Consider the following 56328-nt stretch of genomic DNA (forward strand, 5'->3'; position numbering starts at 1 on the left):
AAGTAAGATTTCCAACAATTCACCCGTAGACACTCTCGCAGTCGGTACGGCTAACATGTGCTAGTCGACTCCCGACGAAGAGAACTACCCGAGTCCCAGGAGGACACCAGTGGCCAAGGCCAAGTTCGAGCGGACCAAGCCGCACGTCAACATCGGAACGATCGGTCACGTCGACCACGGTAAGACGACGCTGACCGCCGCGATCTCCAAGGTCCTGCACGACGAGTACCCGGACCTCAACCCCTTCACCCCCTTCGACGAGATCGACAAGGCTCCCGAGGAGCGCCAGCGCGGTATCACCATCAACATCGCGCACGTCGAGTACGAGACCGACAAGCGTCACTACGCCCACGTGGACGCCCCCGGTCACGCCGACTACATCAAGAACATGATCACCGGTGCCGCGCAGATGGACGGCGCCATCCTGGTGGTCGCCGCCACCGACGGCCCCATGGCCCAGACCCGCGAGCACGTGCTGCTGGCCCGCCAGGTCGGCGTCCCCGCCCTGCTGGTGGCGCTGAACAAGTCCGACATGGTCGATGACGAGGAGCTCCTCGAGCTCGTCGAGATGGAGGTCCGCGAGCTGCTGTCCTCCCAGGACTACGACGGTGACGAGGCCCCCGTCATCCGCGTCTCCGCGCTGAAGGCCCTCGAGGGCGACCCCGAGTGGACCGGCAAGATCAAGGAGCTCATGGACGCGGTCGACGAGTACATCCCGACCCCCGAGCGTGACATGGACAAGCCGTTCCTCATGCCGATTGAGGACGTCTTCACCATCACCGGTCGCGGCACCGTCGTCACCGGTCGTGTTGAGCGCGGCAAGCTGCCGATCAACTCCGAGGTCGAGATCCTCGGTATCCGCGACCCGCAGAAGACCACCGTCACCGGCATCGAGATGTTCCACAAGTCCATGGACGAGGCCTGGGCCGGTGAGAACTGCGGTCTGCTGCTGCGCGGTACCCGCCGCGAGGACGTCGAGCGCGGTCAGGTCGTCTGCAAGCCGGGCTCCATCACCCCGCACACCGAGTTCGAGGGCCACGTCTACATTCTGACCAAGGACGAGGGCGGCCGTCACAACCCCTTCTACTCCAACTACCGTCCGCAGTTCTACTTCCGCACCACGGACGTCACCGGCGTCATCACGCTGCCCGAGGGCACCGAGATGGTCATGCCCGGCGACACCACCGAGATGTCGGTTGAGCTGATCCAGCCCATCGCCATGGAGGAGGGCCTCGGCTTCGCCATCCGTGAGGGTGGCCGCACCGTCGGCTCCGGCCGCGTCACCAAGATCATCAAGTGACCCGGTCCCAGCGGTAACGCTGGTCCGCCGCGGGCTCACCGCCCGCTGAATGCACGCAGGAGGCCCGTCGCCCTTGGGGTGGCGGGCCTCCCGGCATATCCCTGCAGCTGGTAGTAATTACCTGCCGTGGCGGGAGCGGCTCTCCGCGGCCTCGGCAGCACCGGCGAGCCGCCTGAGCGGGTTGCGGCTGGGGCGACACGCCCGAGCGCGTGGACCCGTGCGCGGTCTCACAGCGCTTCGGGCGGATTCCGGCTTTCACCGGTGGCCGAGGCGTTGATAACGTAGGCCGGTCGACAGGCGCAAGCCTGCCCGGCCGCCCCGGGGGCCCACCCCGGAATCCAGTCTGACGGACCCGATTGCCATCGGGCTTCCGTGTGTCCAGACCGGCCCACCAGCCCTTGACGGGGCCGAGGTGCGCGTCGCAACGCGACACGCCCGAGCGCGTGGACCGGTAACCGAAAGCAAGAGAGGTTAGGCGCCATGGCGGGACAGAAGATCCGCATCCGGCTCAAGTCCTACGACCACGAGGTCATTGACTCCTCGGCGCGCAAGATCGTCGACGTCGTGACCCGCGCGGGCGCGACGGTCGTGGGTCCGGTGCCGCTGCCGACCGAGAAGAACGTGTTCTGCGTTATCCGGTCGCCCCACAAGTACAAGGACAGCCGCGAGCACTTCGAGATGCGCACGCACAAGCGGCTTATCGACATCGTCGACCCGACCCCGAAGGCCGTCGACTCGCTCATGCGGCTCGACCTGCCGGCCGACGTCAACATTGAGATCAAGCTCTGAGGACTGAAGCCATGACAACCAACCCGCCCACCGCGCCCACCAAGGCGCTGCTCGGCACCAAGCTCGGCATGACCCAGGTCTGGGACGAGAACGGCGTCCTGCGCCCGGTCACGGTCGTGCGTGTAGACACCAACGTCGTCACCCAGGTCCGCACCGTAGAGAACGACGGCTACGAGGCCGTCCAGCTCGCCTTCGGCGAGATCGACGAGCGCAAGGTAACCAAGCCGCTCGCCGGCCACTTCGCCAAGGCCGGGGTAGCGCCCCGCCGCCACGTCGCCGAGGTCCGCACGGCGCTCGCCGGGGACTACACCCCCGGCCAGGAGCTCAACGTTGACACCTTCGAGGTAGGCCAGCTGGTCGATGTCACCGGCACCTCTAAGGGCAAGGGCTTCGCCGGAACCATGAAGCGTCACGGCTTCTCCGGCGTCGGCGCCTCCCACGGTGCGCACCGCAACCACCGCAAGCCCGGCTCCGTGGGCGCCTGCGCCACCCCGGGCCGAATCTTCAAGGGCCTGCGCATGGCCGGCCGCATGGGCCACGCCACCACGACCGTCCAGAACCTCAAGGTCCGGGGCGTCGACACCGACAAGGGCGTGCTGCTCATGGGCGGCGCCATCCCCGGCCCCAAGGGCTCGGTGGTCGTCATCCGCACCGCCGTGAAGGGAGCCTGACACCATGGCAGAGACCATCACCGTCGACATCGTCGACTCCAAGGGTGCTAAGACCGGCACCGCGGAGCTGCCCGGCGAGATCTTCGACGTCGAGCCCAACATCCCGCTGATGCACCAGGTCGTCGTGGCCCAGCTGGCCGCGGCCCGCCAGGGCACGCACGCCACCAAGACCCGTGGCATGGTCCGGGGCGGTGGCCGCAAGCCGTACCGCCAGAAGGGCACCGGCCGCGCCCGTCAGGGCTCCATCCGCGCGCCCCAGTTCACCGGCGGTGGCACCGTGCACGGCCCGCAGCCGCGCGACTACTCCCAGCGCACCCCGAAGAAGATGAAGGCAGCCGCCCTGCGCTCGGCCCTTTCGGACCGCGCTCGTCACGGCCGTATCCACGTCATCACCGAGTTCGTCACTGCTGAGAAGCCGTCCACCAAGTCGGCGCTCACGGCACTGCGCAACCTCACGGACCGTCCCAAGTCCCTGGTGGTCGCCGCCCGCGGTGACGAGCTCACCCGACTCAGCCTGCGCAACGCCCCCGAGGCGCATGTGCTTCAGGCCGACCAGCTGAACACCTACGACGTCCTCAACTCCGATGACGTCGTCTTCACCGCCGCCGCCCTGGACGCATTCCTCGGCAAGGGTGAGGAGGAGTCCAAGTGAGCCTCGAGAAGAGCAAGAACCCCCGCGATGTCATCCTCGCGCCGGTCGTCTCGGAGAAGTCGTACACCTGCATGGACCGTGGGCAGTACACCTTCCTGGTAGACCCGGGCGCCAACAAGACCGAGATCAAGATTGCCGTCGAGGCGATCTTTGACGTCAAGGTCGAGTCGGTGAACACGATCAACCGCCGCGGCAAGACCCGCCGCACCCGCACGGGCATCGGCAAGTCGAAGGACACCAAGCGCGCGATCGTCACGCTGCGCGAGGGCACCATCGACATCTTCGGCGACGTGACGGACTGACACGGAAGGTAGAAGACCGAGATGGGAATCCGTAAGTACAAGCCGACGACCCCCGGTCGTCGCGGCGCCTCCGTCGCCGACTTCAGCGAGCTGACTCGCAACCGGCCCGAGAAGTCGCTGGTGCGGCCGCTGAGCAAGTCCGGGGGCCGCAACTCCTCCGGGCGCATCACCACCCGGCACAAGGGCGGCGGGCACAAGCGCGCCTACCGGCTGATCGACTTCCGTCGCCACGACAAGGACGGCGTGCCCGCCAAGGTCGCGCACATCGAGTACGACCCCAACCGCACTGCCCGCATCGCGCTGCTGCACTACCTGGACGGCGAGAAGCGCTACATCCTCGCTCCCAATGGGCTGCGCCAGGGCGACCGCGTGGAAGCCGGCCCCGGGGCCGACATCAAGCCCGGTAACTGCCTGCCGCTGCGCAACATCCCCACCGGTACCGTGGTGCACGCTGTCGAGCTGCGCCCCGGCGGGGGCGCCAAGATCGCCCGCAGCGCCGGCACCTCGGTGCAGCTGGTGGCCAAGGAGGGTAAGTACGCGCAGCTGCGCATGCCCTCCGGGGAGATCCGCAATGTCGAGGCCGCCTGCCGGGCGACCGTGGGCGAGGTCGGCAACGCCGAGCAGTCCAACATCAACTGGGGTAAGGCCGGCCGTATGCGCTGGAAGGGCGTGCGCCCGACCGTCCGCGGTGTGGTCATGAACCCTGTGGATCACCCGCACGGTGGTGGTGAGGGCCGCACCTCCGGTGGTCGCCACCCCGTCTCGCCCTGGGGCAAGCCTGAGGGCCGTACCCGCCGTCCCAACAAGTCCAGCGACCGGCTTATCGTGCGTCGTCGTCGGACCGGCAAGAAGCGCTGATAGGAGCCATCATGTCGCGAAGCTTGAAGAAGGGCCCCTTCGTCGACGACCACCTGCAGAAGAAGGTGGACGTCCAGAACGAGAAGGGCACCAAGAACGTCATCAAGACCTGGTCACGTCGTTCGGTCATCACGCCGGACTTCATCGGCCACACCTTTGCTGTCCACGACGGCCGCAAGCACGTCCCGGTGTTCGTCACCGAGTCGATGGTGGGGCACAAGCTCGGTGAGTTCGCCCCGACCCGCACCTTCCGCGGGCACGTCAAGGACGACCGCAAGGCGCGTCGCTGACGGGCGCCGGAGAGTTTGAGAGGCTGAAGAACATGGAAGCCAAGGCGCAGGCCAAATACGTGCGCTGCACGCCGATGAAGGCACGCCGTGTCGTGGACGTGGTCCGCGGCAAGCGCGCCGTCGACGCCGTGGGCGTGCTGCGTTTCGCACCGCAGGCCGCTGCGGTGCCAGTCCGCAAGGTAATCGAGTCCGCCATCGCCAACGCCCGGTATCAGGCCGAGCGCGACGGCGAGCGCTTCGACGAGAACGACCTTTTCATCACCGAGGTGTACGCCGACGAGGGCCCGACCCTCAAGCGGTTCCGCCCGCGCGCCCAGGGACGCGCCGGCCGGATCCTGAAGCGCACCAGTCACATCACCGTGGTCGTCGGCGACCGCGCCGACGCTAACAAGCAGGAAGGAGCCCGGTAATGGGGCAGAAGGTCAACCCGACCGGGTTCCGCCTGGGCATCACTACGGACCACCGCTCGCGCTGGTTCGCCGACTCCACCAAGCCCGGTCAGCGTTACCGCGACTTCGTGGATGAGGATGTCAAGATCCGCCGCCTCATGGAGGACGGCATGGAGCGGGCCGGCATCTCCAAGGTAGACATCGAGCGCACCCGGGACCGGGTCCGCGTCGACCTGCACACCGCCCGCCCCGGCATCGTCATCGGGCGGCGCGGCGTGGAGGCCGAGCGCCTGCGCGCATCGCTGGAGAAGCTGACCGGCAAGCAGGTCCAGCTCAACATCCTCGAGGTCCGCAACCCGGACCTGGACGCTCAGCTGGTTGCCCAGGGCATCGCCGAGCAGCTCGCCAGCCGTGTGTCCTTCCGGCGCGCCATGCGTCGCGGGCTGCAGTCCGCCATGCGCGCCGGTGCCAAGGGCGTGCGCGTGCAGTGCTCGGGCCGTCTGGGCGGCGCCGAGATGAGCCGCAGCGAGTTCTACCGCGAGGGCCGCGTGCCACTGCACACCCTGCGGGCCAACATCGACTACGGCTTCTACGAGGCCAGGACGACCTTCGGCCGCATTGGCGTGAAGGTCTGGATCTACAAGGGCGACATGACCGAGCGCGAGTTCGCCCGCCAGCAGGCCGAGTCCGCCCCGCGCGGCCGCGGTCGTGGTGAGCGCCGCGGTCGTCGTGGTGAGCGCGCCCCGCGCCAAAGCGAGCAGCAGGTCGAGCAGGCGCCGGCCACCGAGAACGCTGCCCCCGACCAGGGAACGGAGGCCTGAGCCGTGCTCATTCCCCGCCGTACCAAGTACCGCAAGCAGCACCGTCCGCACCGCTCGGGTATGTCCAAGGGCGGCAACCAGATCTCCTTCGGCGACTACGGCATCCAGGCCCTGGAGCCCGCCTACGTCACCAACCGGCAGATCGAGGCGGCCCGTATCGCCATGACCCGCCACATCAAGCGTGGTGGGAAGGTCTGGATCAACATCTTCCCGGACCGTCCGCTGACCAAGAAGCCCGCCGAGACCCGCATGGGTTCCGGTAAGGGAGCCCCGGAGTGGTGGGTCGCCAACGTCAAGCCCGGACGCGTCATGTTCGAGCTCGGTGGCGTTGACGTCGAGCTCGCCCGGGAGGCGATGCGGCGCGCCCAGGCCAAGCTTCCGATGAAAACCCGTTTCGTGACTCGTGAGGGTGGTGACGTCTGATGGCTATCGGTTCCAAGGGCCTGACCCCGGCCGACCTCGACGCCATGGACAATGAGCGTCTTGAAGAGGAGCTCTCCAAGGCGAAGGCCGAACTGTTCAACCTGCGGTTCGCCTCCGCGACCGGCCAGCTCGAGGACCACGGCCGTATGAAGGCCGTGCGTCGCGATATTGCCCGCATCTACACCATCGTGCGCGAGCGTGAGCTCGGAATCCGCACCGCTCCGAGCACCCAGGAGGAGGCCAAGTGAGCGAGCAGACTACTCAGAACGAGACCGCCCAGGACCAGCCCGGCGCCCCCGAGCGCAACCACCGCAAGGTGCGGCGGGGCTACGTCGTGTCGGACAAGATGCAGAAGACGATCGTCGTCGAGGTTGAGGAGCGCTACAAGCACTCCCTGTACGGCAAGGTGCTGCGTCGTTCGAAGAAGTACAAGGTCCACGACGAGCACAATGACGCCCATCCCGGCGATCTCGTGCTCATCATGGAGACCCGCCCGCTCAGTGCCACCAAGCGCTGGCGGCTGGTGGAGATCATCGAAAAGGCCAAGTGACCTCTCGCTGAGTCCAGTGGGCACCATCCGGTAGCCCTTCACCCGCATATACGACGACGCCGCAGGCACGGGATCACCCGGTCTGCGGCGTCGTCGTATGTCGTCGTATTCAGGGCCGCGCTCACCCGATGCTGAGGCGGGCGGGCCGTTCGGCGCGGCTCAGTTCAGGCGCCAGATCTTGTAGTAGCCACCCGTGTTGCGGGAGGCGAAGCTGCCGCGGTGGACGCGCTCACCGTAACCGTAGTTGGAGTCGATGACCTGCGCCGTGGAGGCGGAGCCTCCCGCCGTGATGATGGCTGTGTGCCCGCTGGCGATGTCCGGGTAGACCCACTGGCAGATGTCGCCCGGCTGTACATTCTCCCAACCGACGATCTCGGTGCAGATCTTCGCCCAGGAGGCGTTGTAGCCCCAGGGGAAGTTCTCCAGGTACACCGGCGTGCCGCCCGCCGCGCGGATCACGGTCTGTACCCACGCCGCGCACTGGCCTCCCACGTCACCTTCCGCGTAGGCCTGGGCCGCCGCAATTATCTTGGCGTTCAGCCGGCCGGTCGGAGCCGAGCCGGCCGTGTTGCCCACGGATGAGGGCACCCAGAAGGTGCCGTTGTTGCGTTCGCCGTTGGTCAGGGTGGTGATGTTGTGGCGGGAGAAGGAGGTGTAGTTGGAGGCGGCGGTGAGGGCGTGGACCTCGATCTTGCCTTGGCCGGTGTTGTTGGTCTTGATGAAGTACAGGTCGTTGCCGACCATGTGGAAGGTGCCGTTGTTGCGTTCGCCGTTGGTCAGGGTGGTGATGTTGTGGCGGGAGAAGGAGGTGTAGTTGGAGGCGGCGGTCAGGGCGTGGACCTCGATCTTGCCTTGGCCGGTGTTGTTGGTCTTGATGAAGTACAGGTCGTTGCCATCGGCGGCGAAGGCGGGGGAGGGCGCCAGCAGCGGAGCGCCTACCGCGGCTAGGGCGGTGACCGTGGCGGCAGACAGCATCCGACGGCGTGACAGTTGAGCGGTCATTTCAAGGTCTCCTCGATCAGGGTCATGGCAGGACTCGCCAAGATTACTAATCTGAGTGCCAGATCACAATTGATGTGCCGCAGCGTGTCGGCGACGGCCGTCCCCGGGTGCCGGGACGTGCGGGGTCGGCCTGTCCAGGCGGACCGGGACAGCCCCTGCTGCCAAGGCGGTGAGCAAAGGCACAGGGCGGGAATCGTGGCATGACTACCGGCAATTCCCCGCGTTGCACTAAGGTTGTGGAGCTGCGTGCAATGGTGCGCCCGGCAGAGACCTCGCGCCTGTGCGCCTGTGTCTGCTGGGGCCCGCGCACCTGATCGGCCCGCCAGTGGCGGGCGGCGCGCACAAGAAGAAGGAACGTTCGGCCAGGCTCGCTTCGCCCCGCGCGCAGTGAGAACCGGCTCGACGACAGGAGAACACTCAATGATCCAGCAGGAGTCGCGACTAAAGGTCGCCGACAACACCGGTGCCAAGGAGATCCTGTGCATCCGTGTGCTCGGCGGCTCGGGTCGGCGCTATGCGGGCATCGGCGACCAGATCGTCGCCACCGTGAAGGACGCCATCCCCGGCGGCAGCGTCAAGAAGGGCGAGGTCGTCAGGGCGGTGGTCGTGCGCGCTGCCAAGGAACGTCGCCGCCCGGACGGCTCGTACATCCGCTTCGATGAGAACGCGGCCGTCATCATCAAGAACAACGACGGGGAACCGCGCGGCACGCGCATCTTCGGCCCCGTCGGCCGCGAGCTTCGTGACAAGAAGTTCATGCGCATCGTCTCGCTCGCACCGGAGGTGATCTGATCCATGGCACGCATCAAGAAGGGCGACCAGGTCATCGTCATCGCTGGCAAGGACAAGGGCAAGACCGGGCGCGTACTGCGGGTAATCCCGAAGGAGGACCGCGTCGTGGTCGAGGGTGTGCAGCGTGTCACCAAGCACACGCGGCCCCGCCAGACCGCTCAGGGAGCCACCGCCGGCGGTATCGAGACCGTCGAGGCGCCCATCCACATCTCCAATGTCATGCCCATCGACCCTAAGACCAAGCAGCGCACCCGCGTCGGCTTCCGGGTTGAGGAGGGCGTGCGTCCCAACGGGCGCAAGCGCACCGTACGCGTGCGTTACGCCAAGAAGTCCGGGGAGGATCTGTGACCATGGCTGAGAACACGGTTGAGACCACGGCGACCGCCGTCGCCCCCCGCCTGAAGGCGAAGTACACCGACCAGGTGCTTCCGGCCCTGCTGGAGGAGTTCAACCACTCCAACGTCATGGAGGCCGGGCGCGTCGTCAAGGTCGTCGTGAACATGGGTGTGGGTGAGGCCGCTCACGACTCCAAGCTGATCGAGGGCGCCGTGCGCGACCTCGCAGCCATCACCGGCCAGAAGCCGCAGGTCACGCGTGCTCGCAAGTCCATCGCACAGTTCAAGCTGCGCGCCGGTCAGCCTATCGGCGCTCACGTGACGCTGCGCGGGGACCGGATGTGGGAGTTCCTGGACCGGCTCATCTCGATCTCGCTGCCGCGCATCCGTGACTTCCGCGGGCTCAGCCCCAAGCAGTTCGATGGCAACGGCAACTACACCTTCGGCCTGACCGAGCAGTCCGTCTTCCACGAGATCGACCCGGACGCCATCGACCGCGTGCGCGGCATGGACATCACTGTTGTAACCACGGCCAAGACCGATGAGGAGGCCCGCTCGCTGCTGAAGCAGCTCGGCTTCCCCTTCAAGGAGAAGTGACATGGCAAAGACCTCTCTGATCGCGAAGGCGAACCGCAAGCCGAAGTTCGGCGTCAGGGCCTACACGCGCTGCCAGCGCTGCGGCCGGCCGCGCTCGGTGTACCGCAAGTTCGGCCTGTGCCGCATCTGCCTGCGCGAGATGGCCCTGAACGGCCAGCTCCCCGGCGTGAGCAAGTCCAGCTGGTAAGAACTTACGTCGCAGGTCCGAGGAGGAAACCGCGACGAGGAAGGGCGCAGGCCCACTAATGACAATGACAGACCCAATCGCAGACATGCTGACTCGTCTGCGTAACGCAAACAACGCCTACCACGAGTCCGTCTCGATGCCCTCCAGCAAGCTGAAGGTGAATATCGCCAAGATGCTGCAGGCTGAGGGCTACATCGACGGCTACGAGGTGACCGACGCGCAGGTCGGCAAGACGCTCACGCTTAACCTGAAGTACGGTGCCAACCGGCAGCGTGCCATCCAGGGCCTCAAGCGCGTCTCCAAGCCCGGTCTGCGGGTATACGCGAAGTCCACGAACCTGCCCAAGGTCCTCGGCGGCCTGGGGGTGGCGATCCTGTCCACCTCCTCCGGCCTCCTGACCGATCGGCAGGCCGAGTCCCGGGGCGTAGGCGGCGAAGTGCTCGCCTACGTCTGGTGAGAGAAGGAGCGGAGAAGAACCATGTCTCGTATTGGACGCCTTCCCGTTCCGGTACCCGCCGGAGTGGACGTCATCATCGAGGGCAACGACGTGACGGTCAAGGGTCCCAAGGGCACCCTGAGCCGCACCATCGCCCAGCCGCTGAAGGTCGAGCGCCAGGAGGACGGCTCCATCCTGGTGACCCGCCCCGACGACGAGCGCCGCTCCCGGTCGCTGCACGGCCTGTCCCGCACGCTGATCAACAACATGGTCATCGGTGTGACGGACGGCTACTCCAAGCAGCTGGAGATCGTAGGCACCGGTTACCGCGCCGCGCAGAAGGGCAGCAGCGTCGAGCTGTCGCTCGGCTTCTCCCACACCGTCGTCGTCGACGCCCCCGAGGGCATCGAGCTGAAGGTGGATGGCACCTCCAAGGTGATCGTCTCCGGCATCTCCAAGGAGCAGGTCGGCGAGGTTGCCGCGAACATTCGCAAGATCCGCCCGCCGGAGCCCTACAAGGGCAAGGGCGTGCGCTACGCCGGCGAGAACGTGCGCCGCAAGGTCGGAAAGGCTGGTAAGTGACCATGGCTTACGCGATCAAGAGGGACAAGACCAAGCGCGTCGCCCGCAAGATCCGCCACCAGCGCGTGCGCAAGCACGTGTCCGGCACGGCCGAGCGCCCCCGGCTGGTCGTCAGCCGCTCCAACCGGCACATGGTGGCGCAGGTCATCGACGACACCATCGGGCACACCCTGTGCTCCGCCTCCACCCACGAGGCCGCGGCCCAGGGTGTCGAGGGTCACAAGGTCGGTGCCGCCCGCCGCGTGGGTGAGCTGGTTGCCGAGCGCGCCAAGGCACTGGGCATCGAGAAGGTCGTATTCGACCGTGGCGGTTACAAGTATCACGGTCGCGTGGCGGCCGTAGCCGAGGGCGCCCGCGAGGGCGGCCTGGAGTTCTGAGCCAGACGACGAGAAAGCTAAGGAGTTTCTGATGGCTGCACCGCAGCGAGACAGGTCAGCGTCGTCCGACGGCTCGGCCCGGCGCGAGAGCGACCGCGGCGAGGGCCGCGGCCGCCGTGACCGCAACACTGACCGCCGCGACCGCAACAGTGGTCGGGGCAACGACGACAAGTACATCGAGCGCGTCGTCACGATCAACCGCGTGTCCAAGGTCGTCAAGGGCGGCCGCCGCTTCACCTTCACCGCGCTGGTAGTGGTCGGAGACGGCGAGGGCACGGTCGGCGTCGGCTACGGCAAGGCGAAGGAAGTTCCCGCCGCCATCGCCAAGGCCGTCGAGGCGGCGAAGAAGGAGTTCTTCCACGTCCCGATGATCCGCCGCACCATCCCGCACCTGGTGCAGGGCGAGGACGCCGCCGGCGTCGTGCTGCTGCGCCCCGCCGCGCCCGGTACCGGTGTTATTGCCGGTGGACCGGTGCGCGCCGTGCTGGAGTGCGCGGGCGTGCACGACATCCTGTCGAAGTCGCTCGGCTCCTCGAACGCGATCAACATCGTCCACGCGACGGTGGCCGCGCTCAAGCAGCTCGAGCAGCCCGAGTCGGTCGCGGTTCGCCGTGGCCTGCCCCTGGAGGAGGTCGCGCCGCAGTCGATGCTGCGCGCCCGCGCCGAGGGCGAGGCCGCCAAGCGGGCCGAGGCCGAGAAGAAGGAGGCCGAGAAGGCCGCTGAAGGAGTGGGTGCGTGATGGCTGAAGCCGCAACCGAAAAGACCCAGCAGGACGCGCGGCAGATCAAGGTGACCCAGGTCCGTTCAACCATCGGGGGCACGCGCCGCCAGCGCGAGACCCTGAAGGCACTCGGCCTGCGCCGGATCCGCCACTCAGTGGTCCGTGCGGACAACCCGTCCGTGCGCGGCATGATCGCCAAGGTGGCGCACCTTGTCACCGTTGAGGAGGCCTGAGATGGCTGACACGAACAAGCAGGAGGCGGGTCAGATTATCCGCCTGCACGACCTCCGCCCGGCGCCGGGCGCCAAGAAGGCCAAGACGCGGGTCGGCCGCGGTGAGGCCTCCAAGGGCAAGACTGCCGGTCGCGGTACCAAGGGCACCAAGGCCCGCTACCAGGTACGGCCTGGCTTTGAGGGCGGCCAGATGCCGCTGCACATGCGCCTGCCCAAGCTGCGCGGGTTCCGTAACCCCAACCGCGTTGAGTACCAGCCCGTGAACGTAGGCCGCATCGCCGAGCTGTTCCCGGAGGGCGGCGCGGTCACGGTTGAGGACCTGGTTGCCAAGGGCGCGGTCCGCAAGCGCAGCCTCGTCAAGGTGCTGGGCGGCGGCGACGTGGCGGTCAAGCTGGACCTAACGGTCGACGCCTGGTCCGACTCCGCCAAGGAGAAGATCGAGGCCGCGGGCGGCACACTAGCCGCGCGCTGATCGCTGGTCGGCTGCCGCTAGCGCGGGGCCGACAAGCAGCGCAGGTGTCACGGTTCCGGCCGGGCGGGGGGATACCCCTAGCCCGGCCGGAACCGTGTTTCTGCGCCGTTTAGCGCCGTTTCCGTGCCCGTCTGTGGTACGGGCGTGGCCGTGTACGTCCTCCTGGAGGCTTTCCCGTGCCCTGCCGTCGCAGGGCTCCAGAACGCGTACTCGTGGTGGGAACCCGCGCACGTCGGCAGCCGCCGGGCCGGCGTGCGGGCCGGCCGGGTGGGTGCGCAGTGCGTGACCGATACCCCGCCGCCTGCGCCTGCTGAGGTCGGGTGGCGTCGGCCGAGCGGGGTAGGGTAGCCCAGGGTATGCCCCGGACCGGCAAGAGACGCGTCCCCGGGCGGACCCGAACAGCCGGCGTGATAGGCGCGCCGGTTCACCCGATATCAACATCCGTCACAGCCCGTTACAGGAGACCGAGTGTTCAGTGCGTTCATCCAGGCGTTCAAGACGCCGGACCTGAGGAGAAAGCTCCTGTTCACCCTGGGCATCATGGCGCTGTTCCGCTTCGGCTCGGTGCTGCCGACCCCCGGCGTTGACCTGGCCAATGTGCAGATCTGCGTGGGTGAGAGCCAGGACGAGGGTCTGCTCGGGCTGATCAACATCTTCTCCGGCGGCGCGCTGTTGCAGCTGAGCGTATTCGCGCTGGGCATCATGCCCTACATCACCGCCTCCATCATCATTCAGCTGCTGCGCGTGGTGATTCCGCGCTTTGAGGAGCTGTACAAGGAGGGGCAGTCCGGAACGGCGAAGCTCACCGAGTACACCCGCTACCTGACGATCGGCCTGGGCGTACTCCAGTCCGCCACCATTGTCGCCACCGCCGCCAATGGCAATCTCTTCACCGGCTGCTCCGTACCGGTGATTCCCGATGACTCGCCGGCGAATCTGGCGCTGATGATCGTTACCATGACAGCCGGCACGGGCCTGATCATGTGGCTGGGGGAGCTCATCACCGAGCGCGGCATCGGCAACGGCATGTCCCTGCTGATCTTCACCTCGATCGTCGCCCGCATGCCGCAGAACCTGTTCTCCATCCTGGCCGGCTCCGGCGGCCCGTCCCGATTCCTGGCGGTGGTGGCCGTGATTCTGGTGGCCACACTGGCGGTGGTGTTCGTGGAGCAGGCCACCCGCCGCATTCCTGTGCAGTACGCCAAGCGCATGGTCGGGCGGCGCCAGTATGGCGGCTCCACCACCTACATCCCCATCAAGATCAACACCGCCGGCGTGATCCCGGTCATCTTCGCGTCCTCCCTGCTGGCCATGCCGCAGCTGGTGGCGCAGTTCGGCAGCCCCACCAGCTCTTGGGTGCAGTGGATCGCTACCAACCTGCGGCAGACGGACACGATCTACCTGGTTGGCTATGGACTGCTGGTCTTCGCCTTCACCTTCTTCTACACGGCGATCACCTTCAACGCGGAGGAGATCGCTGACAACATGAAGCGCTACGGCGGCTTTATTCCCGGCATCCGCGCCGGAGAGCCGACCGTGCGCTACCTCAGCTACGTCATCAACCGGGTCACGGCGGCGGGTGCCGTCTACCTGCTGATCCTGGCCCTGGTGCCGACGCTTGCCGTGATGTGGCTGGGGCTGTCCCAGAATCTGCCGTTCGGAGGGACGACCATCCTGATCATGGTGGGGGTCGGCCTGCAGACGGTTAAGGAAATCAACTCCCAGCTGCAGCAGCGGCACTACGAAGGGTTCCTCTCATGAGCGCACGCATGGTCATCCTCGGTCCTCCCGGTGCCGGCAAGGGCACCCAGGCAGCCCGCATCTGCGAGCGACTGGACGTGCCGGCGATCTCAACGGGAGACATCTTCCGCGCTAACGTAGCCGGGGGCACGGAGCTGGGGCGGCAGGCCAAGGAGTACATGGATGCCGGTGAGTACGTGCCCGACTCGGTCACCAACGCCATGGTCGCCGACCGCCTTGCCGCCGACGACGCCGCCGCCGGCTTCCTGCTGGACGGCTACCCCCGCACCGAGGCGCAGGTGCACGAGCTGGACGCCATGCTCGCCGCGGCCGGAATCGCCCTTGACGTGGTTCTGGAGATCACCGCCGATGCCGAGGTGGTGGTGCAGCGGCTGCTGGGGCGCGCCGCCGAGCAGGGCCGTGCCGATGACACCGAGCCGGTGATTCGGCGGCGGCTGGAGGTGTACGCCGAGCAGACCGAGCCCCTGGCCGCCCTTTACGAGCAGCGGGGCCTGCTGGTGCGCGTGGACGGCGTGGGTGAGCTGGACCAGGTCACTGACCGCATCATGGCTGCGCTGGCGTCCCGCGGCGTGACCGCCTGAGCGGGGTAGTACGGGCGGAGCAGCATGCTGACGCGTGAACGCATTCAGCTCAAGAGCCCAGATCAGGTGCGGCGCATGCGGCAGGCCGGGCTCGTGGTTGCCGATATCCACGCCGCGCTGCGGGAGGCGGTACGCCCCGGCGTCACCACGGGAGAACTGGACGCAGTCTCGGCCGACGTGATCGCCCGTGCCGGTGCGCACTCCAACTTCCTGGGCTACTACGACTACCCGGCGACGGTGTGCGTATCAGTTAATGACGAAGTGGTGCACGGTATCCCCGGCGAGCGGGTGCTCGAGCCGGGCGACCTGGTCACCTTCGACTGCGGCGCCTATATCGTCGACGACGACGGCACCCAGTGGCACGGCGATGCCGCCTTTACCACGGTGGTGGGCGGGAGCTACGCCTCCGACGCGGACCGGGTACTGGACGGCACTACCCGCCAGGCCCTGTGGGACGCCATCGCCGCCGTGGCCCGCGCCGTCGCGGACGACGCCGGAGGCCGGGCCGGAAGACTGAATGTGGTCGGCGACGCCGTCGAGGCGGCGGTCGGCGCTGCGGTCAAGCGCGAGGGTGTGCGCCTGGGCATCCTGCACGACTACGTGGGGCACGGCATCGGCACCGCCATGCACATGTCCCCGGACGTGCTCAACTACTCGGTCAAGCGCAAGGGCCCCAGGCTGCGGCCCGGCATGGTGCTCGCCATCGAGCCCATGCTGACGGCGGGATCGGCCGAGGTGGACGAGCTTGACGACGGCTGGACCGTGGTGACTCGGGACGGCTCTCGCGCGGCGCAGTGGGAGCACACGGTTGCGCTCGTGCCCGGGGGAGTGTGGGTGCTCACGGCTCCCGACGGGGGAGTGGAGGGGCTGGCCCCCTACGGCCTGGAGCCCCGTCCCCTCGGCTGAAGCCCATCTCCCAGCCCACCCGCCGAGTTCGGTCGATCTTACGTACTGAGAACGTCTGAGGCGGCGACGAGCCGACGCCGCACAAGCCGACACGCGCACTCGGGGCACGCAGTGTGTCGGGAAACACCGCCGGATAATGCCCCTCCGCGGTGGTCAGCCATGGCGCATATGCCGTATCGTTGACGGGCGGCGCGCCCTAGAACCAGCGCCCGGCATACTTGCCCGTCGGACTCACGGTGGCGGATGGGATGCGCGCGTTAGGGGTAGGGCGCCATGTCGGCGGCGTCGTCGTCGGCAGGAGTATCCAGCGAGAAAGCACCGATGGAGGAACATGGCTAAGAAGGACGGCGTCATCGAGGTCGAGGGATCGGTCGTCGAGGCCCTTCCGAACGCGATGTTCCGGGTTGAGCTGAGCAACGGGCACGTCGTGCTCGCGCACATCTCCGGGAAGATGCGGCAGCACTACATCCGCATCCTGCCAGAGGACCGCGTGGTTGTTGAGCTAAGCCCCTACGACCTGTCCCGGGGCCGCATCGTCTACCGGTACAAGTGACAGTCCTCCTAGCCGGGAGGACGGAGGAACATCATGAAGGTCAAGCCGAGCGTCAAGAAGATCTGTGACAACTGCAAGGTGATTCGTCGCCACGGCCGTGTCATGGTCATTTGCGACAACCCGCGGCACAAGCAGCGTCAGGGCTGAATCCCGCGCGCCGTCGGCCACGGGCAGGCGGCAGAATCAACAGCACTCACCCCAGTGGCGCCGTGCGCCACAACCCCCGGTTCCTGGAGGCCGGGGCCACCGGTTGGCGGTGGAGGGGATGGGTGACGACCTCCGGGAACACACAGGAGAACCACACAGTGGCACGCATTTCCGGCGTCGACCTGCCTCGCGAGAAGCGAGTGGAGATCGCGCTCACCTACATTTACGGGATCGGACGCACCCGCGCCGTCAAGACCCTCGAGGCCACCGGCGTCAACCCGGACACCCGCGTGAAGGACCTCACCGAGGCCGAGCTGGTTGCGCTGCGCAACCACATCGACTCCAGCTACCAGGTTGAGGGTGACCTGCGTCGTGAGGTCCAGGCAGACATCCGCCGCAAGATCGAGATCGGCTGCTACCAGGGCCTGCGCCACCGCCGGCACCTGCCGGTCCGCGGCCAGCGCACCAAGACGAATGCCCGCACCCGCAAGGGGCCCAAGCGCACCGTGGCCGGCAAGAAGAAGGCCAAGTAACAGCCCGCTCACCCGGGTCCGGAGACCCGGGAACTAGATCTCATCTGAAGAAGGAAGCATGCCCCCCAAGACTCGTTCCACCGCGCGCAAGCCGCGCCGCAAGGACCGGAAGAACGTTACCCACGGTCACGCCTACATCAAGTCCACGTTCAACAACACGATCGTTTCCCTGACCGACCCCAACGGTGCCGTGATCGCCTGGGCGTCCTCCGGCCAGGTTGGCTTCAAGGGCTCCCGCAAGTCCACGCCGTACGCCGCCCAGCTCGCCGCCGAGGCCGCCGCCCGGCGCGCGCAGGACCACGGCATGAAGAAGGTAGACGTCTTCGTCAAGGGCCCCGGCTCCGGTCGCGAGACCGCTATCCGGTCCCTGCAGGCGGCCGGCCTCGAGGTCGGCTCGATCACGGACGTCACCCCCCAGGCACACAACGGCTGCCGCCCGCCGAAGCGGCGCCGCGTCTGACCCGACCACCGGTCGGCCTACTCCCTGCGCATAAGGGGAAGGCGCCGGCCCATCGGCCCGCCCGGACACGACGGGCCGGCCGCCGGCGCACGTCGGCGGCCAACACCATGAGGAACGGCGTCATATAGCGGGCGCCGCGACGAAAGGAAACCTCTAGTGCTCATTGCACAGCGACCCACACTCTCCGAGGAGGTCATTGAGGAGGACCGCCGCTCGCGGTTCGTCCTCGAGCCCCTGGAGCCCGGCTTCGGCTACACGCTCGGCAACTCACTGCGCCGCACGCTGCTGTCGTCCATTCCGGGCGCGGCTGTGACCTCCGTCCGCATTGAGGGCGTGCCCCACGAGTTCCGCACGATCGCCGGGGTCAAGGAGGACGTCGCCCAGATCATCCTGAACATCAAGGAGATCGTCCTGTCCTCGGAGAACGACGAGCCGGTGGTCATGTACCTGCGCAAGTCCGGCCCGGGCGTCGTCGTCGCCGGCGACATCACCCCGCCGGCGGGCGTGGAGATCCACAACCCCGACCTGGTGATCGCCACCCTCAACGAGAAGGGCAAGCTGGAGATCGAGCTGACGGTCGAGCGTGGCCGCGGCTACGTGTCCGCCAACCAGAACAAGGACCCAAACGCCGAGATCTCCCGGATTCCGGTGGACTCGATCTACTCGCCGGTCAAGAAGGTCTCCTACGCGGTTGAGGCCACTCGTGTGGAGCAGCGTACGGACTTCGACCGCCTGGTGGTGGACGTGGAGACCAAGGCGTCCATGACCCCGCGCGACGCGCTCGCCTCCGCCGGCAAGACGCTCGTGGAGCTGTTTGGGCTGGCCCGGGAGCTCAACGTCGAGGCCGAGGGCATCGAGGTCGGCCCCTCGCCGATGGACCAGGCCCTGCAGCAGGACCTGGCCATGATGATCGACGAGCTGGACCTGCAGGCCCGCTCCTCCAACGCCCTCAAGCGCGAGGGCATCCACACCGTCGGTGAGCTCGTCGCGCGCAGCGAGGCTGACCTCCTCGACATTCGCAACTTCGGTGCCAAGTCGATCTCCGAGATCAAGGACAAGCTGGCCGAGCTCGGGCTGTCCCTCAAGGGGTCCCCGGTCGACTACGCCCCGGAGGGCGACTACACCAACCCCACCTTCAGCGACGAGCAGCAGGCCTGACGCCGGCTCGCCATTCCACTAGGAGACAACATGCCTCGCCCCACCAAGGGTCCCCGGCTGGGCGGATCCCCCCAGCACGAGCGCCACATGCTGGCCAACCTGGCTACGCAGCTCATCATCCACGAGTCGATCACGACCACGGAGGCCCGCGCCCGGCGCCTGCGCCCCTACGTCGAGAAGCTCATCACCAAGGGCAAGCGCGGTGACCTTCACGCCCGCCGCACCGTGATGAAGAAGGTGACGGACAAGTACGCCGTCTACCGCCTCTTCGACGAGATCGCCCCGCAGATGGCCGAGCGCGAAGGCGGCTACACCCGCATCATCAAGACCGCGCCGCGCCGGGGCGACAATGCCCCCATGGCCCAGATCTCGCTGGTGCTGGAGCCGGTCGCCAAGAAGGAGATCGTCGACGACGCCGTCCGCACCGCCAAGCGCGCGGCTGAGAAGGCCGTCGCCGAGGTTGAGGAGGCCGTCGCCGAGGTCGCGGAGACCCCGGCCAACGACGCCGAGGTTGCCGCGGAGGAGACCGAGGCTGCCGACGCGACCGCTGCCGACGAGGCTTCCGGCAAGCCGGTCTACGCCGGCTCGGTGCGCCTGGAGCAGGGCTCGACCGAGGCACCCGACGCCGACCACGAGGTCAAGGGCAACGAGGACTCCATGAAGTATCACGTGCCAGGCTCCCGCTGGTACGACAACACGGTTGCCGAGGTCTGGTTCGCCTCCGCCGAGGACGCCGAGGCCGCGGGCTTCGCCCCCGCCGGTGGTGCCGCCGCGCAGAAGGTCAAGAAGTGACCTCCCGTTAGGTGCGCGTGTAACAACGCATTCGGGGAGGGCCGGTCGCCGTGAGGTGACCGGCCCTCCCCGCGTTCGACCGCGGCGTTGCGTACCCGGGCGACGGTCGCGCGCCAGCGGTGGCGGCGCGGGCACCGTCAGGGGCGGGCCATCTCCCAGCAGCGGGCCCCGCCGGTCATGCCCGCCTCATTGGGCACGACGACGACGTCGTCGCCGATCTTGTCGAGCTGGAAGGCGGTGATGCGGCGGGAGTTGCCCCCGCCCAGGTAGAGCCGGTCCCACATGTACATTGGGCGCAGCGCCTCGACTACGCGCCGCACCCGGCGCGACCAGTGGGCGTCGCCCAGGCGCAGCCGCTCATGCTCGCCGATGTAGTCATCGTAGGTGAGCCCCCAGCGGACCGGGCCCTGGGAGACCTCCACATGCGGGGCGAGCACGCCGTTGTCGAAGACGGCGTTGCCCAGGCCCGTGCCCAGGGTCACGATCATTTCCAGGCCGTGCCCGGTGACGACGCCGGCGCCGGCGACCTCGGCGTCGTTGAGCACCAGTACCGGGCGGCCGAGAGTAGCCTGCAGGCGCCCGCCCATGTCGAAGCGCGCCCACGCATCCGCCAGTTCTGGCAGGACGCGTGAGCGCGGTCCGTCCTTGGTGATGTAGTGGGGGGTGGCGATGACGACTCCGTGGCGGATCATGCCGGGCATGCCGACGGTCACCCGGTCGGCGGACGGAAGCTGGTCGGCCAGGTCCTTGATGGTGTCCACCAGTAGCTCCGGCGGCAGCGGATATGGGGTGGGGGTGCGCAGGGCGCGGGAGATGATGGCGCCGTCGGCGTCGAGCACGGAGGCCTTGATGCCGCCGCCGCCGCAGTCGACGCTGAGGGTGGTCGTAGTGCTCACGCTCCGACGCTACCGCTTTGGCCAGGGCTGGCGCAGTTCTCCGTATGCGTTGGTGGCGCGGTGAGGATCGAGACGAGCACGCGGGTGTCATCTCGGAACGTGAGCTGGATAATGCCGGTGGTAAGCTCGGCGAAGCTAGCCGGGGGAGTGGGTTTGCACTCTTGCAGGTGTCGGGCTGTGCTGCTGTTTGCTTTTGCACGACCCTGGGCCACGTTGCACGACCTCCGGGTGTGTTGCACGACCCCGGGGTGGTCGTGGAACGCACACCAAGGTCGTGCAATGGCACCAAGGTCGTGCAAGTGAGACGCGGCCCGACGTCTAGCACCGAGGCGGACGGGCCAAGGCGGCACCCGGGCTTGTGGTCTCATGGTTGCCATGACCGACGCCGAGCCCACGCGCCATGCTGACCCTACGTACGACGCCGACCCCGCTCGCACCGACACGGTGCGCGTGCGCCTGGACCTGGCCTACGACGGCACCGGTTTTCACGGCTGGGCGGCCCAGCCCGGACAGCGCACCGTGGAGGGCGTGCTGACCGACGCCCTGGCCACCGTGCTGCGGACCCCAGTGCGGCTGACGGTGGCCGGGCGCACCGACGCCGGCGTGCACGCGAGCGGGCAGGTCGCCCACCTTGATGTGCCCACCGCGGCCTGGCGGGCACTGCCCGGCCGCTCCACGCGAACCCCCGAGCAGGCCCTGCTGGACCGCCTCGCCGGCGTGCTCGCCCGCGAGGCTCAGCACGGGCCCGTCCCTGCCCCGCGCGGCACCGGGGACCTGGTAGCGCACGGTGCGCGCCTGGTCCCCGCCGCCTTCGACGCTCGGTTCTCCGCCCTGACCCGCCGCTACCGCTACCGCATTGCCGACGGCGGCCCCACCGGCGCCCCACGCGACCCCGCCCGTCGTGGTCAGGTCCTCTGGGTGAACGAGCGGCTCGACGTCGCCGCCATGCAGGCCGCCGCCCGTCCTCTGCTGGGCGAGCACGACTTCCTGTCCTACTGCCGCCCCCGCGCGGGCGCCACCACCATCCGCACCCTGAAAGAACTGTCCTGGCGGCGCCTGCCCGCCGACGCCCCCGGCCCCGACGGCGGCCTGGTCACCCTCACCGTGGTCGCCGACGCCTTCTGCCACTCCATGGTGCGATCCCTGGTGGGGGCCGCCCTCGCAGTCGGGATCGGGCGGCGCGACGTCGACTGGCCCGCCCGGCTACTGGCGGCCCGCAGCCGTGAGCAGGCGGCACCCGTCGCCCCCGCTCACGGCCTCACCCTTCAGGAGGTCGTGTATCCGGACGACGCCGGTCTCGCCGCTCAGGCCGAACGGGCCCGCACCCTGCGCCGGGAACCCTGCTGTGAGTGAATTACGGGGACTGACCCGCGTCTGGCTGCACGGCGTGCCAGGCGGCAGGTAGCGCTGGAGCGTGCGCGGTACCACTGCGCCGTCCGCGTGCGGGTACGCGGCGTGTCAGGTTTCACGGCCCCCAACCCTCCGGGCGCTTTGACCGTCCCCGGAGCCGCCGGTAATGTAGGGAATCGTCGTGCAGCACGCGATCACGCTTGTGGTGCCATCCCACTCGCCACTTGCGGCCGGTGCTCCGACCACCTCATCTGACCATGGCGGTCCCGCAGGATGCCAGCGCTCGCGTTGCATCCGCGTGCCCGCCCGCCAAGAGAAACGAAGGCAACGCCCGTGCGCACGTACACACCGAAGCCAGGCGACGTTGAGAAGAACTGGTACGTCATTGATGCCAGCGACGTCGTGCTCGGCCAGCTGGCAGCCAAGGCTGCAACCCTGCTCCGTGGGAAGCACAAGCCGCAGTTCGCTCCGAACGAGGACTGCGGCGACTACGTCGTCATCATTAATGCCGACAAGGTCGTCCTCACCCGTGGTAAGGCAGACAAGAAGTTCGCCTACCGCCACTCCGGCTACCCGGGTGGCCTCACCGCCGTCTCCTACCGGGAGCTGCTGGCCAAGAACCCCGAGCGCGCCATCCAGAAGGCCGTCAAGGGCATGCTTCCCCACAACAAGCTGGGCCGCGCCCAGCTGAAGAAGCTCAGGGTGTACGCGGGCGAAGAGCACCCGCACGCCTCCCAGAACCCGCAGACCTTCGAGATCACCCAGGTCGCCCAGTAAGCGCTCCAGCGCCCGGCACCCGACAAGCAAAGGACACATCGTGGCTGAGACCACCGTCGACATCGACGCGCTGGACGAGGACAACGCCCCCGCCAGCTACACCACCGAATCCACTCCCACCGAGGGCCGCGGCCAGTCCATCACCGCGCCCGGCATGGGCCTGGGCCGCCGCAAGGAGGCCGTCGCCCGCGTCCGCCTGATTCCCGGTACCGGTCAGTGGAAGATCAACGGCCGCACCCTGGAGGACTACTTCCCCAACAAGCTGCACCAGCAGCTCGTGCGCGCCCCCTTCACCATCCTCGAGCTCGAGGGCCGCTTCGACGTGATCGCCCGCATCAACGGCGGCGGGATCTCCGGGCAGGCAGGTGCTCTGCGCCTGGGCATCGCCCGCGCCCTGAACGAGATCGACCGCGAGGCCAACCGGCCGACCCTGAAGAAGGCCGGCTTCCTCACTCGCGACGCGCGCATTGTTGAGCGCAAGAAGGCCGGTCTGCACAAGGCCCGCCGCGCCCCGCAGTACTCCAAGCGCTGATCACGGCGGCGCCGCCCAGCCGGGCCGCGCCGAACCGTATTGCGCGATTCCGGCGGTTACCTCCCATGCGGAGGTGACCGCCGGATTACATATGGGCGTGAAATGATGGGGCCGTTGTCAACCAACAGGAGGATCCCATGACACGACTCTTCGGCACCGACGGTGTCCGCGGGCTCGCTAACGAACTGCTTACCCCTGATCTCGCAGTCAGCCTCGGCCGCGCAGCAGCAAGCGTCCTGGTCGGCTCGGATGACTCCCCCCACCGGCTGGGTCGCCGCCCACGCGCTGTCGTCGGCCGCGACACCCGCGCCAGTGGTGAGTTCCTCGACCACGCCATCAGCGCCGGCCTGGCCGCCTCCGGCATGGATGTCACCCGCGTGGGCGTACTGCCCACGCCCGCCATCGCGCATCTGACCGCCAGCCAGGACGTCAGCCTGGGCGTGGTCATCTCAGCCTCCCACAATCCCTTCCCGGACAACGGCATCAAGTTCTTCGCCCGCGGCGGCTACAAGCTGGAGGATGCCGTGGAGGACCGCATTGAGGCGGCCCTGAGCGAGGACCTGCCCCGCCCCACCGGCGCCGACGTGGGCCGCGTCATCAAGGGTGAGACGGTGGCCGACCAGACCTACATCAACCACCTGGTGGACTCCGTGGCTACCGACCTGTCCGGCCTGCGCATCGTGGTGGATGCCTCCAACGGCGCCGCCAGCAGCGTCGGCCCCGCCGCGCTGCGCAACGCCGGCGCCGAGGTGATCGCCATCAACGCCTCCCCGGACGGGCTGAACATCAACGCCGACTGCGGCTCCACCCACCCCGAGCAGCTGCAGGCCTACGTGCGCAGTGTCGGGGCGGACATGGGGGTCGCCTACGACGGCGACGCCGACCGCTGCCTGGCAGTGGACGCCGAGGGCAACCTCGTGGACGGCGACCAGATCATGGGCCTGCTGGCCGTGGGCATGAAGGCCGACGGCACCCTCGGCTCCGACACGCTCGTAGTCACCGTGATGAGCAACCTCGGCCTGATCCTGGCCATGCGCGAGCACGGCATCCGCATCGTGCAGACCGGCGTGGGCGACCGCTACGTGCTGGAGAAGATGCTGCAGGGCGGCTACACCCTCGGCGGTGAGCAGTCCGGGCACGTCATCGACACCCTCCATGCCACCACCGGCGACGGCGTGCTCACCTCCCTGCGCGTGGCCGCCCGCATGAAGCGCACCGGCAAGTCCCTGGCCGAGCTGGCCAGCATCGTGCAGCGGCTGCCGCAGACGCTCGTCAATGTTCGCGGGGTCGACAAGGCCGCCGCCGGCACCAACAAGGCGGTGCAGGATGCCGTCGCCGACGCCGAGAAGCAGCTGGGGGAGACCGGCCGCGTGCTCCTGCGGCCGTCCGGCACCGAGCCGCTGGTCCGCGTCATGGTGGAGGCCGCCAGCCAGGAGGAGGCCGACCGCGTGGCGGCCGGCCTGGCCGCCGTCGTCAAGGACAACCTCGCCCTGTGACGCGGCCCGACGCCGGGGGCGGCGGCCTGCGACTGCTGGACGCCGCGCCGAGCTGGAACGGCGAGCCGCTGAGCGGGAGAGTACTCGATCTGCTCTGCGTGCTCGCCGCCCTGCCCGGTGCCCACGGCGGAGAGGAGCGGCTGGCCGAGGAATTGTGGGGCTCCACGCCGCCGTCACGTCCCCGTCAGGCGCTGCAGGTAGTTGTTTCCCGGACCCGCAGCCGACTCGGGCCCGGGGCCCTGCAACGGCGGGGTGAGGGATACGCCCTCACCCTGCCGTGCACCCAGGTGGATCACCTCGACCTGGTGCGACGACAGCGGGAGGCCGAGGCCGCGGCGTCCGCCCATCGCCCGGCCGACGTGGTCGACCTGACCGAGGCCATGGGCGAGGTGCCGGGGACGGGTATGAGTCCGCCCCACCAGCGGCTTCTGAAACAGGCGACGGATCTGAACACACGCGCCCGTCGTCTGCGCGCACTCGCCCTCGACGAGTTGGGGCGCTACTCGCAGGCCATGGAGCTGCTTACGTTCCTGGCCGAGCAGTACCCCTCGGATGAGGCGGTGCTGGGCGCTCTGATCCGAGGCGAGGCCTGGACCCGTTCGCCGGCCGCCGCGTTGGCTCGTTACGAGCGGTATCGTCGTCGTCTGCACAATGCCGGTGCCGTGCCGGGGCCGCTGCTGCGCGCTGCGCATGAGCATGCGCTGGCCGCCGAGCACCCGGTTCGCCAAGGTCTGCGGGTGCCGATCGCCTTGATCGGGCGCGACGACGACTTGCGTGAGGTGGAGGACGCGGTCGCCACCAACCGCCTGGTGACCATCACCGGGCCGGGAGGTGTCGGCAAGACGAGCCTGGCGCAAGTCGTCGCCTCCCGCAGCCCGTTCCCCGTAATCAGAGTGCTCTCCATGACGGAGGTGTCTCCGCGCGGACGCGACACGATGGAGACGGACGCATTCGGGCGCGCGGCCGCCGTGGAGCGGCTCGCTCGCGGACTCCTGGCCGCCATCGGACTGCGCACCTCGGCCGCACAGCCGCCCCGCACCGTTCTGGCGCAGGCCCTGGCCGCCCCCGGCACGTTGCTGATACTGGACGACTGTGAGCACGTGGCCGACGTGCTCGGGGACCTGCTCGGCCCGATGCTCGCCTCACTGCCGGGACTGCACGTGGTGGTGACATCCCGCAGTGTTCTGGAATTGTCAACCGAGTACGTGCATCGGCTGTCCCCCCTCACGGACACGGCGGCGGCCGCCCTCTTCCGCGATCGGGCTTTGGCGGCACGGCCGCACCAGAGCCTCGGCGACGGCGATCTGGCTCGCCTGTTGCCTGCCCTGGAGGGGCTTCCGCTGGCCATTGAGCTGGCGGCGGCCCGCACCCGCGTGATGTCGGTGAGACAAGTGGCGCAGCGCCTTCCCCACGATCTGAAGAGCATGACCGGTCCGCGGGATCTGCCCGAGCGTCAGCGCACCCTCAGCGCGGTCATCGAATGGTCCTGGTCGCTGCTGGATGCCTCGCAGCGTCACGCCCTGATCCGTGTGGCCCTGCTGGCCGACGGCTTCACCCTGGAGACCGCCGAGGCCGTTATCGGTCCCGGCGCCGCCGTCATGCTGGACCAACTCCTCGCCCAGTCGCTCCTGACCGCGGACGGGGACGACCCGCCGCGCTTCCACATGCTCTCCTCGGTGCGCACACTGGTTCGTGAGCGTATCAACGGCACCTCCGATGGGATGGACGCGTACCACGCCGTGCGTCAATGGGCACTGGGCCTGGCTCGTCCCGTGCTGGCCGTCATGGGCGGAAGTCGCATGGATGAAGTCGCTCCGGCGATCGACGTCCTGCTGGCGGAGGAACGCGGAGTGGTTGCCGAGTTGGGGCGAGCATTGGGCGATGATGGTGGGCGCCCGGCTCCGGAGGACGCCTTGGTGCTCGGCGCGGCACTGCTGACCGGCTGGTCGACGAGTTGGGGCTACAGCCAGACCGCCGCCTGGGTGCCCCGCCTGCTGGGGCATGCCGTCACCGCGGCGCCGGATTCCGCCGGAAACACCGCCCGGATGCTCGTGCTTCACCGGGCGGTGGCCAACTCCTGGCTGCTGGGTCCTCTGCCGGACCGGCTCCGTGTCCGTATCCCGGCGTCATATCCGCAGGAGGATGCCCATGTCGCCGCGATTCGTCGGTTGGTCCGCACCAGGCACGAGGACTGGGCCGGTTTAGTCAATAACCCGGAGCCCTGGACCGCCTGGGCGGCCGGCAGCTGTGTGGTCATGGAGCTGGAGAACCGCGGTGACGTGGTCGGTGCGCTGGAACTAAACCGCGGTCTGCGGCAACGACTGCGCGACTCAGATCTGCCGCCCGGCCGCCTGTTCGAACTTGAGACAGACGGTCTGCGGCTGCTTCTGGAGCTGGGGGATTACCACGGTGGGCTAAGAGAGTGCTCCCGCCTGCTTCAGGTGGCCGAGAGCAGTTCAGTTCAGGAGACGCTCCGCAGTGCACTGCGCCTGCAACGGGACTGCTGTCGGGTCTATCTGGCGCCGTCCCCGGAGCGGGCCGCTGCGCTACTGGCGGATGCCGAGAACATGCCGGTACCCGGGATGGCGATGTTCATCACTGGGTTCCTCGGCGGGGAGATGGAGCTTCTGCGCGGCCGCCCCCGGGAGGCCCTCGCGGCGGCGCGGACTCTGCTAGAGCGCATGGCCGGTGCTGACGTGCCCGCGGGCAGCCCGTGGGAGCTCTACGGTCTGGCCACCTGCCTGCTGATCGATGTTGAGATCGCCGTGCGCGGCGCGACGGAGCCCACGACGCGAAACAACGTGCCTCGGAACCGTGGTCCCGAGGCAACCGCCATGCTGCGGCGCGGCCTGCTGAGCCTGCGGCAGGCGCTGCAGCAGGCCGGTGCCTCCCGCTTCGATTTGCCGACTACGGCATCACTCGCGTGCGCCGTCGGCTTGTCCGCAGCGACGGCCGCCGATGGACAACGGCAAGACGCGGGCACGAACCCGTCGGTGCGCGAGGAGAGCCGCGATACGGATCACGCCCGGGCGATCGAGTTGGGGCTGGAACTGTTCTGCACGGCCCTGGCCTGCGGGCCCAATCAGACATCACGCCTGTTGTCGCGGCCGCGCCTGCTGGAGGCCGCGCGTGGTATTGACGCCGGCCGCGTCGACGAGTTCTCGCGGCGAGTCGGCTCCGCCGGTGCCGAGGCGCTCGTAGAGCGTATGACGACACTCACCGCCTCACTGATCGAGCTGCCCTGAATCCGCGGTGGTCTCCCTGCCGGCCTCCGGCCACCGGGGAGACCACCGGCGGTCGTTTCAGGAGGTGGAGCGTTGGTAGCGCTTCACCGTGATCGGCGCCGCTACGGCCACAATGATGAGGGACCCCAGCAGGGCCCGGCCGACGTCTGCGGCGGTCCCCGTCCCGGCGGCGCCGTCGAGCAGGTAGCGCAGGCCGCTGACCACATAGGAGACCGGATTGTGCTCGGCGAAGACCCTCAGCCAGTGCGGCAGGGTAGCTGTGGGCACTAGTGCGTTGGACAGATAGCACAGGGGGAACAGGACGATGATGTTGAAGGAGGTCACCGCCTGCGCCGAGTTGAACAGGGTACTCACCATCAAGAACACCCAGGAGATCGCCCAACCGCATGCGGCGGCCGACAACACGACTCCGATCGCTCCGATCCAGCCGTTGTCCGGCCGGTAGCCGAGCGCGACGCCTGTGGCCAGCGTCAGCGCGGCGCACACGGCATACCGCAGTAGATCCGTCGCCATCGGGCCCAGAAGCGGTGCCAGGCGGGACATGGGCAGCGCACGGAAGCGGTCGAACACTCCCTTGGTCATGTCCTCACGCAGATCGACGCCGACGCTCTGGGCGGTGGACAGCACGTTGACGACAACCAGTCCCGGGACCAGGATCGGCAGGTAGGAGCGGACGTCCCCGGAGATCGCACCGCCGAGCAGCTGCCCGAACATGACGGTGAACAGGATGGGCTGGATGAGGACGTCGAAGGACTCCGTCGGATTGCGCAGCATGGTCAGCGCGGATCGCCACGCCATCGCGGCGGTGTCCGGCAGCAGTCGGGACTCGCTGAAACGTCTGGGAGCAGATGCAGAGGCGTTGCCGGAAGTGTTTGCGGTGGTCACTGGTTCTCCTTGGTCTCCGGGTCCGCGGGGTGAGCGGATGCATCGGTGGGGCCTTCGGCGCCCGGGTGGTCGGTCGTGGATCGCTCCGCCACACGGGACTGCGTTAAGGTGAGGAATACGGAATCGAGGCTGGGGCGGTCGACCGAGAGCGCCGCAGGAGACAATCCCCGCTCACGCAGCGCCACAAGGACCTCCGTGGCGTCTGCGGTATTCTCGATCGGCACGTGTATGCGCCCGCCCCGAGTGGTGGGCTCCCCGCCCGGAGACAGGACAGACATGATGACGTCGAGGGCGGGTGCTATGTATTCGGGATCTGCGGGAGTGATCACCAGGCTCGAGGAGCCGATCCGGTCCTTGAGCTGGTCGGGACTACCTTCGGCTACCTTGCGACCGTGGTTCATGATGCCGATTCTGTCCGCCAGGCGATCGGCCTCATCCAGGTACTGAGTTGTCAGCAGGATTGTCGTGCCGCGTGCCACCAGGTCTTCGATCACCCGCCACATCTGCTCACGGTTACGCGGATCTAAACCCGTGGTGGGCTCGTCGAGGAAGAGCACAGGAGGTGCGGCGACCATGGACACGGCCAGATCGAGGCGCCGTCGCATACCCCCCGAGTACCTGCCCACGCGGCGCCCGGCGGCGTCGGTCAGGGCGAAGGCCTCGAGCAGCTCGTCGGCGCGGCGTTTGCCGGCGGTCCGGGACATCCCTGTCAAACGCGCGAACAGCCGCAGGTTTTCACGTCCGGTGAGTGTCTCGTCCACGCTCGCGTACTGTCCGGCGACACCGATTACGGAGCGCACTCGGTGCGGAGAATGAACCAGGTCGTGGCCCATGACGGCGGCGTTGCCGGAGCTCGGGCGCAGCAGCGTCGTCAGCAACTTGACGACGGTGGACTTACCAGCGCCGTTGGGGCCGAGCAGCCCGTAGACGCTGCCGACAGCGATGTCCAAATCCAGTGCGTCAACGGCGATCAAGGAGCCGAAGTCGCGGCGCAGGCCGGTGGCGTGGATCGCGGGGGAGGTCTGCGCATCCCGAGGCGGCTTAAGGACAGGAGGTTGAGTTGCTGATGCGGTGCTCATGCGTCAAGGCTGGCAGTCGCCGCTTTCACCGCGCTTTCACCCCATACTTCGGGGCCGCTGACTTAGGACTTCTTGCCACACGTACGCGTTCCGAAGGTTTCCCCGCGCCAGGACGGCGGAGAACTTCAGAACGCGTACGTGAGAGGCGAATGCGTACGTGACAGACCCGGAGGCCCGGGCCCTACGGCTCACTCCATGGCGCGGATGACTTCCTCCACGGTCGCCTTGGCGTCGCCGAACAGCATGGCGGTGTTGTCCTTGAAGAACAGCGGGTTCTGCACGCCCGCGTAGCCGGTGGCCATGGACCGCTTGAACACCACGACCCGCTTGGCGTCCCACACCCGCAGCACCGGCATGCCGGCGATGGGGGAGCCGGGCTCCTCGGCGGCGGGGTTGACCGTGTCATTCGCGCCGATGACCAGGACGACGTCGACGTCGGAGAAGTCGTCGTTGACCTCGTCCATCTCCAGCACCAGGTCGTAGGGGACCTTCGCCTCCGCCAGCAGCACGTTCATGTGCCCGGGCAGGCGGCCGGCCACGGGGTGGATGCCGAAGGTGACGTCCACGCCCTCCCCGCGCAGCATCTCCGTGAGCGTGGACACGGGGTACTGGGCCTGCGCCACCGCCATGCCGTAGCCGGGGGTGATGACCACGCGCTTGGCGTCCTGGAGGGCACGCGCCACGGTACCCACATCGGTCTGCTGGATGGTGCCCTGCTCGCCCTCCACCGGGGCGGACACTGCGCCCTCGGTGCCGTAGCCGCCAAGCAGCACGGACACGAAGGACCGGTTCATCGCCTGGCACATCAGGTAGGACAGGTAGGCGCCGGAGGAGCCCACCAGCGCGCCGGTGATGATCAGCAGGTCGTTGTTGACCATGAAGCCGGTGAAGGCGGAGGCCCAGCCGGAGTAGGAGTTCATGATGGCCACGACCACGGGCATGTCACCGCCGCCGATGGCGATCACCAGGTGGGCGCCCAGGGCCAGGGCGATCACCGTCATAACCGCCAGGCACGCCCAGGCCGCCGGCGAGCCTGCCGGCAGCAGGATGAAGGCGACCATGAGCACGAGGCTGACGAGCAGCGCGGCGAGATTGAGCTTATTGCGGCCCGGCAGGGTGATCGGCCTGCCCGGCACCCGTCCGGCCAGCTTGAGTGCTGCCAGCACCGACCCGGTGAAGGTCACTGCGCCCACGAACACGCCCAGGAACACTTCGCCCAGGTGGAATCCCCCCAGCAACTCCGACATCGCATCGGGGGAGGCGTAGGAGCTGTAGCCCACGAGCACGGCGGCCAGACCCACTAGCCCGTTGAGGACTGCGATCAGCTGCGGCATGCCGGTCATGGCGACCCGCCCGGCCAGCAGCATGCCGATTACGGCGCCGATACCCAGGGCCAGGGCTATCAGGATCGCCGTCGTGATCACCCCTTGACCGGGGTCGGAGGTGAGTGCCAGGCCGATGGCGGCCGCAATGGCGATCCCCATGCCGACGGCGCCGGCAACATTTCCGGCCACCGCCGTCTCGTGGCGGGACAGCCCGGCGGCGGCCGCGATGAACAGCACCGCCGCGGCAACGTAGGCCAGGGCCACCGGCGAGGGCAGGGTCAGGCCGACGGTGTCGGCGGAGGCCGCAGGGGGCACGGCCGGCGCGACCATTGACGTGAATGCGGGCAGGGAGGAAACAGCTGCGCAAGACATGCCCTCACTCCTTCCTGAACATGGCGAGCATGCGGTTGGTGACCGCGAAGCCGCCGAAGACGTTGATGGATGCGAGCAGGATCGCAACGAAGGCGACCGCGCTGATCGCCGGGTTGGCGTTGCCGACCTGCGCGATGGCGCCGAGCAGGATGATGCCGGAGATCGCGTTCGTCACCGACATCAGTGGCGTGTGCAGCGCGGGGGTCACGTTGGAGATGACGTGGAAGCCCAGGATGATCGCCAGGGCCAGCACGATGTAGTGACTGGTCGCCGCGGCGGGGGTGATCAGCACGAGTACGGCGGCAGCGACGGCGGCCAGCGCGAGCCCTATCGTCATGCGTCGGCGCGAGCGGGCCCGGGCGGCGGCCTCGGCCTCGGCGTCGGCCTGCGCATCGGCGACGGAACGTTCCGGGGCCGGGGCGGCCGACGGCTTGGGGGCGGCCGAGACCGCCACGGGCGGCGGCGGCCACAGCAGCTCGCCGGCCTGGCACACGGTGATCGCCCGCACCACCTGGTCGTCCAGGTCCAGCGCGAGGTCGCCGTCCTTGGCGGGCGTGACCAGGGTAAGCAGGTTGAGGATGTTGCGGCCGTACAGCTGGGATGCCTGGGCGGGCAGGCGCTCGGCCAAGTCGGTGTAGCCGACGATCGTCACTCCGCCGGGGGTGGTGACGACTTCCCCGGGCACGGTCAACTCGGTGTTGCCGCCATTCGCCGCCGCCATGTCCACGATCACCGAGCCGGGGCGCATGGCCTCCACGGCGGCCCGGTCCAGCAGCAGCGGGGCGCGGCGGCCGGGGATGTTCGCCGTCGTGATCACGATGTCCGCGGCGGCCGACTGCTCGGCATACAGGGCGTTCGCCAGGGCCGCCTGGTCGGTGGTCATCTCCTTGGCGTAGCCGTCGGCGGACACCTCCTGGGCGGTGGGCACGGGCACGAACTCGGCCCCCACCGACTTGACCTGGTCGGCGACCTCCGGGCGCACGTCGGTGCCCTTGACGACGGCGCCCAGGGAGTAGGCGGTGCCGATGGCGGCCAGTCCGGCCACGCCCGCGCCGATCACATACACAGAGGCGGGCGGGAACTTGCCGGCGGCGGTCACCTGGCCGTTGAGCAGGCGGCCGAAGTGCGCGGCGGCCTCAATGACGGCCCGGTAGCCGGCCAGGTTCGCCTGGGAGGAGAGCACATCCATGGACTGTGCCCGGGAGATGCGCGGCACGGTGTCGATCGCCAGGGCGGTGAGGGAATGGTCCTGCAGCGCCTGGACGAGCTCGGGATGGCGGGCGGGGTCGAGCCGGCCGATGAGGGTGGCGCCCGGGTGCATCAGGTCCAGCTCGGCGGCGTCGGGCGCGTAGGCGGTGACGACGACGTTGCAGCCCCAGGTTTCGGCCCGATCTGCGAGCTGGGCGCCGGCTGCCTCATAGGCGGCGTCGGGGAAGCGGGCCGGCTCTCCGGCTCCGCGCTGGACGACGACGTCGTAGCCCAGGCGGATCAGCCGCTCGACGGTCTGCGGCGTGGCCGCGGTCATGGAGCGGTCCGGAGGCTGGCAGGGGATTCCAAGACGCATAGAAGCTCCTTTCAGCGGGCGCGCCCGACGCCTCGGCGCGCTGGAGCGCGTTATAGGGAGGGCGGGCACACGGGGGTGACTCGCGTAACAGTAGAACGCCTAGCGGTGGCTGTCACGCGGCGTCTCACCGCCGCGGCCCTTGGAGCGGTGCGAGGTGGTGGCGGGCGAGTCGTCCGCGTCGGCGGGGGATGTGGCTCTACTCACTTACGAACTCTCTTACGAGAAGTGGGTTACCGCGAGAGAGTAATACCTGTCGGAACCGCAGCACGCAGTAAGGAGAACATCGTGGCTGCTGCATCCCTCCCGTCCGTTACCGTCTTCGGAGCCGGTGTCATCGGCTCCGCCGTCACCAAGTGAACCCGTCCGCCGGGCAACCCACCAACCGTGTGACGCGTGCGCCCGCCGCCCCCACTCGGGGCGGCGGGCGCAGCCCTGTACGCTGTGCCCTCGTCAGGGATCGGCGGAGCCCCATGGGTCGGGTGCCGACGGCAAGGCGAAGGGAGGGACCGCGCATGAGTGCGGCAGGTGAGGGCGAGCACGCCTACAACCCCTACAGTCGGTCCTGCCCCTCGCGACGCCTGTTGCGGGAGCTCGGTGAGCTGTGGAGTGTGCTGGTCATTGGCGCCCTGTACGAGGGGCCGCTGCGCTTCACCGAGATCTCCCGGCGGGTGGACGGTATCTCCACCAAGATGCTCACCCAGACGTTGCGCACCCTGGAACGTGACGGCCTGGTCGGGCGCGAGTACTACACCGAGACGCCGCCGCGGGTCACCTACGAGTTGACCGCACTGGGGCGGGACCTCGCCGACGTCATGGATGCCCTGGAGAACTGGGCCGTCGGGCACATGGACGACGTGCTCGCCGCCCGCGAGGCCTACGACGCCGAACGCGCGGACTAGCCGTGTTCCGCAGGTCCCGGCCGGCTCTCAACCAGTACGACGCCGGCACCTCCACTGCGTCACGAGCGGTGCCACGGCCCGAGCGCATCGTGGCGCGTCCTAACCGCAGGGCTCGCATCAGAGGCGGTCTGATCGTCTTCATGGGGCTGCTGCCGATCGCCGCCGGCATCGCGCTGTTGGCGATCGGTGAGATCGAGGGCGGCCTGCTCCTGACTGCCATCGGGGCGCTGGTGGTTTACCTCGGCACGGCGCCCTGGCGGGAGTACACGATTTTCGACGCCGACGGTATTCACTCCCACACCACGCTGCGTGACATCGACGCACCCTGGCCCGACTCGCGTGCGGCCTTCGTCGTACGTCAGGCGTACGGGAAATACTTCAATACGGCGTATGTCGTTGCGCCCTCGCCTGTGGGCAGCTTCAAGCTGGGAGCGCCACGAGTGGTCGGCGGCTTCGTCGGCAGCATCAGGGCTCAAGCGGAGGCGGAGGTCGACGAGATCTGGGCCTGGGCGGTTGACCGCGGCTACGTACGTGGCGCCGCGCGGCATCGGGTTCATAAGCGACGCAATAAGCGCAGGGAGGGTGTGCCCGGGCATCCGGTGAACAGCCGTGGGGACGTTCCCGTCGCGGAGGCCTCCGGCGACGTGGCGTTGCGATGGCAGGAACCTCTGGTGTTCTCCGCTTGGTCCGGGCAGCGCTGGGAGATCATCGGGCACATTCTCGGCACCCTCGCGCTCGGTGGCGGCGGTGTGGGCTACGCCTTCTACGCGCTCAGCCGGAGTGGCATTGACTCCGTGGCCGGCAAGCTGGGCTTCGCGATTGGGCTACTCATGTTGATTGTCGCGGTGCGGACATTGCCAGACCTCCTTGAAACCGCCCGTGCCCGCCTGACCGTGTATGCGGAGGGCATGGATTATTTCAGCGGCAGGCACTCCTTCTGGATCGACTGGCCCACTTCGTGCTCGTCCATCTTCGTTGCGGAGACCGAGGAGTACCGCAGGACCGTGGTGGAGGTGAGAATCCTCGCCGTCGCGGGACTGTCGGTGGCGGTTCCCGGACTGCGGTGGGTGGGAGGCGACGACCGCGCGCTTCTGGCCGCGGCGGCGGCAGCCGATTCTATTTGGGAAATGGGCGCTGCCTCCGGTTTCGCGGTGGACGATGGCGGTTACCAGCCGACCGCCGACCCGGAGTTCGAACGCCGACGCGTCGCCGTCGCGCGCCGGATCGAGTACCTCTCTGCCCAGGGATGAACCATGCCTTCGGAGTTCCGGCTTGAGACGAGCCGTGCGAGGTTACGTGCGGCGGTGGCTGTGAGATGGGCCTCCTGCTAATGCGCGAGACGGTGCGGCGGCTCTGCTAGGCTGAAAATAACGGTATGGATACGGTAGTGGTGCGTGCTACTGCTGGTCCGGAACCGATCTGGGGCATTCTGGGCCCCGCTCGCGAGCTGCTTGAAGGACTTGACATGCCTGCTTCCGTTCACGGCGACCTGCCCTATTCTCGCGGTAACGTCCCCACACCCGGAACGAGTGCGTCGGCGCAGCCCCGGGAGTCGCTGGTGCGCCGACCGGCTGCCTCCAGGATGCTGGCCGGCTTCGTCTTCCTGTTTGCCGGTCTTATGCTGCTGTACGTCGGCTACATGCTGCATGTCCTCGATCCCGCGTTGCTGGTGGCCGTACCCCTATGCGTGGTTGGGGCACTAGGGCTGTTCCTCGGTATTGCGATGCTGCGACGCCGCACTGTTTTCGATGCCCGCGGCATCCACTCCCGCGGCCTGCTGCGTACGGTGCACCTGTCCTGGCCCGACTCCCGTGCCGGATTCATCGTCGTCCTGGCTGCTGGCGAGCGGGGCTCGGTGCCCGTGGTCGAGGTAGGAACGGCAGGCCGCAGGATCAGACTGTCCGCCCCGCGTATGTCATCCCAGACGCGACTCGAGGCCGAGGTCGATGCGATCTGGGCCTGGGCGCTGGCCCGCGGCTACGCCCGCGAGACGATGCCCGCCCTGCAAGGCCCAGGTCCCCATATCGCGCAGGCCGCACCCCCACCGGTAACGGCGCCGCGCGCCTTGCCCGTCGACCAGACACTGCTCGCCCGCGAGCCCCTAATCCTCAAAGACAAGCCGAACTGGCACGGTCTCATCCCCAACATCGTCATCCTCGTGTTCCTCTGCATCCTGGCGCTGCCGGCCGTGCTCGGCCCGGAGCGGACGCCGCAGGCCTTTGCCGGAGTATTCCGGGAGGACGGGACGCTGCGCCTTTCCAGCGGTTTCTGGATACTGCTGGTCGCACCCGCGGGCGGTCTCGTGGTCAGCGTGCACCGGATTGTTCGGGAACGCACGATCCTCTCGCGGGAAGGTCTGGCGCTGGTGGGATGGCTAACCCGTCGAGTGGCGTGGCCGCCGTCGAGCTCGTACTTCTTCGTACGAAGCCGGCGCTACTTCGGGCACGCCGAGGCCTCCGCGTGGCTGCTCGACCCTGCCGGATTAGCGCTGCGTATGCCCGGCACGGCGCGTTTCTCTAAGGATGAGGATCAGGCCCTGCTGGCCGCTGCGGCCGCGGCACAAACCATCTGGGAGTGGGGAGTCTCCCGCGCAGTCGCCCACGACGACGACACCTACTATCCGGTCCCCGACGATGTGATCGAACAGGAGCGCCGCGCCAATGGTCGAAGAATCGCCTACCTCACCTCCCGCGGAACTCAGGCCTTGCGCAGCAGCACCCGGCTCATGTGATGGTCGGCGTCCTTGCGCAGCACCAGGGTCGCCCGCCCCCGGGTGGGGGCAATGTTCTCCCGCAGGTTCACCAGGTTGATGCTCTCCCACACCTCGTTCGCCGCCGCCAGCGCGATGTCGTCCGGGATGGCCGCATAGCGCCGGAAGTAGGAGTTGGGGTCCTTGAAGGCAGTGTGCTTGAGCGTGAGGAAGCGGTCCAGGTACCAGCGGCGGATGTCCTCCGGGTCGGCATCCACATAGATGGAGAAGTCGATGAAATCACTCACCGCCAGCGCCGAGTCCACCGGACGGTCGGCGCCACCGTGGGTGTGACGTACCCGCGGGGCGGGCTGCAGCACGTTCAGCCCCTCCAGCACCACCACATCCGGCTGCTCAATCACGAGCTTCCTGCCCGGCACGATGTCGTAGACGGTGTGCGAGTACACCGGCGCCTCCACCCGGGGCGCCCCGGACTTCACTGCGGTGACGAAGTCCAGCAGGGCCTTCTGGTCGTAGGACTCCGGGAAGCCCTTGCGGGCGGTCAGGCCGCGTGCCTCCAGCACGGCGTTGGGTAGCAGGAAGCCGTCGGTGGTCACCAGGTCCACGCGCGGGGTGTCCGGGAAGCGGGCCAGCAGGTGGGCCAGCAGCCGCGCCGTTGTCGACTTACCGACCGCAACCGAGCCTGCCACCGCGACGACGAACGGCGTCGGCCGCTCATCCACCCCCAGGAAGTCCGCGGTGCGGCGGGCGCGCTCGCGGGCGGTGGCGATGAAGTGCTCCAGCAGCGCCGTCAGCGGCCGGTAGACGACGTCGACCTCAGGCAGGTCGATTGGATCACCTAGGCCGCGCAGCTTCTCGACATCCGCCTGGGTCAGCGGCAGCGGCGCGGAGGAGGCGAGCGCACGCCACTGGTCGCGGTGCAGCTCGATATACGGCGAGGGCGCGGTCCCGGACCGGGACGCCAATGCCGCAGGGGAGACGGGGATGTTCACCGCACCAGTGTGACGCATTGTCACTGCATTGGCACGTGCGGACGCCTCCGAGACCCTGTGAGGGTGCACCTCTCAACTGGATTCTCAGCCGGAGCTCCAGTCCGTGACCCAGCCGGCGCCTCACTGCTGTAGCCGAACTGCGTCCCGGTCCGCGTATGCCGCGCACGTTGATCTGGGAGGCAGGTTGGTGGTTCTATCTGGCTCATGTGTGGAATCGTCGGCCATGTAGGCCCCCTGAACTCAATCAACCCCGCAGGCGCCCCCGGAAGCGGCCGCTCCCTGGAGGTCCTGCTGGACGGACTGTCCCGCCTGGAGTACCGCGGGTACGACTCCGCCGGCATCGCCCTGGTACGCCCTGACGACGGCGAGCGGCTCACCGTCGTCAAGGCCGCCGGCAAGCTGGACAACCTGCGCGCTGCCCTGGACGAGGCCGGCCCGGCCCCGGCCACCGCCGGCATCGGCCACACCCGCTGGGCCACCCACGGCGGCCCCACCACCGAAAACGCCCACCCGCACCGCGCCGGCACCCTCGCGGTGGTCCACAACGGCATTATTGAGAACTTCCGCGCCCTGCGCGCCGAGGTTGAGGAGGCGGGCCGTACCCTGCTCTCCGCCACTGACACCGAGGTGGTCGCGCACCTGCTCGACCTCGACTTCAGCGCCCGGCTCGCCGCGGGTGAGGCCGGCACCGTGGGCCCGGACGCGGCCGCCGCGTTGTTGGTGGAGTCCATGCGTGCCGTCACCGACCGCCTGGAGGGCACCTTCGCGCTGCTGGCCGTCACCGAGCTCGCCCCCGGCGCGATAATCGCCGCCCGCCGCTCCAGCCCGCTGGTGATCGGCCTGGGGGAGGGGGAGAACTTCCTCGGTTCGGACGTGGCCGCCTTCGTCGCCTTCACCACCCACGCCGCCGAGGTCGACGACGACCAGGTCCTGTTGCTGACCGCCGACGCCGTCACCGTGTGGGATGCCGCCGGCAACGTCGTCACCCCGAACACCTGGGAGGTCTCCTGGGACGCGTCGGCCGCAGTCAAGGGCGGGTACGAGACCTTCATGGACAAGGAGATCCATGACCAGCCCACCGCCGTCGCCGACACCCTGCTCGGGCGCGTAAACGACCGCGGCGAGCTGGTGCTGGATGAGATGCGCATCGACCCAGCTGTGCTGCGCAGCATCGACAAGATCATCGTGGTTGCCTGCGGTACGGCCGCCTATGCCGGGCACGTGGCCAAGTACGCGATCGAGCACTGGTGCCGCATCCCGGTGGAGATTGAGCTCGCTCACGAGTTCCGCTACCGCGACCCCATTGTCTCCGAGAAGACCCTGACCGTGGCCATCTCCCAGTCCGGGGAGACCATGGACACCATTCACGCGGTTCGCCACGCCCGCGAGCAGGGCAGTCGGGCGCTGGCGATCGTCAACACCTATGGCTCCACGATCGCCAGGGAGGCGGACGCCGTCCTGTACACGCACGCCGGCCCGGAGGTGGCCGTGGCCTCCACTAAGGCCTTCATCTCCCAGATCACCGCCTGCTACCTGCTGGGCCTGTACCTGGCGCAGCTGCGCGGCAACAAGTGGCCCGACGAGGTCGCCGACTACCTGGAGAACCTGGGCAAGATGCCCGCCAAGATCGAGCGCCTGCTTGCCGAGCAGGAGGACATGGTGCGCGAGCTGGGGGAGCAGCTCGCCGACCAGACCTCCTTCCTGTTCCTGGGACGCCACGTGGGCTACCCGGTCGCCCTGGAGGGCGCGCTGAAGCTGAAGGAGGTCGCCTACGTGCACGCCGAGGGCTTCGCCGCCGGCGAGCTCAAGCACGGTCCCATCGCCCTGGTGGAGGAGGGACTACCGGTGTTCGTCATCGTGCCGACCCCGCGCCGCCCCGTCCTGCATGACAAGGTCATCTCCAACATTCAGGAGGTGCGTGCCCGCGGCGCCCGCACCATCGTCATCGCGGAGGAGGGCGATGAGGCGGTCACGCCCTTCGCCGACACGGTGATTCGCATCCCGGCCGCCCCGACCCTGATGTGGCCGCTGCTGACGGTGGTCCCGCTGCAGATCTTCGCTGCTGCCCTGGCCAAGGCCAGGGGCCTGGATGTGGACCAGCCCCGCAACCTGGCCAAGTCCGTCACCGTGGAGTAAGCCGGCTCGCCGGGGTCATGATGGGGCAGTGAACACCACACCGCGCCCACCCGCCCCCGACAGCACTTCGGTCGCCGCCGTGGCGTATCCCGCCCGTGCCGTCGCCGGAGCCGAGGCGCCGCTGACCGCGGGTACCGACCGCTACATGCATGCCGCGGCCGGCGCGCTGGCTCGGGCAGCGGTGGAGGAGATCCGGGCTGCGCGCGGCGCCGTGCCTGGCGCGCGTGTGCTGCTGCTCGTGGGTGGTGGCCACAACGGCGGTGACGCCCTGATCGCCGGCGCCCTGCTGGCGCGTCGCGGTTGCGCCGTCACCGCCGCCCCCGCCGCCGAGATATCCCGGCTGCACGTCACGGCCCTGGCGGCCGCCCGCGCCGCAGGTGTGCATCTCGCCGCCGACCCGCGGGCCGCGGCCCGAGCGGCTGCCGGGGGAGCGGCCGGAGCCGACCTGGTGATCGACGGCCTCACCGGCATCGGCGCCACGGGGCCGTTGCGCCCGGCCGCGGCCGAGCTCATCGCCCCGCTGCGCGCCGCAGGGGAGCAGGGGGAGCGGCCCTTCCGGGTGCTGGCCGTGGACCTGCCCTCCGGCGTAGGCGTGGACGACGGCACCCTGCCCGGCCCCGTGCTGGCCGCCGACCGCACCGTCACCTTCACCTGCTTCAAGGCGGCCCACCTGCTACCGCCGGCCGCATCCCTGTGCGGGCGCGTTGAGGTCGCCGACCTGGGGCTGCCGGTGCCGGATGCTGCGGTGTTGGCGCGTCGGCCCGCGGATGCGGAACTGGGCCGCCTGCTGCGCGTGCCCGGGGACCACGACCACAAGTACACCCGGGGCGTGGTCGGGCTGTGGGCCGGCAGCCAGACCTACCCGGGGGCTGCGGTGCTGGCCGCGTCGGCTGCGGTGCGCACGGGCGCCGGCATGGCGCGGCTGGCGGCGCCGGCGCGGGTGGTCGACCTGGTGCTCGCCCGCCGGCCCGAGGTCGTGCCCGCCGACGGACGCTGCCAGGCACTGGTGATCGGCCCCGGCACCGACCCCGCCGACGCCCCGCGTGCCGCCGAACTCGACGCGGCGCTGGGACGGGTACTCGGTGAGGCCGGAGAGCCGGTCGATGCGGTGATTGATGCCGGGGCGCTGCCCCTGCTCGCCGCCCGAGTCGCCTCCGGCGGCCGCTGCTCGCCGCGGCACGTGCTCACCCCACACGCCGGGGAGGCCGCCGCCCTGCTCGGCGAGCTGGGTGAGCGGGCCTCGCGGGATGCGGTCGAGGCGGCCCCGGCCGCGGCGGCGCGGCGCCTAGTGGAGCTGACCGGAGCCACCGTGCTGCTGAAGACGACTCCGACGCTGATCGCATCCCCGGGCGGGACGCTGCTGTCTGTCCACTCCGGTCCGGGCTGGCTCGCGACCGCCGGCAGCGGGGACGTACTGGCCGGAAACATCGGTGCTCTGCTGGCGGCCGGCCGGGCCGATGCCGATAACGACGTGGCCCGGGGCGGCGGGGGTGCGGGTGCCGCCCCGGCCAGCTGCGCCGCCCTGGGGGTGCGGCTGCATGCGCTCGCGGCGATGCGGGCGGCGGGCCTGGTTGACACCGACCGCGCAGCGCATGAGCGTGCAGTTTCCGCCGGGGTCGGCCGGCTGTTTGCGCGCTCGGGCCATCCACTTGCCGCGCTGGACCTGACCGAGGCGCTTCCGGCCGCCTGGGAACAACTCTGGAGCGCCGGCCAGAGACCAGAACAAGCCACCGCATGAGTTCTCGGGCCTCGACCGGGGGCCGACTGCGGGCATCAGCGGAAAAGTGTCCATTTTTCGCCACTTTGGCCCTGCTGCCGCCATCCGTCCGCCGGGACGGCTCGGACCTTTCGCTGTTATGGGGCCGTTTACCGCTCGGGCGTCAAGTGGGTCCGTAGCTGAAAGTGGCGTCAGTTGGACACTTTTTGCCGCATTGGCCCCTTTACTGGGACTCAATGTCACGCATGAGGATGACTAGCTGCACTCGGTCGCGCAGGTCCAGCTTGGCCAAGATACGGGTGACGTTCTTCTTCACCGAGTCGGTGGCGATGACCAGGCGCTGAGCGATCTCCGAGTTGGTCAGCCCCTGGGCCACGAGCTCGGCGACCTCACGTTCGCGTGGACTCAGCCGCTCGAGGCGCTCCTGGGCGGCGCGCTGCTGCGGCGAAGCGACGGGGCGGAAGGCATGGCGCCTGAGCAGCTCCCTGGTGATGCGCGGGGTGAGTACGGCGTCTCCGGAGGCGACCGCCCGGATCGCCTGATGCAGCTGCGCCGTGCGCGTGTCCTTGAGCAGGAAACCGGAGGCCCCAGCGGACAGGGCGCCGAAGGCGTAGTCGTCCTGGTCGTAGGTGGTCAAGGCGAGCGTCTTCACGGAGGGATGGAGCTGGCTGATGCGTGCAATGGCCTCCACACCGTTCAGGACGGGCATGCGGATGTCCATCAGCACCACGTCCGGGAGGGAGCGACGGTCCGTTTCCAGGTGCGTGAGCTGATCTAGTGCGTCTTGCCCGTCGGTGGCCTGGGCGATGACCTGTAGGTCTTCTGCCCGATTGATGATCAGTGATAGGCCCATGCGGGCGGCGCGCTGATCATCGACCACCATGACGGTGATGACCCTGCCGGTCTGGTTGATACGTGGGGCGGTGGATGGCCTCATGCGGCCTCCCGATGGGGGATGAGGGCCCGCAGCCGCCAGCCTCCGGGTCCGGGACCGGCGTTCAGGGTTCCGCCGGCCTCGCCCAACACATCCGCCAAGTGTGCGAGCCCATGTCCCGAGCTGCGGGGATTGACCGTTGTTGTCTCGGTGCCGGCGCCCAGGGTGGTCGGGCCGTCGTCGGACACGGTGACTTGGGTTAGCGCAGCGGCATGATCCAGGGAGATCACGACGCGCGTGGCCCCATCCGCATGCCGCATGACATTGGTCAGGGCCTCACGCACGACCGTGAAGACCAACGCTCCTGTTCCAGCGTCCTCGGGGCGATGCCCGGTCTCGGTCAGGGCGACGGCAATGCCAGTCCGGCGAACCGTGTCCAACAATCCGGACAGTCCCTCCCAGCCGTGCTCGGGCGCCCCGGCGCCGGAAGTGTCGCGGTGGGAGTCGCCGTTAAGGGGTACCGGGTCAAGAGGGCCGGTTTCCACATGCGTGGGCTGGAGGGCGTTGACGGCGCGGCGCGTGTCGGCGAGTCCCTCGCGGGCAAGGGTGTTGATGACCTCAATGGCCTCGTCGACTTCGTCCCTGCCGGTTGCCCCAGCCAGTCCCTCCGACAGGGCGATGATGGCGGTCAGATCATGCCCCACCGAGTCGTGCAGCTCCCCGGCAACCCGTGCCTGGCGGCGGGCGGCGTCACGCTGCGCCGTCAGTCGATGCTCGGCGGCCTGGGCGGCGAGCTGAGCGTCGCCGTGTTCCAGGGCCTCTCGCCGGGCCCGTGAGATAGCCGCAGCCGCGATCACGGCCACGGAGAAGAAGATGTACGGCGTGAGTCGAGCGCTCAGCGGATATGCCAGACCCCTGAATGCCGGTGGCAGTGCCCAGCCGACGAGCAGTGCCGACGCACCGATCAGGCGGTGGATCGTTCCGGCGCTTACGAACAGCGAATACAGGGCGACCAGCGGAGGCAGACTGAGAATCGCACCCGGACCCCACAGCTCCGCGGCGGCGGAGGCCATGGCAGTCAGGATCACCACCGCCAGCGGCCAACGCCGCCGCCCGAGCAGGGCAAGGACGACGAGCAGGCTAACCGCAGCCCACACACGTACTCCGGGCACCGGTCCCTCGGCCAGCAGATGAGCCAGCAGAACCAGCTCGAACAGCCCCATCCCGACGACGACGGCCCACAAGCCCAGCGCGCTGGTGCGCCACCAGGCGGTGAACCGATCGATCAGGGTTCGGGGCACCTGCGGCGCCCCCTGTGATGCGGCGGCCATCAGACGACCCTAGCAACGGCGCGGCGCAACGCCATTGTCCACACGCAGGTCCAGACGGCGCTCACCACGGCGGTGAAGAGGATCGAGCCCACGGAGGCAACGCTATAAAGATCTCTAGGGCTGCACGCCGCCGTCATGACCGACAGCGGGTAGTACGGGGCGAGCTGCGGAGCCAGCAGCACGAGGACGCTGCCGATCACGCTTCCCAGCAGCACCAGGGTCATGACGGAGGCGAAGGAAGTCATGATCACGCCGAGCCAGGCGACGAATACCTCGGTGGCGAATACGGCGAACGCGATGGGAATCCCCCGCAGCAGGAAGGGGCCGATGCCCGCCAGATCGAACCCGAGCAGCAGCCCGGTGATGGTGAACTCCCCCAGGAGCACCAGCGTGGTCAGTAAGGCGACTTGCGCCATGTGCATGAGCTTGCCCAGCAGCATGGCACCCTGTAACCGGTTGGCGTGCATGCGCTGCCAGTTGCGGCCCCCGTGCTCAGCCGCGCAGATCTGAGCGATCAGGGAGCCTACCAGCAGGGGAAGGACCAGCATGGTTGTCAGCAGCGTCGCCTGTCCCCATACCGCCAGCCAGGTGACTCCCTGGTCAGCGAACTCCGCACGGTAGTCGAGGTAGTTACTTGCCCCGTTGGCCATGCCGACGCCGCACAGCGCTACCAGGGCCACCCAGTACCACGGCGCCTTGGCCTTGCGGTTCTCCCACCGCCAGGCCGCCCATACCGAAGGCGCCGCGGCGGTGGAACTCGGCGGCGGCGACGCGGGCGCCGGTGGGTGGGGCAGGGGCATGGCGAATGAAGGGGTGATCGCTGTGCTCATCGGTGGTTCTCCCGGTAGTTGATGACGAATCCGGCCAGCGCGCTCCAAACGGCCGCGGACAATACCGCCCACAGGGCGTTGAGCCAGGGGTGTTCGACCAGAATCACCGTTCCTGCCTGCTGCGACGCCTGTGAAAGCGGCGCCGCGGCACCGGCGATGCCCCACGGAAACAGCCAATCCACCGCTCCCAGGTGCATGAATGGCAGCGCGGAGCACAACAGTGATGCCACCGCTCCGACGCCCAGACCCACCGCCTGCTTGGACACATAGATCGCCAATATCAGTTGCGCCGCCATCGCGGCGACGCAGGCCGCGACCATGACGACGGCGATGGACCAGACCAGCTCCCGGTCCGTGGGGGTGGTCCGTAAGCCCATGCCCGGCCCGGCCAAGGCGATGAGTCCAAGCATCGCCAACTGGCCGACGGCGGCGGCGCAGGAGCCCAGGATCAGTTTCCCGCCGAACCGGGAGCGCTCGGTCTGGCCAAGGGCGGTGAGCAACTGGTCCATGCGCTCCTCGGAATCGACCGTGGCCAAACGGGACGCCAACAGTGCCGCAATGAGGGGAAGCAGCATGCTGGTCATGTTGATCGAGTCGGCCAGGCCGAGGCTCAGCAGGCGCATCTGCTCCACACCGGTTGCACGTGCTGAAAGCAGGCCCGCCGACCACAGCACCACCAGCCCGCCCAGGGCCGCCGCCATCAACCAGAAATGACGCCGTCGGAGCTTGCGCGACTCCATGACGATCGCGGTCATCGGTTGCCTCCTACCGCGGTGGAGGGAACAGCAGCGGTGGGCACCGGGAGCGACGGCGAACCGAGCGGATCGGTCAGCTCCAGGAATGCCTGCTCCAGTGTCTTGCGGACGGTCTGCACCCGGAACACGGTGCCGCCGCCGTGCACGATGCGAGTCACCAGCTCGCCCACCACGCCCTCGGGGAGCATCGGCGTGCGCACGCTCCGGCCATGAACCTGGTACCGGATGCGCTGCTCGGCGAAGAGACCTGCGACACGCGACGGGTCGGAGACGGTGAAGTCGATGACCCCGGCATCCTGCAGACCGGCAAGCGGTCCCTGGTAGCGCAGCTGTCCGGCGCAGATGATGCCGACCACGTCGGCCATCTGCTCGATTTCGGACAGGATGTGGGAGGAGACGATGACGGTGGTGCCCTCTTGCCGGGCAAGGTCCACGATCAGCTCGCGGATCTCGGCGACGCCGGCCGGGTCCAGGCCGTTGGTGGGCTCATCCAGGAGCATGAGTGGCGGGTGGGCCAGCAGCGCCATGGCCAGTCCGAGGCGCTGTTTCATGCCCAGCGAGTAGTCCTTGACCAGCTTCTTGTCCTGGCCGGTGAGCGATACTGTGGCCAGGGCGCGCTGGACGCGGTCACGGGGCAGGCCGAGGTAGTCGGACACCATGGCGAGGTTCTCCGGTCCGGTCAGCCGCGGATAGAAGGAAGGCCCCTCGATCAGGGATCCGATCGTGCCGGCGGGAAGCGGGGAGCGGGCGCTCACCGGGTGTCCGAGCACCTGCATGCTGCCGGAACTGGGACGGGTCAGCCCCAGCAGCAGCTTCATGGTGGTGGACTTCCCGGCGCCGTTCGGGCCCAGGAAGCCGTAGACGCCGCCGCGCGGCACGCGCAGGTCCACGTGGTCCACAGCGGGCGTGCCGCCGTAGATCTTTGTCAGGCCATCGGTGGACACGACCAGGTCGTGCATGTTCGCGGTGAGGTGCGCTGACCCTGCAGTCGGCGCCGCCCCATTCAGTGCTGTGCTCATGCCACTATGGGACCGCGCCGGGGTCTGCGCGCACTCCTCCAGCGCCGCAACTGTCCCCCGTGGGGGACCACCCCTCGCCGACTCCAATCGGCTTCCCACCGCCGCATCCAGGCGCCGGAACGCTTGGAGTGGAACAATCGCAACCGTGAACGCGTCCACCGGCACTCCGCTTCCAGCGACGACATCCCGCGCCGTCATTGACCTCGACGCCATCGCCCACAACGCCCATGTGCTTGCCGCTGTCGGCGGCGTGCCCTGGATGGCGGTGGTAAAGGCCGACGCCTACGGCCACGGCATCGGCCCGGTGGCGCGCACCTGCCTGCGCGCCGGCGCAACCTGGCTCGGCGTTGCCCAGCTCGCCGAGGCCCTGCGCCTGCGCGCCCTGCTCGACGCCGCCGGCGTCGCCCGTCCTTCGCGCAATCCCGACTCCGTGCCCATGCCCGAGCGGCCCCGCCTGTTGTGCTGGCTGCTGCCCGTGCTCACCCCGGAGCAGGCCGCCGCGCCGGGCTCACCGCTGCGGGCGGCGCTTGCGTCCGGCCTGGACCTGTCGGTGTCCACCCGCGCCCAACTCGACGCGATTGTGGCGGCCGCCCGCGCCGAACTGGACGACTCTGCCGACGGCCAACCCGCACCAGGACCGGCCCGTATCCACCTCAAGGTGGACACCGGCATGTCCCGGGGCGGCGCCACTCCCACTGATCTGCCTGCGCTGGCCGAAGCGATCAAACTCGCTGAGCAGTCGGGAACCATCGCCATGGTCGGACTGTGGAGCCACTTGTCTCGCGCCGATGAGCCGGCCTCCGGTTCCACCGAGAAGCACCTGTCCCGCTTCCTGGCTGCCGAGCGTGTTGTGGCCGAAGCGGGGCTGAACCCGCGTGTGCGGCACCTGGCGGCCACCGCCGGTCTGCTCTGGCAGCCCGACACCCGCCTGGACCTGGTGCGCATCGGTATCGGACTGTATGGCCTGTCCCCGGACCCCGCCGTTGCCACCTCCGCGGCCCTCGACCTGCGCCCCGCCATGCGCCTGGAGGCGCCGCTGACCCAGGTCAGGCGCATCCCGGCGGGACAGGCGGTCTCCTACGGCGGCACCTGGCGCGCTCCCACCGACCGCTGGCTCGGCCTGGTCCCCCTCGGCTACGGCGACGGCATCCCCCGCGCCGCCTCCAACGGCGGTCCGGCCGCAGTCAACGGCATCCGCTCCGCCATCGTCGGCCGCGTGTGCATGGACCAGGTGGTCATCGACCTCGGCCCGGCCACCACCCCCGAGGGCGCCCCGGTGCCCCCGCCCGCCGCAGCCGGGGACACCGTCGTGCTGTGGGGCGCGGGCGACGACGCCACCACCCCCACAGCCGATGACTGGGCCCAGGTCTGCTCCACCATTAACTACGAGATCGTCACCCGCCTGGGTGAGCGCGTCCCCCGCGTGCTCACCGGCCGCGACGCCACCCGGCTCCCAGCCCCGCACTACCAGGAGACACGCGCATGAGCGTCGACGCCGCCCGGCCCGCGGGCCCGGCCGCCTCAATCAGCATCCCCACCGACTCCGCCGAGGCCACCCGGGCACTGGGCGGTCGCCTGGCCTCGCTGCTCCGAGCCGGCGACGTCGTCGTACTCACCGGGGGACTGGGGGCCGGCAAGACCACCCTAGCCCAGGGGGTCGGTGCCGCCATGGGCGTGCGCGGGCGCATTTCCTCACCGACCTTCGTCATCGCCCGCGTTCACCCCGCCACGGGCGACGGGCCCGATCTCATTCACGTGGACGCCTACCGGATCTCCTCTCTGGAGGAGCTCGACGCCCTCGACCTGGACTCCTCCGTCGCCGACTCGGTCACCCTCATGGAGTGGGGGGAGGGCAAGGCGGAGGCGCTGTCGCGCGATCGCCTGGAGATCACCGTCGCGCGCCCCCACGGCGGACTGGCCGCACCCGCCGTCGGCCCCGGATCGGTCACCGACCTGGAGCAGGCCGACGACGGCCGCCGCACCATCACCGTCACCGCCGTCGGCCCCCGCTGGGCCGGCGTCGACCTCGGCCCGCTGGCCGGCTGACGCCCCGGCGGCCGATCGCACAGCCGGGATCACTCATCTAGGCTTGCGCCCGTGCGCATCCTCTCCATCGACTCATCGTTGGGAACGCAGCTGCTTGTAGCCGACGCCGCAGGCGGCGGCACTCCCGACGCAACCGCCGCCGGCATGGGCCTGAACATCCTGGTCGCGGCGCAGCAGGACAGCCCCCGCCGTCACGCCGAGTCCCTCGGCCCCATGCTCGCCGACGCGCTCGCCGACCCGGAGGTGGCCGCCGCCCCGCTCGACGCCGTCGTCGCCGCCACCGGTCCGGCGCCCTTCACCGGTCTGCGCGCCGGGCTGGTCACCGCCCGCGCCGTGGCACGCGCCCGCGGCATACCCGTCTACGGCGTCCCCAGCCTCGACGCCGTGGCCCGCACCGCTCTTGACGAGCTCGTGCGGCGCGACCGGGAAGCGGCAAGTACGGCCACCGTCCTGGTCGCCACCGATGCGCGCCGCAAGGAGGTCTACACCGCCCGCTACCGGGCCCGGGGCCGCGACGACGTCGAGCGCCTGGGTGAGTACGAGGTCCTCACCCCCGCAGCCCTGCGCGATCGCGAGAACAACGGCGTGCTGCCCCCCGCCGACGCCGTGGCCGGATCCGGGGCCGCCCTGTATCCCGAGCTGGTCGCCGGCCGTGAGGCGCTGGCCCCCGTCTCCGGTGACGCCGCGGCCCAGGTGCGTATAGCGTTGGCGCGCCTGCGCGCGCTTGGGGGCGCAGCGGCCGAGCATGCGGGGCCGGAAGCACTGCGGGCGGCCGGGCTGGATACCCAGCCGTTGTACCTGCGCCGCCCCGACGTGCATGTTCCTGCGGGAAGCGTCCGATGAGCCACCCTCCGGGCGACGCTGCCCGGCGCGCGGGCGGGGTGCGTCTGCGCGCGATGGTTCCCGCCGACCTGGAGATGATCTCTCGCCTGGAGCCCGAGCTGTTCGGCGCTGAGGCCTGGAGCCCGGCCGCGCTCGCCGCCGAGCTGGACCGCACCACCGGTCCGGGTGCCGACCGCGCCTACCTGATCGCTGAGGCGACTGAGGAGCCCGCCGGTCACCTGGGCATCGTCGGCTATGCCGGCCTGTGGTACGGGGACGGCCGCGGGGACGCCGACCTGCTCACCATCGCCACCGTCCCCGCCGCGCGGCGTCGGGGAGTGGCCTCGGCCCTGCTGGAGGCGCTGGTGCGGGTAGCGGCGGAAGCGGGCTGCCGCGCCGTGCTGTTGGAGGTGCGCGCCTCCAACGCGGGTGCCCAGCGGCTGTACACGAACCACGGCTTCGCCCCGATCGGGCGACGGCGGCGCTACTACCTGGCGCCGGTGGAGGACGCCATCGTCATGCGTCGCGGCCTGCAGGACGCCGCGACGGGCGCCTGAAGCTGCAAGGGGCCTGTGCGGAGTGCGGGAGATTCCCGCGGGCCCTGATATTTGTCTGACAATGATGTGACGAAATGGGGGCGTCCGCGGGCCGCGGCAGGTCGGATGCGGCCGCTCGGCGGAGGCCGATTGCCGCACGCAGACTCCAGGTTTTCCGCGTCGTAGCAAGGATGTCTTATATCTGCTCAAGAGTGGCGCGGAGGATTGGGACCAAGGGCTGATGGTGGTTCGTAAACTGCTGCCGTGGTCAAAACGTCTGCTCCCCCCAAGAAGAAGGCCGCGTACACGACGACGGTCTTCATTAAGCGCCTGATGGCCTGGTCGGGCATCGTCTTCATCGTCTATCTGGTGCTGCACGCCTACGGCAACACCCACTACTTCGACGGTGAGATGGCCTATGACCACTACGCGGTCTGGCTGCGCACCCTGCTTGAGCCCCTCATGCCCTACGGCGGCGTGCTGTGGATCCTGCGCGCTGTACTCCTGGCGTGCCTGCTGGCGCACGCGGGCAGCGCCTTCCACCTTTGGTACCGCAACCGCAAGGCCCGCGGGAATGACAAGTACGAGGTCAAGAAGCCGGGAGCCGACTACTTCGCCTCCCGCTACGCCATGCGCACCATGCGGTGGGGCGGTGTCATCCTGCTGCTGTTCATCATCTGGCACATCCTGCAGTTCACCACCCTGACGCTGACCCCAGGCGGCGAGTACGTCCACGGGCGCGCCTACGCCAACATGTACTACGGCTTCCAGCTGTGGTGGGTCTACCTGATCTACCTGGTGGCGCTCGCGGCCCTGTGCCTGCACGTGTGGCACGGCGTCTGGTCGGCGCTGCAGACCCTCGGCGCCACTCGCGGCAACACCGTCCCCCTCATCCGCCTGATCGCCTTCGTCGTCGCCTTCGGCCTGTTCGCCGTGTTCATGTCCGTGCCGACGGCGATCCTGTTCGGCTGGGTCGACGCCCCGATGGCGGCGGCCGACTACTACCCCCAGTTCTGCGACGCGATCGGCTCGGCCTCCGAGCAGTTCGCCCACTGCGCCGCCCACTGATCGAGAGCGAGTGAATGATGACTGAACTCATCGAAGGCCTGTACCTCGAGGGCGAGAAGATCGCCGACACCAAGGCGCCGCACGACGTCCCGATTGCTCAGCGCTGGGAGCAGCGCAAGTTCAACGCCCAGCTGGTCAACCCCGCCAACCGCCGCAAGCTCGACGTGATCGTGGTCGGCTCCGGCCTGGCCGGCGGCGCCGCCGCCGCGTCACTGGGGGAGCAGGGCTACAACGTCAAGTGCTTCTTCTACCAGGACTCCGCCCGCCGGGCGCACTCCATCGCCGCCCAGGGCGGCATCAACGCCGCGAAGAACTACCGCAACGACGGCGACTCCGTCTACCGCCTGTTCTACGACACCGTCAAGGGCGGTGACTACCGCGCCCGGGAGGACAACGTCTACCGGCTGGCCGAGGTCAGTGCCAACATCATCGACCAGTGCGTCGCCCAGGGCGTGCCCTTCGCCCGCGAGTACGGCGGCTTGCTGGACAACCGGTCCTTCGGTGGCGTGCAGGTCTCCCGTACCTTCTACGCCCGCGGCCAGACCGGACAGCAGCTGCTGATCGGCGCCTACCAGGCCCTGGAGCGGCAGGTCCACGCGGGCACCGTCAAGGAGTACCGCCGCCACGAGATGGTCGAGCTGATCGTGATCGACGGCCGCGCCCGCGGCATCGTGACCCGCGACATGGTCACCGGTGAGATCGACACCCACCTGGCTGACGCCGTCGTACTGTGCACCGGCGGCTACGGCAACGTGTTCTTCCTGTCCACCAACGCCATGGGCTGCAACGCCACGGCCATCTGGCGGGCGCACCGCAAGGGCGCCTACTTCGCCAACCCCTGCTACACGCAGATCCACCCGACCTGCATCCCCCAGTCCGGCGACTTCCAGTCCAAGCTGACCCTGATGAGTGAGTCGCTGCGCAACGACGGCCGCATCTGGGTGCCCAAGAAGGCCGAGGACTGCGACAAGGACCCGCGCGACATCCCGGAGGAGGACCGCGACTACTACCTGGAGCGCATCTACCCGGCCTTCGGCAACCTGGTCCCGCGCGACATCGCCTCCCGGCAGGCGAAGAACATGTGCGACGAGGGGCGTGGCGTCGGCCCCGCCATCAAGGAGCGGGACGCGCAGGGCAACGAGCGCATGATGCGCCGCGGCGTCTACCTGGACTTCTCCGAGGCCATCGGCCGACTTGGCCGGGACGCCGTCTCCGCCCGCTACGGGAACCTGTTCGAGATGTACCAGCGCATCACGGGAGACGATCCTTACGAGGTCCCCATGCGCATCTACCCGGCGGTGCACTACACCATGGGCGGACTGTGGGTCGACTATGACCTGGAGTCCAACATCCCGGGCCTGTACGTGGCCGGCGAGGCCAACTTCTCCGACCACGGCGCGAACCGCCTGGGGGCCTCCGCCCTCATGCAGGGGCTGGCCGACGGGTACTTCGTGCTGCCGGACACGCTCAACGACTACCTGGCGGACATGCTTCGCGAGGGCAAGGCGGATCCGGACGCCCCGGAGGTAGCCGAGGCCCGCAGAAGTGTGGAGGACCGCATTGAGCGGCTCATGGCGCTGCGTGGTACCCGCTCCGTGGACGACTTCCACATGGCGCTGGGCCGCATCATGTGGGAGTACTGCGGTATGGAGCGCCGCGACGAGGGACTGCGGGAGGCGATCCGTCAGATCCGCGCCCTCAAGGAGGAGTTCTGGCGGGACGCCCGCGTCACCGGCGAGGCCATGGAGCTCAACCAGGCGCTGGAGAAGGCGGGCCGACTGCTCGACTTCTTCGAGCTGGCCGAGCTGATGTGCATCGACGCCCTGCACCGCCGCGAATCCTGCGGTGGTCACTTCCGCGCCGAGTCCCAGACCCCCGAGGGTGAGGCGCTGCGCCACGACGACGAGTTCCTCTACGTGGCGGCCTGGGAGTGGGGCGGCGAGAACCAGCCCCCGATCCTCCACAAGGAGGACCTCATCTACAAGGACATCGAGCTCAAGCAGCGGAGTTACAAGTGAACATCAAGCTGAAGATCTGGCGCCAGAAGAACCAGAACTCGGAGGGCCACTTCGAGGAGTACTCGATGACCGGCATCGAGGAGCACATGAGCTTCCTCGAGGTCCTCGACCTGCTCAACGAGCAGCTCTTCGCCGAGGGCAAGGAACCCGTGGCCTTCGACTCGGACTGCCGTGAGGGCATTTGCGGGCAGTGCGGCGTGGTCATCAACGGGCAGGCCCACGGGCCGATCCGCTCCACCACCTGCCAGCTGCACATGCGCCACCTGGCGGAGGACCCCTCCTTCAAGGACGGTTCCACCATCACCATCGAGCCCTGGCGCTCCACGGGATTCCCGGTGCTCAAGGACCTGATCGTGGACCGCTCGGCGCTGGACCGCATTGTCCAGGCCGGCGGGTACATCTCGGTCAACACCGGCGCCGCCCCGGAGGCGCACTCCGTGCCCGTGCAGAAGGACAAGGCCGACGCCGCCTTCGAGGCCGCCGCCTGCATCGGCTGCGGCGCCTGCGTGGCTGCCTGCCCGAACGCCTCAGCCATGCTGTTCACCGGCGCGAAGATCTCCCACCTGGGCCTGCTGCCGCAGGGCCAGCCGGAGCGCCTCGCCCGCGTGGTCAACATGCTGAACCAGCACGATGCCGAGGGCTTCGGCGGCTGCACCAACATCGGTGAGTGCGCGGCCGTGTGCCCCAAGTCGGTGCCGCTGGAGGTCATCACCCGGCTGAACCGCGACCTCGGCCACGCCCTGTGGAAGGGGCAGAAGGCCACCGCCTGAGGCGCTCGGCTCCGGCTGAGGCCCCACACTCGCGCCGCGCAGCAGCTCAGCTCAGAGCTGCTGCGCGGCGTCGTATGAATCAGGGCGGGCCGGCCCGGACACCCCTGTGCACGGGCGATAACGCCGGGCGGCGTGCTTCCGGGCGGCGTGTGCCACAGCGGCTGCCGGTGGCCTCCCACAGGTGGCGGCTGTATCGTTACTTTCTCCCCGTCAGGCTCCGTTACACTTCCTTGGCCGGAGGTATGGTGAAGAGGTTCCCGCAGTGGCGACGCGATGACGCTGCGCATACGCCCAGACATGCAGCTAACAGTCTGCGCGCCCGCAGGCGAGTGCTGTCACTGCTGCTTGCGCTCGTCCTGGCGGCCCCGCTGGCCGGAGTCTCAGGGCACGCCGCCTACGCGGCCGACCTCGCCCCCGCCGGAACCAGCATTGGCGGGCAGAGCGTGGCCGGCATGACCCGTGATGAGGTCGCCGACGTCGTCGCCACCCGGGCTGCCAGCACCACTGTCTCCGTCACCGTCGCCGGGCAGACCGTCGAGGTACCGCTGGATCAAGCAGGCGGCCGCGTCGACGCATCGTCCCTGGCCGATGCCCTGGTGGACGGTGGCGATATCGCGCAGTCGGTGTCCTTCGCCCTCGTGGACCACGCCGGGGCGGCTCCGGCTGTCTCTGTGGACGCTGAGGCCGTGGCTGCGCTCGCTGAGCGCATCAACACCCAGGTGGGTACTCCGGCAGTCAACGCATCCATCCAGCCCAGCGCCGACGGGGACGCCTTTGAGGCTGTCGCCGGCAGCGACGGGAGGGGCGTGGACCTGGCCTCACTGACAGCAGTAGTCGAGTCCGCCGCCACCACCCTGACCTCCCAGAGCACGCAGCTGCCCCTGACTGACGTCGCCCCGAGCGTCTCCTACGCCGCTGCCGAGGCGGCAGCGGCCGACGCCGACGCGCTCATCGCTCCCGAGGTGACGGTCACCGGCGCGGGGGAGACCATCCAGGCCGATGCCGCCACCCGCGCCTCCTGGGTGGGCACGACCGCCGTCGACGGCGAACTTGTTGCCGTGCTGCTGAAGGAGAGCGTCGCCGCCTGGGTTGACCAGGCGGCCGCCTCGGTCGAACTGGACCCGATCAGTGCGATCGATAACGTCGACGCCGACGGCAACCTGCTCGAGCCCGCCAGGCCCGCCCAGGCGGGCCTGGAGGTCACCAACCGCGATGCGGTCACCGACTCCATCATTGCCGCCTTGGAGGCGCACGACTCCTACAGCGGTGAGCTGGCCGTACAGGAGGTGGAGGCAGACGCTGAGCAGCGGGTGGTCTCCTCCGGCACTGACCGCTTCGCCTACGCCGCCGAGGCCGACGAGAAGTGGATCGACATCAACCTCACCGACTCCACCATCACCGCCTATGAGGGCTACGAGCAGGTGCACGGCCCGGTTCTCATGAACCACGGCGGCCCCGGGAATGAGACCATCACCGGCACCTACGAGGTATACCTGAGCTACGCGAAGCAGGACCTGGGTTGCAGCGCCGGCTGGTCCTACTGCCAGAAGGACGTCGCCTGGGTGACCTACTGGCAGGGCAACTACGCGATCCACTCCGCCCCCTGGGCCAAGTACTTCGGCGTCGGGGCCGACGCCGGCTCGCACGGCTGCATCAACCTGCCCGAGGACGAGGCCCACTGGTACTACGACTGGGCCGAGACCGGCACCACCGTAGTCAGCCACTACTGACCGGCCCTGCCCCACCCGGGCTGCGGGCGGGCTACGCTTGGGCGCCGTGAGTGAACCACTGATCCTCGGCATCGAGTCCACCTGCGACGAGACCGGCGTCGCCCTGGTGCGTGGCCGTGAACTGCTCGGCGACGTCGTGGCCACCTCCATGGACGAGTACGCCCGCTTCGGCGGCATCATCCCCGAGATCGCCTCCCGCGCCCACCTGGAGTCCTTCCTGCCCACCCTGGACGCCGCGCTGGAGCGGGCCGGAGTGGATCTGGGCGACGTTGACGCCATAGCCGTCAGCGCCGGCCCCGGGCTGATCGGCTCCCTCACCGTCGGCGTAAGCGCCGCCAAGGCGCTGGCCGCGTCCCTCGCCAAGCCCATCTACGGGGTCAACCACGTCATCGGGCACATTGCCGTCGACGAACTCATCGACGGGCCCGCGCCCGAGCACTTCATCGGCCTGATCGTCTCCGGCGGCCACTCCAGCCTGCTGGACATCCACGACCTGGCCACCGACGTCGTCGAGCTGGGCGGCACCCTCGACGACGCCGCCGGGGAGGCCTTCGACAAGGTCGGCCGCCTGCTCGGCCTGCCCTACCCGGGCGGCCCGCACGTCGACCGGCTCTCGCAGCAGGGAGACGTCGAGGCGATCCGCTTCCCCCGCGGGCTGGCCGCCGCCAAGGACCGTGAGCGCCACCGCTACGACTTCTCCTTCTCCGGGCTGAAGACGGCGGTCGCCCGCTACGTGGAGTCCATGGCGGACGCCGGCCAGGAGGTGCCCGCCGCAGACGTGTGCGCCGCCTTCTCCGAGGCGGTCAATGACTCGCTGACCGCAAAGGCGGTGCGCGCCTGCCAGGACACTGGCTGCGACACCCTGGTGATCGGCGGTGGCTTCT

62 protein-coding genes (1 of these 62 cut by a window edge) are annotated in these 56328 nt (G+C 68.9%); 50 read left to right on the forward strand and 12 right to left on the reverse strand.

From position 1 onward, the window contains the following. The first annotated feature begins 109 nt into the window (after positions 1-109). The 12 genes from tuf to rpsQ all read left to right on the forward strand — a co-directional run bounded on the left by tuf (position 110) and on the right by rpsQ (position 7045). Complete coding sequence (tuf, locus tag GZ997_RS08890) at positions 110-1300, forward strand: elongation factor Tu (protein WP_161924759.1); 1191 nt, start codon at positions 110-112, stop codon at positions 1298-1300. Positions 1301-1780: 480 nt separating this feature from the next. Next, entirely contained in the window at positions 1781-2089 is a 309-nt protein-coding gene (rpsJ, locus tag GZ997_RS08895) for a 30S ribosomal protein S10 (protein ID WP_003786051.1), read from the forward strand. 11 nt (positions 2090-2100) lie between these two features. After that, positions 2101-2760 carry a 50S ribosomal protein L3 gene (gene rplC / locus GZ997_RS08900; RefSeq protein ID WP_161924758.1) on the forward strand — a complete coding sequence of 220 codons (660 nt, stop codon included), beginning with the start codon at positions 2101-2103 and terminating at the stop codon, positions 2758-2760. A gap of 4 nt (positions 2761-2764) precedes the next feature. Then, positions 2765-3412, forward strand: a complete 648-nt coding sequence (gene rplD, locus GZ997_RS08905; RefSeq protein ID WP_161924757.1) for a 50S ribosomal protein L4 — start codon at positions 2765-2767, stop codon at positions 3410-3412. After that, positions 3409-3714: a 50S ribosomal protein L23 gene (gene rplW, locus GZ997_RS08910; protein WP_161924756.1), complete on the forward strand. Its 306-nt coding sequence runs from the start codon at positions 3409-3411 to the stop codon at positions 3712-3714. Before rplD ends, rplW begins: the two co-directional genes overlap by 4 nt. A gap of 21 nt (positions 3715-3735) precedes the next feature. Next, the gene (rplB, locus tag GZ997_RS08915) at positions 3736-4572 is read left to right on the forward strand and encodes a 50S ribosomal protein L2 (RefSeq protein WP_161924755.1); all 837 of its coding nucleotides are present in this window, start codon (positions 3736-3738) and stop codon (positions 4570-4572) included. An 11-nt stretch (positions 4573-4583) separates the two neighbouring features. Further along, positions 4584-4862 carry a 30S ribosomal protein S19 gene (rpsS, locus tag GZ997_RS08920; RefSeq protein ID WP_092533016.1) on the forward strand — a complete coding sequence of 93 codons (279 nt, stop codon included), beginning with the start codon at positions 4584-4586 and terminating at the stop codon, positions 4860-4862. A gap of 32 nt (positions 4863-4894) precedes the next feature. Beyond that, a complete protein-coding gene (rplV, locus tag GZ997_RS08925; RefSeq protein ID WP_161924754.1) occupies positions 4895-5272 on the forward strand; it encodes a 50S ribosomal protein L22 in 378 nt (125 codons plus the stop codon). Beyond that, positions 5272-6072 (forward strand): 30S ribosomal protein S3, encoded by an 801-nt coding sequence (rpsC, locus tag GZ997_RS08930; RefSeq protein ID WP_161924753.1) that lies wholly within the window; start codon positions 5272-5274, stop codon positions 6070-6072. The genes rplV and rpsC overlap by 1 nt, the downstream gene beginning before the upstream one ends. Before the next feature lie 3 nt (positions 6073-6075). Further along, positions 6076-6495 (forward strand): 50S ribosomal protein L16, encoded by a 420-nt coding sequence (gene rplP / locus GZ997_RS08935; RefSeq protein ID WP_162679636.1) that lies wholly within the window; start codon positions 6076-6078, stop codon positions 6493-6495. After that, complete coding sequence (gene rpmC / locus GZ997_RS08940) at positions 6495-6743, forward strand: 50S ribosomal protein L29 (protein WP_161924751.1); 249 nt, start codon at positions 6495-6497, stop codon at positions 6741-6743. Before rplP ends, rpmC begins: the two co-directional genes overlap by 1 nt. Positions 6744-6811: 68 nt before the next feature. Beyond that, positions 6812-7045, forward strand: a complete 234-nt coding sequence (gene rpsQ / locus GZ997_RS08945) for a 30S ribosomal protein S17 (protein WP_103063304.1) — start codon at positions 6812-6814, stop codon at positions 7043-7045. 159 nt (positions 7046-7204) lie between these two features. Here the strand turns inward: rpsQ and GZ997_RS08950 are convergent, their stop codons facing one another. Continuing rightward, positions 7205-8047: a CHAP domain-containing protein gene (locus GZ997_RS08950; protein WP_162679637.1), complete on the reverse strand. Its 843-nt coding sequence runs from the start codon at positions 8045-8047 to the stop codon at positions 7205-7207. A 420-nt stretch (positions 8048-8467) separates the two neighbouring features. On the opposite strand from GZ997_RS08950, the gene rplN reads away from it, so the two are divergent. The 19 genes from rplN to rplQ all read left to right on the forward strand — a co-directional run bounded on the left by rplN (position 8468) and on the right by rplQ (position 19670). After that, positions 8468-8839, forward strand: a complete 372-nt coding sequence (rplN, locus tag GZ997_RS08955; RefSeq protein ID WP_092532997.1) for a 50S ribosomal protein L14 — start codon at positions 8468-8470, stop codon at positions 8837-8839. 3 nt (positions 8840-8842) lie between these two features. Further along, positions 8843-9187 (forward strand): 50S ribosomal protein L24, encoded by a 345-nt coding sequence (gene rplX / locus GZ997_RS08960; protein ID WP_161924749.1) that lies wholly within the window; start codon positions 8843-8845, stop codon positions 9185-9187. Positions 9188-9189: 2 nt separating this feature from the next. Continuing rightward, positions 9190-9771, forward strand: coding sequence for a 50S ribosomal protein L5 (gene rplE / locus GZ997_RS08965; protein WP_162679638.1), 582 nt, complete (start codon positions 9190-9192; stop codon positions 9769-9771). A 1-nt stretch (position 9772) separates the two neighbouring features. Beyond that, a complete protein-coding gene (locus tag GZ997_RS08970) occupies positions 9773-9958 on the forward strand; it encodes a type Z 30S ribosomal protein S14 (RefSeq protein WP_161924748.1) in 186 nt (61 codons plus the stop codon). A 58-nt stretch (positions 9959-10016) separates the two neighbouring features. Then, positions 10017-10415, forward strand: coding sequence for a 30S ribosomal protein S8 (rpsH, locus tag GZ997_RS08975; RefSeq protein WP_161924747.1), 399 nt, complete (start codon positions 10017-10019; stop codon positions 10413-10415). A gap of 21 nt (positions 10416-10436) precedes the next feature. After that, positions 10437-10976, forward strand: coding sequence for a 50S ribosomal protein L6 (rplF, locus tag GZ997_RS08980; protein ID WP_161924746.1), 540 nt, complete (start codon positions 10437-10439; stop codon positions 10974-10976). A 2-nt stretch (positions 10977-10978) separates the two neighbouring features. Beyond that, positions 10979-11353: a 50S ribosomal protein L18 gene (gene rplR, locus GZ997_RS08985; RefSeq protein ID WP_161924745.1), complete on the forward strand. Its 375-nt coding sequence runs from the start codon at positions 10979-10981 to the stop codon at positions 11351-11353. A 31-nt stretch (positions 11354-11384) separates the two neighbouring features. Further along, the gene (gene rpsE, locus GZ997_RS08990; RefSeq protein WP_161924744.1) at positions 11385-12092 is read left to right on the forward strand and encodes a 30S ribosomal protein S5; all 708 of its coding nucleotides are present in this window, start codon (positions 11385-11387) and stop codon (positions 12090-12092) included. After that, positions 12092-12307, forward strand: coding sequence for a 50S ribosomal protein L30 (rpmD, locus tag GZ997_RS08995; RefSeq protein ID WP_161924743.1), 216 nt, complete (start codon positions 12092-12094; stop codon positions 12305-12307). The genes rpsE and rpmD overlap by 1 nt, the downstream gene beginning before the upstream one ends. A gap of 1 nt (position 12308) precedes the next feature. Beyond that, positions 12309-12779 carry a 50S ribosomal protein L15 gene (gene rplO / locus GZ997_RS09000; protein WP_162679639.1) on the forward strand — a complete coding sequence of 157 codons (471 nt, stop codon included), beginning with the start codon at positions 12309-12311 and terminating at the stop codon, positions 12777-12779. Positions 12780-13247: 468 nt separating this feature from the next. Further along, on the forward strand, positions 13248-14540 hold the full coding sequence (gene secY, locus GZ997_RS09005) for a preprotein translocase subunit SecY (RefSeq protein ID WP_161924741.1): 1293 nt from the start codon (positions 13248-13250) through the stop codon (positions 14538-14540). After that, positions 14537-15121 carry an adenylate kinase gene (locus tag GZ997_RS09010; protein ID WP_238994382.1) on the forward strand — a complete coding sequence of 195 codons (585 nt, stop codon included), beginning with the start codon at positions 14537-14539 and terminating at the stop codon, positions 15119-15121. The genes secY and GZ997_RS09010 overlap by 4 nt, the downstream gene beginning before the upstream one ends. A gap of 24 nt (positions 15122-15145) precedes the next feature. After that, on the forward strand, positions 15146-16027 hold the full coding sequence (map, locus tag GZ997_RS09015) for a type I methionyl aminopeptidase (RefSeq protein WP_161924740.1): 882 nt from the start codon (positions 15146-15148) through the stop codon (positions 16025-16027). A gap of 331 nt (positions 16028-16358) precedes the next feature. After that, entirely contained in the window at positions 16359-16580 is a 222-nt protein-coding gene (gene infA, locus GZ997_RS09020; protein WP_003781847.1) for a translation initiation factor IF-1, read from the forward strand. A gap of 33 nt (positions 16581-16613) precedes the next feature. Continuing rightward, positions 16614-16727, forward strand: a complete 114-nt coding sequence (gene rpmJ, locus GZ997_RS09025; protein WP_009748913.1) for a 50S ribosomal protein L36 — start codon at positions 16614-16616, stop codon at positions 16725-16727. Positions 16728-16885: 158 nt separating this feature from the next. Further along, positions 16886-17260 (forward strand): 30S ribosomal protein S13, encoded by a 375-nt coding sequence (gene rpsM / locus GZ997_RS09030; protein WP_161924739.1) that lies wholly within the window; start codon positions 16886-16888, stop codon positions 17258-17260. Positions 17261-17318: 58 nt separating this feature from the next. Then, the gene (gene rpsK / locus GZ997_RS09035; RefSeq protein WP_073327516.1) at positions 17319-17720 is read left to right on the forward strand and encodes a 30S ribosomal protein S11; all 402 of its coding nucleotides are present in this window, start codon (positions 17319-17321) and stop codon (positions 17718-17720) included. Positions 17721-17876: 156 nt separating this feature from the next. Then, a complete protein-coding gene (locus tag GZ997_RS09040) occupies positions 17877-18878 on the forward strand; it encodes a DNA-directed RNA polymerase subunit alpha (RefSeq protein WP_161924738.1) in 1002 nt (333 codons plus the stop codon). Positions 18879-18908: 30 nt separating this feature from the next. After that, positions 18909-19670, forward strand: coding sequence for a 50S ribosomal protein L17 (rplQ, locus tag GZ997_RS09045; RefSeq protein ID WP_162679640.1), 762 nt, complete (start codon positions 18909-18911; stop codon positions 19668-19670). Between the two features lie 137 nt (positions 19671-19807). Here the strand turns inward: rplQ and GZ997_RS09050 are convergent, their stop codons facing one another. Next, positions 19808-20566 carry an ROK family protein gene (locus tag GZ997_RS09050; RefSeq protein ID WP_161924736.1) on the reverse strand — a complete coding sequence of 253 codons (759 nt, stop codon included), beginning with the start codon at positions 20564-20566 and terminating at the stop codon, positions 19808-19810. 375 nt (positions 20567-20941) lie between these two features. On the opposite strand from GZ997_RS09050, the gene truA reads away from it, so the two are divergent. The 5 genes from truA to GZ997_RS09075 all read left to right on the forward strand — a co-directional run bounded on the left by truA (position 20942) and on the right by GZ997_RS09075 (position 27966). After that, positions 20942-21919, forward strand: a complete 978-nt coding sequence (truA, locus tag GZ997_RS09055) for a tRNA pseudouridine(38-40) synthase TruA (protein WP_162679641.1) — start codon at positions 20942-20944, stop codon at positions 21917-21919. A 330-nt stretch (positions 21920-22249) separates the two neighbouring features. Further along, positions 22250-22693, forward strand: coding sequence for a 50S ribosomal protein L13 (rplM, locus tag GZ997_RS09060; protein ID WP_161924734.1), 444 nt, complete (start codon positions 22250-22252; stop codon positions 22691-22693). 40 nt (positions 22694-22733) lie between these two features. Next, a complete protein-coding gene (gene rpsI, locus GZ997_RS09065) occupies positions 22734-23225 on the forward strand; it encodes a 30S ribosomal protein S9 (RefSeq protein WP_161924733.1) in 492 nt (163 codons plus the stop codon). Positions 23226-23362: 137 nt separating this feature from the next. Then, complete coding sequence (gene glmM / locus GZ997_RS09070; RefSeq protein WP_161924732.1) at positions 23363-24721, forward strand: phosphoglucosamine mutase; 1359 nt, start codon at positions 23363-23365, stop codon at positions 24719-24721. Then, on the forward strand, positions 24718-27966 hold the full coding sequence (locus GZ997_RS09075; RefSeq protein WP_162679642.1) for a BTAD domain-containing putative transcriptional regulator: 3249 nt from the start codon (positions 24718-24720) through the stop codon (positions 27964-27966). Before glmM ends, GZ997_RS09075 begins: the two co-directional genes overlap by 4 nt. A 57-nt stretch (positions 27967-28023) precedes the next feature. Here the strand turns inward: GZ997_RS09075 and GZ997_RS09080 are convergent, their stop codons facing one another. The 4 genes from GZ997_RS09080 to GZ997_RS09095 all read right to left on the reverse strand — a co-directional run bounded on the left by GZ997_RS09080 (position 28024) and on the right by GZ997_RS09095 (position 33191). Next, the gene (locus GZ997_RS09080) at positions 28024-28851 is read right to left on the reverse strand and encodes an ABC transporter permease (RefSeq protein WP_343212314.1); all 828 of its coding nucleotides are present in this window, start codon (positions 28849-28851) and stop codon (positions 28024-28026) included. Continuing rightward, complete coding sequence (locus GZ997_RS09085) at positions 28848-29930, reverse strand: ATP-binding cassette domain-containing protein (protein ID WP_162679643.1); 1083 nt, start codon at positions 29928-29930, stop codon at positions 28848-28850. Before GZ997_RS09085 ends, GZ997_RS09080 begins: the two co-directional genes overlap by 4 nt. A gap of 188 nt (positions 29931-30118) precedes the next feature. Then, positions 30119-31585, reverse strand: a complete 1467-nt coding sequence (locus GZ997_RS09090; protein ID WP_162679709.1) for an NAD(P)(+) transhydrogenase (Re/Si-specific) subunit beta — start codon at positions 31583-31585, stop codon at positions 30119-30121. Between the two features lie 46 nt (positions 31586-31631). Continuing rightward, positions 31632-33191, reverse strand: coding sequence for a Re/Si-specific NAD(P)(+) transhydrogenase subunit alpha (locus tag GZ997_RS09095; RefSeq protein WP_162679644.1), 1560 nt, complete (start codon positions 33189-33191; stop codon positions 31632-31634). Between the two features lie 512 nt (positions 33192-33703). On the opposite strand from GZ997_RS09095, the gene GZ997_RS09100 reads away from it, so the two are divergent. The 3 genes from GZ997_RS09100 (at position 33704) to GZ997_RS09110 (ending at position 36821) form a co-directional block, all read left to right on the forward strand. Then, positions 33704-34090 carry a helix-turn-helix domain-containing protein gene (locus GZ997_RS09100; RefSeq protein ID WP_162679645.1) on the forward strand — a complete coding sequence of 129 codons (387 nt, stop codon included), beginning with the start codon at positions 33704-33706 and terminating at the stop codon, positions 34088-34090. Between the two features lie 140 nt (positions 34091-34230). Then, positions 34231-35340: a hypothetical protein gene (locus GZ997_RS09105; protein WP_162679646.1), complete on the forward strand. Its 1110-nt coding sequence runs from the start codon at positions 34231-34233 to the stop codon at positions 35338-35340. 215 nt (positions 35341-35555) lie between these two features. Continuing rightward, positions 35556-36821 carry a hypothetical protein gene (locus GZ997_RS09110; protein ID WP_162679647.1) on the forward strand — a complete coding sequence of 422 codons (1266 nt, stop codon included), beginning with the start codon at positions 35556-35558 and terminating at the stop codon, positions 36819-36821. On the opposite strand, the gene coaA is transcribed toward GZ997_RS09110, so the two are convergent. After that, positions 36788-37792 carry a type I pantothenate kinase gene (coaA, locus tag GZ997_RS09115; protein WP_237564145.1) on the reverse strand — a complete coding sequence of 335 codons (1005 nt, stop codon included), beginning with the start codon at positions 37790-37792 and terminating at the stop codon, positions 36788-36790. The two genes, GZ997_RS09110 and coaA, sit on opposite strands and share 34 nt — an antisense overlap. Before the next feature lie 204 nt (positions 37793-37996). On the opposite strand from coaA, the gene glmS reads away from it, so the two are divergent. After that, positions 37997-39928, forward strand: coding sequence for a glutamine--fructose-6-phosphate transaminase (isomerizing) (gene glmS / locus GZ997_RS09120; RefSeq protein WP_162679648.1), 1932 nt, complete (start codon positions 37997-37999; stop codon positions 39926-39928). A 28-nt stretch (positions 39929-39956) separates the two neighbouring features. Further along, complete coding sequence (locus GZ997_RS09125) at positions 39957-41666, forward strand: NAD(P)H-hydrate dehydratase (RefSeq protein ID WP_343212315.1); 1710 nt, start codon at positions 39957-39959, stop codon at positions 41664-41666. Between the two features lie 202 nt (positions 41667-41868). On the opposite strand, the gene GZ997_RS09130 is transcribed toward GZ997_RS09125, so the two are convergent. Genes GZ997_RS09130 through GZ997_RS09150 form a run of 5 tightly spaced genes read right to left on the reverse strand, consistent with a single transcriptional unit; the run spans position 41869 to position 46394 of the window. After that, on the reverse strand, positions 41869-42582 hold the full coding sequence (locus GZ997_RS09130; protein ID WP_238994383.1) for a response regulator transcription factor: 714 nt from the start codon (positions 42580-42582) through the stop codon (positions 41869-41871). Then, positions 42579-43850: a histidine kinase gene (locus tag GZ997_RS09135; RefSeq protein WP_162679649.1), complete on the reverse strand. Its 1272-nt coding sequence runs from the start codon at positions 43848-43850 to the stop codon at positions 42579-42581. The genes GZ997_RS09130 and GZ997_RS09135 overlap by 4 nt, the downstream gene beginning before the upstream one ends. Beyond that, positions 43850-44680, reverse strand: a complete 831-nt coding sequence (locus tag GZ997_RS09140; protein ID WP_238994384.1) for an ABC transporter permease — start codon at positions 44678-44680, stop codon at positions 43850-43852. Before GZ997_RS09140 ends, GZ997_RS09135 begins: the two co-directional genes overlap by 1 nt. Then, positions 44677-45435: an ABC transporter permease gene (locus GZ997_RS09145; protein ID WP_161924721.1), complete on the reverse strand. Its 759-nt coding sequence runs from the start codon at positions 45433-45435 to the stop codon at positions 44677-44679. Before GZ997_RS09145 ends, GZ997_RS09140 begins: the two co-directional genes overlap by 4 nt. Continuing rightward, positions 45432-46394 (reverse strand): ABC transporter ATP-binding protein, encoded by a 963-nt coding sequence (locus GZ997_RS09150; RefSeq protein WP_162679713.1) that lies wholly within the window; start codon positions 46392-46394, stop codon positions 45432-45434. The genes GZ997_RS09145 and GZ997_RS09150 overlap by 4 nt, the downstream gene beginning before the upstream one ends. A 205-nt stretch (positions 46395-46599) precedes the next feature. On the opposite strand from GZ997_RS09150, the gene alr reads away from it, so the two are divergent. The 9 genes from alr to tsaD form a co-directional block, all read left to right on the forward strand. Further along, on the forward strand, positions 46600-47940 hold the full coding sequence (alr, locus tag GZ997_RS09155) for an alanine racemase (protein WP_343212316.1): 1341 nt from the start codon (positions 46600-46602) through the stop codon (positions 47938-47940). Next, on the forward strand, positions 47937-48500 hold the full coding sequence (tsaE, locus tag GZ997_RS09160) for a tRNA (adenosine(37)-N6)-threonylcarbamoyltransferase complex ATPase subunit type 1 TsaE (RefSeq protein WP_161924719.1): 564 nt from the start codon (positions 47937-47939) through the stop codon (positions 48498-48500). Before alr ends, tsaE begins: the two co-directional genes overlap by 4 nt. A gap of 51 nt (positions 48501-48551) precedes the next feature. Next, positions 48552-49343, forward strand: a complete 792-nt coding sequence (gene tsaB / locus GZ997_RS09165; RefSeq protein ID WP_162679651.1) for a tRNA (adenosine(37)-N6)-threonylcarbamoyltransferase complex dimerization subunit type 1 TsaB — start codon at positions 48552-48554, stop codon at positions 49341-49343. A 53-nt stretch (positions 49344-49396) separates the two neighbouring features. Then, the gene (rimI, locus tag GZ997_RS09170) at positions 49397-49879 is read left to right on the forward strand and encodes a ribosomal protein S18-alanine N-acetyltransferase (protein WP_162679714.1); all 483 of its coding nucleotides are present in this window, start codon (positions 49397-49399) and stop codon (positions 49877-49879) included. Positions 49880-50122: 243 nt separating this feature from the next. After that, entirely contained in the window at positions 50123-50926 is an 804-nt protein-coding gene (locus tag GZ997_RS09175) for a succinate dehydrogenase cytochrome b subunit (protein ID WP_161924717.1), read from the forward strand. 17 nt (positions 50927-50943) lie between these two features. Beyond that, the gene (locus tag GZ997_RS09180) at positions 50944-52944 is read left to right on the forward strand and encodes a fumarate reductase/succinate dehydrogenase flavoprotein subunit (RefSeq protein ID WP_162679652.1); all 2001 of its coding nucleotides are present in this window, start codon (positions 50944-50946) and stop codon (positions 52942-52944) included. Further along, positions 52941-53714, forward strand: a complete 774-nt coding sequence (locus GZ997_RS09185) for a succinate dehydrogenase/fumarate reductase iron-sulfur subunit (RefSeq protein ID WP_086614064.1) — start codon at positions 52941-52943, stop codon at positions 53712-53714. Before GZ997_RS09180 ends, GZ997_RS09185 begins: the two co-directional genes overlap by 4 nt. A gap of 242 nt (positions 53715-53956) precedes the next feature. Then, a complete protein-coding gene (locus GZ997_RS09190) occupies positions 53957-55444 on the forward strand; it encodes a L,D-transpeptidase family protein (RefSeq protein ID WP_162679653.1) in 1488 nt (495 codons plus the stop codon). Between the two features lie 46 nt (positions 55445-55490). After that, on the forward strand, positions 55491-56328 hold the 5' portion of the coding sequence (gene tsaD, locus GZ997_RS09195) for a tRNA (adenosine(37)-N6)-threonylcarbamoyltransferase complex transferase subunit TsaD (protein WP_161924715.1). It continues 209 nt past the right edge of the window; the window shows 838 of its 1047 coding nt (coding positions 1-838); the start codon lies at positions 55491-55493; the stop codon falls past the right edge of the window.

The organism is Actinomyces sp. 565 (assembly GCF_010365615.1).
Taxonomy (GTDB): Bacteria; Actinomycetota; Actinomycetes; order Actinomycetales; family Actinomycetaceae; genus Actinomyces.

Coding starts and splice junctions, on each gene's coding strand:
- rpsJ (WP_003786051.1), top strand. CDS start 1,781: ATGGCGGGACAGAAGATCCGCATCCGGCTCAAGTCCTACGACCACGAG.
- rplC (WP_161924758.1), top strand. CDS start 2,101: ATGACAACCAACCCGCCCACCGCGCCCACCAAGGCGCTGCTCGGCACC.
- rplD (WP_161924757.1), top strand. CDS start 2,765: ATGGCAGAGACCATCACCGTCGACATCGTCGACTCCAAGGGTGCTAAG.
- rplB (WP_161924755.1), top strand. CDS start 3,736: ATGGGAATCCGTAAGTACAAGCCGACGACCCCCGGTCGTCGCGGCGCC.
- rpsS (WP_092533016.1), top strand. CDS start 4,584: ATGTCGCGAAGCTTGAAGAAGGGCCCCTTCGTCGACGACCACCTGCAG.
- rplV (WP_161924754.1), top strand. CDS start 4,895: ATGGAAGCCAAGGCGCAGGCCAAATACGTGCGCTGCACGCCGATGAAG.
- rpsC (WP_161924753.1), top strand. CDS start 5,272: ATGGGGCAGAAGGTCAACCCGACCGGGTTCCGCCTGGGCATCACTACG.
- rpmC (WP_161924751.1), top strand. CDS start 6,495: ATGGCTATCGGTTCCAAGGGCCTGACCCCGGCCGACCTCGACGCCATG.
- GZ997_RS08950 (WP_162679637.1), bottom strand. CDS start 8,047: ATGACCGCTCAACTGTCACGCCGTCGGATGCTGTCTGCCGCCACGGTC.
- rplN (WP_092532997.1), top strand. CDS start 8,468: ATGATCCAGCAGGAGTCGCGACTAAAGGTCGCCGACAACACCGGTGCC.
- rplX (WP_161924749.1), top strand. CDS start 8,843: ATGGCACGCATCAAGAAGGGCGACCAGGTCATCGTCATCGCTGGCAAG.
- rplE (WP_162679638.1), top strand. CDS start 9,190: ATGGCTGAGAACACGGTTGAGACCACGGCGACCGCCGTCGCCCCCCGC.
- GZ997_RS08970 (WP_161924748.1), top strand. CDS start 9,773: ATGGCAAAGACCTCTCTGATCGCGAAGGCGAACCGCAAGCCGAAGTTC.
- rpsH (WP_161924747.1), top strand. CDS start 10,017: ATGACAATGACAGACCCAATCGCAGACATGCTGACTCGTCTGCGTAAC.
- rplF (WP_161924746.1), top strand. CDS start 10,437: ATGTCTCGTATTGGACGCCTTCCCGTTCCGGTACCCGCCGGAGTGGAC.
- rplR (WP_161924745.1), top strand. CDS start 10,979: ATGGCTTACGCGATCAAGAGGGACAAGACCAAGCGCGTCGCCCGCAAG.
- rpsE (WP_161924744.1), top strand. CDS start 11,385: ATGGCTGCACCGCAGCGAGACAGGTCAGCGTCGTCCGACGGCTCGGCC.
- rpmD (WP_161924743.1), top strand. CDS start 12,092: ATGGCTGAAGCCGCAACCGAAAAGACCCAGCAGGACGCGCGGCAGATC.
- rplO (WP_162679639.1), top strand. CDS start 12,309: ATGGCTGACACGAACAAGCAGGAGGCGGGTCAGATTATCCGCCTGCAC.
- GZ997_RS09010 (WP_238994382.1), top strand. CDS start 14,537: ATGAGCGCACGCATGGTCATCCTCGGTCCTCCCGGTGCCGGCAAGGGC.
- map (WP_161924740.1), top strand. CDS start 15,146: ATGCTGACGCGTGAACGCATTCAGCTCAAGAGCCCAGATCAGGTGCGG.
- infA (WP_003781847.1), top strand. CDS start 16,359: ATGGCTAAGAAGGACGGCGTCATCGAGGTCGAGGGATCGGTCGTCGAG.
- rpmJ (WP_009748913.1), top strand. CDS start 16,614: ATGAAGGTCAAGCCGAGCGTCAAGAAGATCTGTGACAACTGCAAGGTG.
- rpsK (WP_073327516.1), top strand. CDS start 17,319: ATGCCCCCCAAGACTCGTTCCACCGCGCGCAAGCCGCGCCGCAAGGAC.
- rplQ (WP_162679640.1), top strand. CDS start 18,909: ATGCCTCGCCCCACCAAGGGTCCCCGGCTGGGCGGATCCCCCCAGCAC.
- truA (WP_162679641.1), top strand. CDS start 20,942: ATGACCGACGCCGAGCCCACGCGCCATGCTGACCCTACGTACGACGCC.
- glmM (WP_161924732.1), top strand. CDS start 23,363: ATGACACGACTCTTCGGCACCGACGGTGTCCGCGGGCTCGCTAACGAA.
- GZ997_RS09085 (WP_162679643.1), bottom strand. CDS start 29,930: ATGAGCACCGCATCAGCAACTCAACCTCCTGTCCTTAAGCCGCCTCGG.
- GZ997_RS09090 (WP_162679709.1), bottom strand. CDS start 31,585: ATGGTCGCGCCGGCCGTGCCCCCTGCGGCCTCCGCCGACACCGTCGGC.
- GZ997_RS09095 (WP_162679644.1), bottom strand. CDS start 33,191: ATGCGTCTTGGAATCCCCTGCCAGCCTCCGGACCGCTCCATGACCGCG.
- GZ997_RS09100 (WP_162679645.1), top strand. CDS start 33,704: ATGAGTGCGGCAGGTGAGGGCGAGCACGCCTACAACCCCTACAGTCGG.
- GZ997_RS09105 (WP_162679646.1), top strand. CDS start 34,231: ATGGGGCTGCTGCCGATCGCCGCCGGCATCGCGCTGTTGGCGATCGGT.
- GZ997_RS09110 (WP_162679647.1), top strand. CDS start 35,556: ATGCCTGCTTCCGTTCACGGCGACCTGCCCTATTCTCGCGGTAACGTC.
- glmS (WP_162679648.1), top strand. CDS start 37,997: ATGTGTGGAATCGTCGGCCATGTAGGCCCCCTGAACTCAATCAACCCC.
- GZ997_RS09130 (WP_238994383.1), bottom strand. CDS start 42,582: ATGAGGCCATCCACCGCCCCACGTATCAACCAGACCGGCAGGGTCATC.
- GZ997_RS09135 (WP_162679649.1), bottom strand. CDS start 43,850: ATGGCCGCCGCATCACAGGGGGCGCCGCAGGTGCCCCGAACCCTGATC.
- GZ997_RS09140 (WP_238994384.1), bottom strand. CDS start 44,680: ATGAGCACAGCGATCACCCCTTCATTCGCCATGCCCCTGCCCCACCCA.
- GZ997_RS09145 (WP_161924721.1), bottom strand. CDS start 45,435: ATGACCGCGATCGTCATGGAGTCGCGCAAGCTCCGACGGCGTCATTTC.
- GZ997_RS09150 (WP_162679713.1), bottom strand. CDS start 46,394: ATGCACGACCTGGTCGTGTCCACCGATGGCCTGACAAAGATCTACGGC.
- tsaE (WP_161924719.1), top strand. CDS start 47,937: ATGAGCGTCGACGCCGCCCGGCCCGCGGGCCCGGCCGCCTCAATCAGC.
- rimI (WP_162679714.1), top strand. CDS start 49,397: ATGGTTCCCGCCGACCTGGAGATGATCTCTCGCCTGGAGCCCGAGCTG.
- GZ997_RS09180 (WP_162679652.1), top strand. CDS start 50,944: ATGACTGAACTCATCGAAGGCCTGTACCTCGAGGGCGAGAAGATCGCC.
- GZ997_RS09190 (WP_162679653.1), top strand. CDS start 53,957: ATGGTGAAGAGGTTCCCGCAGTGGCGACGCGATGACGCTGCGCATACG.